The 49,463-nt window shown below is 64.5% G+C and carries 40 protein-coding genes; 16 read left to right on the top strand and 24 right to left on the bottom strand.

Annotation, left to right across the window (positions count from 1 at the left end; all coding sequences use genetic code 11):
* Nucleotides 1-137 precede the first annotated feature (137 nt).
* On the top strand, nt 138-494 hold the full coding sequence (locus tag F6X61_RS22720; RefSeq protein WP_153788650.1) for a hypothetical protein: 357 nt from the start codon (nt 138-140) through the stop codon (nt 492-494).
* Nucleotides 495-562: 68 nt separating this feature from the next.
* Nucleotides 563-1,099, top strand: coding sequence for a GreA/GreB family elongation factor (locus tag F6X61_RS22725; RefSeq protein WP_153788651.1), 537 nt, complete (start codon nt 563-565; stop codon nt 1,097-1,099).
* Between the two features lie 71 nt (nt 1,100-1,170).
* Here the strand turns inward: F6X61_RS22725 and gdhA are convergent, their stop codons facing one another.
* The 3 genes from gdhA to F6X61_RS22740 form a co-directional block, all read right to left on the bottom strand.
* Nucleotides 1,171-2,511: an NADP-specific glutamate dehydrogenase gene (gene gdhA / locus F6X61_RS22730; protein ID WP_153788652.1), complete on the bottom strand. Its 1,341-nt coding sequence runs from the start codon at nt 2,509-2,511 to the stop codon at nt 1,171-1,173.
* Nucleotides 2,512-2,799: 288 nt separating this feature from the next.
* Nucleotides 2,800-4,467 carry an energy-dependent translational throttle protein EttA gene (gene ettA, locus F6X61_RS22735; RefSeq protein WP_153788653.1) on the bottom strand — a complete coding sequence of 556 codons (1,668 nt, stop codon included), beginning with the start codon at nt 4,465-4,467 and terminating at the stop codon, nt 2,800-2,802.
* A gap of 294 nt (nt 4,468-4,761) precedes the next feature.
* On the bottom strand, nt 4,762-5,175 hold the full coding sequence (locus F6X61_RS22740) for a hypothetical protein (protein ID WP_153788654.1): 414 nt from the start codon (nt 5,173-5,175) through the stop codon (nt 4,762-4,764).
* Between the two features lie 236 nt (nt 5,176-5,411).
* Here F6X61_RS22740 and F6X61_RS22745 point away from each other — a divergent pair, with 236 nt between their 5' ends.
* Together F6X61_RS22745 and glyA are read left to right on the top strand one after the other, a co-directional pair.
* Complete coding sequence (locus F6X61_RS22745) at nt 5,412-9,242, top strand: EAL domain-containing protein (protein WP_153788655.1); 3,831 nt, start codon at nt 5,412-5,414, stop codon at nt 9,240-9,242.
* Between the two features lie 302 nt (nt 9,243-9,544).
* Nucleotides 9,545-10,798 carry a serine hydroxymethyltransferase gene (glyA, locus tag F6X61_RS22750; RefSeq protein WP_110996555.1) on the top strand — a complete coding sequence of 418 codons (1,254 nt, stop codon included), beginning with the start codon at nt 9,545-9,547 and terminating at the stop codon, nt 10,796-10,798.
* A gap of 393 nt (nt 10,799-11,191) precedes the next feature.
* Here the strand turns inward: glyA and yjiA are convergent, their stop codons facing one another.
* From yjiA to F6X61_RS22765, 3 genes are all read right to left on the bottom strand, one after another.
* On the bottom strand, nt 11,192-12,184 hold the full coding sequence (gene yjiA / locus F6X61_RS22755) for a GTPase (protein WP_153788656.1): 993 nt from the start codon (nt 12,182-12,184) through the stop codon (nt 11,192-11,194).
* 78 nt (nt 12,185-12,262) lie between these two features.
* Nucleotides 12,263-12,460, bottom strand: coding sequence for a YbdD/YjiX family protein (locus F6X61_RS22760; RefSeq protein WP_110994698.1), 198 nt, complete (start codon nt 12,458-12,460; stop codon nt 12,263-12,265).
* Nucleotides 12,461-12,473: 13 nt separating this feature from the next.
* Nucleotides 12,474-14,540, bottom strand: a complete 2,067-nt coding sequence (locus F6X61_RS22765; RefSeq protein ID WP_153788657.1) for a carbon starvation CstA family protein — start codon at nt 14,538-14,540, stop codon at nt 12,474-12,476.
* A gap of 167 nt (nt 14,541-14,707) precedes the next feature.
* On the opposite strand from F6X61_RS22765, the gene F6X61_RS22770 reads away from it, so the two are divergent.
* The gene (locus F6X61_RS22770) at nt 14,708-15,070 is read left to right on the top strand and encodes a PilZ domain-containing protein (RefSeq protein WP_153788658.1); all 363 of its coding nucleotides are present in this window, start codon (nt 14,708-14,710) and stop codon (nt 15,068-15,070) included.
* 266 nt (nt 15,071-15,336) lie between these two features.
* Nucleotides 15,337-16,854, top strand: coding sequence for a nucleobase:cation symporter-2 family protein (locus F6X61_RS22775; RefSeq protein WP_153788659.1), 1,518 nt, complete (start codon nt 15,337-15,339; stop codon nt 16,852-16,854).
* A gap of 342 nt (nt 16,855-17,196) precedes the next feature.
* On the opposite strand, the gene F6X61_RS22780 is transcribed toward F6X61_RS22775, so the two are convergent.
* From F6X61_RS22780 to radA, 8 genes are all read right to left on the bottom strand, one after another.
* On the bottom strand, nt 17,197-18,534 hold the full coding sequence (locus tag F6X61_RS22780) for a TolC family outer membrane protein (protein WP_153788660.1): 1,338 nt from the start codon (nt 18,532-18,534) through the stop codon (nt 17,197-17,199).
* A 5-nt stretch (nt 18,535-18,539) separates the two neighbouring features.
* Nucleotides 18,540-19,886, bottom strand: coding sequence for an HlyD family type I secretion periplasmic adaptor subunit (locus F6X61_RS22785; protein WP_153788661.1), 1,347 nt, complete (start codon nt 19,884-19,886; stop codon nt 18,540-18,542).
* A gap of 4 nt (nt 19,887-19,890) precedes the next feature.
* Nucleotides 19,891-21,666 carry a type I secretion system permease/ATPase gene (locus tag F6X61_RS22790; protein ID WP_153788662.1) on the bottom strand — a complete coding sequence of 592 codons (1,776 nt, stop codon included), beginning with the start codon at nt 21,664-21,666 and terminating at the stop codon, nt 19,891-19,893.
* A 169-nt stretch (nt 21,667-21,835) separates the two neighbouring features.
* Complete coding sequence (locus F6X61_RS22795; protein WP_153788663.1) at nt 21,836-22,450, bottom strand: heme acquisition protein HasA; 615 nt, start codon at nt 22,448-22,450, stop codon at nt 21,836-21,838.
* A gap of 81 nt (nt 22,451-22,531) precedes the next feature.
* Nucleotides 22,532-25,195, bottom strand: coding sequence for a TonB-dependent receptor (locus tag F6X61_RS22800; RefSeq protein ID WP_153788683.1), 2,664 nt, complete (start codon nt 25,193-25,195; stop codon nt 22,532-22,534).
* A 198-nt stretch (nt 25,196-25,393) separates the two neighbouring features.
* On the bottom strand, nt 25,394-26,389 hold the full coding sequence (locus F6X61_RS22805) for a FecR domain-containing protein (protein WP_153788664.1): 996 nt from the start codon (nt 26,387-26,389) through the stop codon (nt 25,394-25,396).
* A 68-nt stretch (nt 26,390-26,457) separates the two neighbouring features.
* Nucleotides 26,458-26,961 carry an RNA polymerase sigma factor gene (locus F6X61_RS22810; protein ID WP_110994689.1) on the bottom strand — a complete coding sequence of 168 codons (504 nt, stop codon included), beginning with the start codon at nt 26,959-26,961 and terminating at the stop codon, nt 26,458-26,460.
* Between the two features lie 71 nt (nt 26,962-27,032).
* Nucleotides 27,033-28,400 (bottom strand): DNA repair protein RadA, encoded by a 1,368-nt coding sequence (gene radA, locus F6X61_RS22815; protein WP_153788665.1) that lies wholly within the window; start codon nt 28,398-28,400, stop codon nt 27,033-27,035.
* A 178-nt stretch (nt 28,401-28,578) separates the two neighbouring features.
* Here radA and mscL point away from each other — a divergent pair, with 178 nt between their 5' ends.
* On the top strand, nt 28,579-28,998 hold the full coding sequence (gene mscL / locus F6X61_RS22820) for a large-conductance mechanosensitive channel protein MscL (protein ID WP_153788666.1): 420 nt from the start codon (nt 28,579-28,581) through the stop codon (nt 28,996-28,998).
* 40 nt (nt 28,999-29,038) lie between these two features.
* Here the strand turns inward: mscL and F6X61_RS22825 are convergent, their stop codons facing one another.
* The gene (locus F6X61_RS22825) at nt 29,039-29,815 is read right to left on the bottom strand and encodes a ferredoxin--NADP reductase (protein WP_153788667.1); all 777 of its coding nucleotides are present in this window, start codon (nt 29,813-29,815) and stop codon (nt 29,039-29,041) included.
* A 212-nt stretch (nt 29,816-30,027) separates the two neighbouring features.
* Here F6X61_RS22825 and F6X61_RS22830 point away from each other — a divergent pair, with 212 nt between their 5' ends.
* Both F6X61_RS22830 and F6X61_RS22835 read left to right on the top strand, forming a co-directional pair.
* Complete coding sequence (locus tag F6X61_RS22830) at nt 30,028-30,729, top strand: autoinducer binding domain-containing protein (RefSeq protein WP_153788668.1); 702 nt, start codon at nt 30,028-30,030, stop codon at nt 30,727-30,729.
* 87 nt (nt 30,730-30,816) lie between these two features.
* A complete protein-coding gene (locus tag F6X61_RS22835; protein ID WP_153788669.1) occupies nt 30,817-31,941 on the top strand; it encodes a methyltransferase in 1,125 nt (374 codons plus the stop codon).
* 184 nt (nt 31,942-32,125) lie between these two features.
* On the opposite strand, the gene F6X61_RS22840 is transcribed toward F6X61_RS22835, so the two are convergent.
* From F6X61_RS22840 to F6X61_RS22850, 3 genes are read right to left on the bottom strand one after another with little or no spacing between them, the layout of a single operon-like run.
* A complete protein-coding gene (locus F6X61_RS22840; RefSeq protein WP_178125879.1) occupies nt 32,126-32,266 on the bottom strand; it encodes a DUF2474 domain-containing protein in 141 nt (46 codons plus the stop codon).
* A gap of 12 nt (nt 32,267-32,278) precedes the next feature.
* Complete coding sequence (gene cydB / locus F6X61_RS22845; RefSeq protein WP_153788670.1) at nt 32,279-33,286, bottom strand: cytochrome d ubiquinol oxidase subunit II; 1,008 nt, start codon at nt 33,284-33,286, stop codon at nt 32,279-32,281.
* Nucleotide 33,287: 1 nt separating this feature from the next.
* Nucleotides 33,288-34,724 (bottom strand): cytochrome ubiquinol oxidase subunit I, encoded by a 1,437-nt coding sequence (locus F6X61_RS22850; protein WP_153788671.1) that lies wholly within the window; start codon nt 34,722-34,724, stop codon nt 33,288-33,290.
* 345 nt (nt 34,725-35,069) lie between these two features.
* On the opposite strand from F6X61_RS22850, the gene F6X61_RS22855 reads away from it, so the two are divergent.
* The 3 genes from F6X61_RS22855 (at nt 35,070) to trmA (ending at nt 38,923) form a co-directional block, all read left to right on the top strand.
* Nucleotides 35,070-36,290: an MFS transporter gene (locus F6X61_RS22855; RefSeq protein WP_153788672.1), complete on the top strand. Its 1,221-nt coding sequence runs from the start codon at nt 35,070-35,072 to the stop codon at nt 36,288-36,290.
* 255 nt (nt 36,291-36,545) lie between these two features.
* Nucleotides 36,546-37,841, top strand: coding sequence for an NCS2 family permease (locus F6X61_RS22860; RefSeq protein ID WP_153788673.1), 1,296 nt, complete (start codon nt 36,546-36,548; stop codon nt 37,839-37,841).
* Nucleotides 37,838-38,923, top strand: a complete 1,086-nt coding sequence (trmA, locus tag F6X61_RS22865) for a tRNA (uridine(54)-C5)-methyltransferase TrmA (protein WP_153788674.1) — start codon at nt 37,838-37,840, stop codon at nt 38,921-38,923. The genes F6X61_RS22860 and trmA overlap by 4 nt, the downstream gene beginning before the upstream one ends.
* A gap of 84 nt (nt 38,924-39,007) precedes the next feature.
* Here trmA and pcaG read toward each other — a convergent pair whose 3' ends face one another.
* Nucleotides 39,008-39,613, bottom strand: coding sequence for a protocatechuate 3,4-dioxygenase subunit alpha (gene pcaG, locus F6X61_RS22870; RefSeq protein WP_153788675.1), 606 nt, complete (start codon nt 39,611-39,613; stop codon nt 39,008-39,010).
* Between the two features lie 11 nt (nt 39,614-39,624).
* Complete coding sequence (gene pcaH / locus F6X61_RS22875) at nt 39,625-40,344, bottom strand: protocatechuate 3,4-dioxygenase subunit beta (protein WP_110994676.1); 720 nt, start codon at nt 40,342-40,344, stop codon at nt 39,625-39,627.
* 201 nt (nt 40,345-40,545) lie between these two features.
* Between pcaH and F6X61_RS22880 the strand changes: the two genes are divergently transcribed.
* Together F6X61_RS22880 and F6X61_RS22885 are read left to right on the top strand one after the other, a co-directional pair.
* Nucleotides 40,546-41,436 (top strand): neutral zinc metallopeptidase, encoded by an 891-nt coding sequence (locus F6X61_RS22880; protein ID WP_125465611.1) that lies wholly within the window; start codon nt 40,546-40,548, stop codon nt 41,434-41,436.
* 235 nt (nt 41,437-41,671) lie between these two features.
* Entirely contained in the window at nt 41,672-43,591 is a 1,920-nt protein-coding gene (locus tag F6X61_RS22885) for a methyl-accepting chemotaxis protein (protein ID WP_153788676.1), read from the top strand.
* 79 nt (nt 43,592-43,670) lie between these two features.
* Here the strand turns inward: F6X61_RS22885 and ggt are convergent, their stop codons facing one another.
* From ggt to F6X61_RS22900, 3 genes are all read right to left on the bottom strand, one after another.
* A complete protein-coding gene (ggt, locus tag F6X61_RS22890; RefSeq protein WP_153788677.1) occupies nt 43,671-45,338 on the bottom strand; it encodes a gamma-glutamyltransferase in 1,668 nt (555 codons plus the stop codon).
* 109 nt (nt 45,339-45,447) lie between these two features.
* The gene (locus F6X61_RS22895; RefSeq protein ID WP_153788678.1) at nt 45,448-46,353 is read right to left on the bottom strand and encodes a LysR family transcriptional regulator; all 906 of its coding nucleotides are present in this window, start codon (nt 46,351-46,353) and stop codon (nt 45,448-45,450) included.
* Nucleotides 46,354-46,492: 139 nt separating this feature from the next.
* Nucleotides 46,493-47,083, bottom strand: a complete 591-nt coding sequence (locus tag F6X61_RS22900) for an NAD(P)H-dependent oxidoreductase (protein ID WP_153788679.1) — start codon at nt 47,081-47,083, stop codon at nt 46,493-46,495.
* A gap of 177 nt (nt 47,084-47,260) precedes the next feature.
* Between F6X61_RS22900 and F6X61_RS22905 the strand changes: the two genes are divergently transcribed.
* Complete coding sequence (locus F6X61_RS22905; RefSeq protein ID WP_153788680.1) at nt 47,261-47,575, top strand: putative quinol monooxygenase; 315 nt, start codon at nt 47,261-47,263, stop codon at nt 47,573-47,575.
* On the opposite strand, the gene F6X61_RS22910 is transcribed toward F6X61_RS22905, so the two are convergent.
* A complete protein-coding gene (locus F6X61_RS22910; protein ID WP_153788681.1) occupies nt 47,565-48,329 on the bottom strand; it encodes a sulfite exporter TauE/SafE family protein in 765 nt (254 codons plus the stop codon). The genes F6X61_RS22905 and F6X61_RS22910 overlap by 11 nt on opposite strands.
* Nucleotides 48,330-48,406: 77 nt before the next feature.
* Here F6X61_RS22910 and F6X61_RS22915 point away from each other — a divergent pair, with 77 nt between their 5' ends.
* Nucleotides 48,407-49,315, top strand: coding sequence for a LysR family transcriptional regulator (locus tag F6X61_RS22915; RefSeq protein ID WP_153788682.1), 909 nt, complete (start codon nt 48,407-48,409; stop codon nt 49,313-49,315).
* The last annotated feature ends 148 nt before the right edge of the window (nt 49,316-49,463 follow it).

Raw genomic sequence — 49,463 nt, forward strand, 5'->3', positions numbered from 1 at the left:
TTCGCGGGTAAATCGCACCGGCGAAGCAGGTAGTACGCTCCTCGATGAAAACCAACCGACTCTTTGACGCTGTTTTGACATTGGCCCGACAAACCAGCCCCTAGACTCCCCACCATCACTCCAAGGGTCTTGTGGATATGTCGCGGTACTGGCTGGGCCTGTGTGTCCTGTTGCTGTTGGCAGGCTGCGAGACCACTCACGAACAGATGGTCAATCAAGGTTATCCCCCCGCCTACGCCGACGGCTTTCAGGACGGCTGCAGCAGCGGCCGCCAGGCCGCCGGGCCAATGGCCGGCGATTTTCGCAAGGACGTCCCGCGTTACCTGCACAACCGCCAGTACGAAAGCGGCTGGGACGACGGCTTTCGCCAATGCCAGGCCATGCAGAACAGCGAAGAACAGCGCCAGTACCATGACCGCTATTGGGACGAACGCGACCGCGACTGGCAGCGCGAGAAGGACCAGGGCGCCGCCCGTGCCTATCGCCGCAACTGACGTCGCAAACGGACAACCGCTGCAACCCACAACCTGCCACCATGGTCTCCAGCACAAGGAGGCCACGCATGAGCCGAGCATTCGTCAACGAGGACCAGGCCGCCGCCCAGGCCGACCAGCCGGTGGAGCGCAGGGTCAGCGACCAGCCCAACTATGTCACTGCCACGGGCCTTGCCCTGCTGCAGCAGCGGGTGGCCGTGCTCAATGCCCGGCGGGCTGAGCTGCAGGCCCAGGGTGAGCGCGCTGACAAACAGCAGTTGGCCGATACCGAACGTGACCTGCGTTACTTCACTGCCCGCGTGCAAAGCGCGCAGGTAGTGCCCGCCGCCAGGTCCTGCGAGAAGGTACAGATTGGCAGCCAGGTGCGGTTTGTCGATGAAGACGGCCAGGAGCATCGAGTGCAATTGGTGGGGGAGGATCAAGCCGATGCGACGCAGGGATTGATCAACTGGGGGTCGCCACTGGGGCGGGCGCTGCTGGGGGCCGGGCCTGGGGATGAAGTTCTGTGGCAGCGGCCGGCGGGGAATCAGGTGATCGAGGTATTAGAAATTGACGACGAGCCTTGTGGGAGCGGCGGTGCGGCGACCCGACTTGCCCCGCGATAGCGCCAGCCAGGCAAACTTCGTAGCCTGATCCAACAGCATCGCGGGGCAAGCCCGCTCCCACGTGCCTCAGATCAGACCACGCCCTGCGCCAGCATGGCATCGGCGACTTTCACGAAGCCGGCAATGTTGGCGCCCTTGACGTAGTTGATGCTGCCATCGTCTTCCTGGCCATAGTGCACGCACGCATGGTGGATCGACTGCATGATGTTGTGCAGCTTGCTGTCCACCTCGCCCGCAGTCCACAGCAGACGCATGGCGTTCTGCGACATCTCCAGGCCCGACACGGCAACGCCACCGGCATTGGACGCCTTGCCCGGCGCATAGAGAATGCCGGCCTCGATGAAGATATCCACAGCGTCGAGGGTGGTCGGCATGTTGGCGCCTTCGGCCACGCAGATGCAGCCATTGCGCAGCAGGGTACGGGCGTCTTCGGCGTTCAGTTCGTTCTGGGTGGCGCATGGCAAGGCGATGTCGCACGGCAAGGCCCATGGCGTCTGGCCCTTGCGGAACTCCAGGCCGTATTGCGTGGCCAGCTCGCTGAGGCGGCCACGCTTGACGTTCTTCAGCTCCATCAGCGCATCCCATTGGGCATCGCTCAAACCGGCTTCGCAGAACAGCGTGCCTTCGGAGTCGGACAGCGAGATCACCTTGCCACCCAGGTCCATCACCTTGCGTGCGGCATACTGGGCAACGTTGCCCGAACCCGAGATCGCCACGCGACGGCCATCGATACGCTTGTCCTGGCGCTTGAGCATCTCTTCGGCGAAGTACACGCAGCCGAAGCCGGTGGCCTCGGGGCGGATCAGGCTGCCGCCATAGGTCATGCCCTTGCCGGTCAGCACCGAGGTGAACTGGTTGGCCAGGCGCTTGTACTGACCAAACATGAAGCCGATCTCGCGGGCACCCACGCCGATGTCACCGGCCGGCACGTCGAGGTCGGCGCCGATGTGGCGGTACAGCTCGCTCATGAACGCCTGGCAGAAGCGCATCACTTCAGCGTCGCTCTTGCCCTTCGGATCGAAGTCCGAGCCACCCTTGCCACCGCCCATCGGCAGCGAGGTCAGCGAGTTCTTGAACACCTGCTCGAAGGCCAGGAACTTGAGCACGCCCAGGTTCACCGACGGGTGGAAACGCAGGCCGCCTTTGTACGGGCCGATGGCGCTGCTCATCTGGATGCGGTAGCCGCGGTTGACCTGTACCTTGCCCTGGTCATCCACCCACGACACGCGGAACAGCACGGCGCGCTCGGGCTCGACCATGCGTTCGAGGATGCCGGCCTTGAGGTAGTGAGGGTTGGCTTCGAGGAAGGGCCACAGGCTGCGCAGCACCTCTTCCACCGCCTGGTGGAACTCGGGTTGAGCGGGGTCGCGCTGTTGCAGACGGGCCAGGAAGGCGTCGACAGATTCAGTCATGGTAGACATCTCACCAAGAGGGATTGTTTATTGGTTTTTTCGGGAATGTACCAAGAACCAATCGCACTGGAACAGGGCGAAATGTCGTTTTTATGAAATTATTTGGTGCGTTTTCTATAACTGTATACAAGTTTTTGAGCGATTTTGTGGGGGCGGGCTTGCCCCGCGATCAGCCAGATGCCTGCTATCGCGGGGCAAGCCCGCTCCCACGAGACCCGCCAAAACATTTTATGACAGGCACAAAAATGGGGCCACATAGGGCCCCATTCTTGTGCAACGAAAACCGGCTTACTGGGCCAGCTTCTTGTGACGCACACGGTGCGGCTGGGCAGCGGCATCGCCCAGGCGCTTCTTGCGATCGGCTTCGTACTCGGTGTAGTTGCCTTCGAAGAACACCACGCTCGAGTCGTCTTCATACGCCAGGATGTGGGTGGCCACACGGTCCAGGAACCAACGGTCGTGGGAAATCACGATGGCGGCGCCCGGGAAGTCCAGCAGGGCTTCCTCCAGCGAACGCAAGGTTTCGACGTCGAGGTCGTTGGACGGTTCGTCGAGCAGCAGGACGTTGCCGCCCTCCTTCAGGGTCAGGGCCAGATGCAGACGGCCACGCTCACCACCGGACAGGTCCTTGACGAACTTCTGCTGGTCGCCGCCCTTGAAGTTGAAGCGGCCGACGTAGGTGCGCGACGGGATCTCGTAGTTGCCGATCTTGATCATGTCGGAGCCATCGGAGACCTGCTGGAACACGGTCTTGCCACCGTCCAGGTCCTCACGGCTCTGGTCGACACAGGCCAGTTGCACGGTTTCGCCGATCTCGATGCTGCCCGAGTCCGGTTGCTCTTTGCCCATCAGCATGCGGAACAGGGTCGATTTACCGGCACCGTTACCACCGATCACGCCGACGATGGCGCCTTTAGGCATGGCGAACGACAGGTTGTCGATCAGCACGCGGTCGCCGTAGCCCTTGGTGACGTTCTTGAACTCGATGACCTTGTCGCCCAGGCGCGGGCCGGCCGGAATGTAGATCTCGTTGGTTTCGGAACGCTTCTGGAACTCCTGCGACTGCATCTCTTCGAAGCGCTGCAGACGAGCCTTGGATTTGGACTGGCGGGCCTTGGCGCCTTTGCGCACCCACTCCAGTTCCTCTTTCATGGCTTTTTCGTGGGCGCTCTGCTGCTTGGACTCCTGCGCCAGACGGTCCGACTTGGCCTCCAGCCAGCCCGAGTAGTTGCCTTCGTACGGGATACCGGCGCCGCGGTCCAGTTCGAGGATCCAGCCGGCGACGTTGTCGAGGAAGTAACGGTCGTGGGTGATCGCCACCACGGTGCCGGGGAAGTCGTGCAGGAAGCGCTCCAGCCAGGCCACCGAGTCGGCGTCCAGGTGGTTGGTCGGTTCGTCGAGCAGCAGCATGTCGGGGGCCGACAGCAGCAGGCGGCACAGGGCCACACGGCGCTTTTCACCACCGGAAAGGTGTTCGATCTTCGCTTCCCAGGCCGGCAGGCGCAGAGCGTCGGCGGCGACGTCCAGCTGGCGCTCCAGGTTGTGACCGTCGGCAGCCTGCAGGATGGCTTCGAGCTTGGCCTGTTCGGCGGCCAGCTTGTCGAAATCGGCATCCGGGTCGGCGTAGGCGGCGTAGACCTCGTCCAGGCGGGCCTGGGCGTCCTTGATCACGCTGACCGCTTCCTCGACCACTTCACGCACGGTCTTGGTTGGGTCCAGCTGCGGCTCCTGGGGCAGGTAGCCGACGTTGATGTCGGGCATCGGACGGGCTTCGCCGTCGAATTCCTTGTCGACGCCCGCCATGATGCGCAGCAGCGTCGATTTACCCGCGCCGTTCAGGCCGAGTACGCCGATCTTGGCGCCCGGGAAGAACGACAGGGAAATATTCTTGAGAATTTCCCGCTTCGGCGGCACGACCTTGCTCAGCCGATGCATGGTGTAGACGTATTGAGCCAAAACCAAGCCCTCTATCAGATAGGTAAAGACATCGACGTACGCCCGAGGCGGTTGCCCGGGGGATGTGTTTACGGGGTGTCATTGAACAAAGTGGGCCATTCTACGCCAAGCTGCGGCATTGCACAGAGTGGTCGCGCGTTGGCCAAGCCCTTGGGGCTGGAGTGACAGCGATGGCCTGTCAGAACCTCATCGCGGGCAAGCCCGCCGCCACAGGGTTCGCAGCGCCCCGAGGGGCTTGGACATACCTGTGGGAGCGGGCTTGCCCGCGATGAGGCCAGTGGCGTCTGGCAGGACTCAGACGTGCGACTGCCTGGCCTTGCCACGCGGCAGACGGCAACGGTCCGACTGCTCGGCCAGGCGTGCGGCCCAGGCCGACTTGACACTGAAGCCGCCGCTGCGGGCAGGCTTGTCGGCTTGCTGGGTGGCCGGCTTGCTCACTGCCTTGGCGGGTGCGGCGGCAGGCTTGGCGAGCGGCTGCACGGCAACTTCGGCAACAGGCTCAGCGGCGGCCTTGGCCGCCTTGGCCGACTTGCGCAGCTCGGCCAGCGACGGCGTCTTGTTCAGGCTGGCAGCAGCCGCGTCCGGCTTGGCCAGCGAGCGCTGGCAGGTCTTGCAGGATACGTCCTCGGCCGCGGCAGTGCTGACCAGGGTCTGACTGCTGCGTCCGCAGGCAGAATCAAGACCATTGGTGGAATAGTGGGTAACCAAAACCTTACTTCTCCGATGCGTTGACTATGTAGCGGCCGGCATTCTCGCACAGGATGCAGGGGCTTGCCGAACCGGCATGACCGGCTGCGGTCACACCCACTGGCACTTTGCCATGTTTGAAGGCATGCTAGGCGGCTTCACATTAGCGGCTTATAGTGCGCCCGACGGCTTGCCTGGCCACGGCATGCGCCGTGCATGCGCCCTCCCTGCCGTCAGCCCAATCGCAGGACCAACGCTTGACCAATCTCACGCATCCGTCACCCCTGCGCCCCGCTGCTGCCAAGACCGGCACCCACCTGCGCGGCTCGCTGAAAGGGGCGCTGGCCCTGCTGGCGCTGGTGTTGCTGGGCCTGCTGCTGTGGCAACTGTTCACCCAGTTCCGCCATACCCAGGCCGACCTTCGCCAGCAAAGCCTGACGACCAGCGCGGAACTGGCCGACCACCTGAGCCTGAACATGGCGCTCAAGGCACAGCAAGCGCTGAACCTGGTCCAGCCCTACGTCAAAACCCCGGCGCCCGCCGCCCTGCCGACCCTGCTCGACACCTTGCAGGCGCGCCTGCCTGCCCTGCAGCATCTGGCCTGGCTGGACAGCAATGGCCAGACCCTGGTCGACACCCTGACCGACAGCGACGATCGCCCACTGATTGACGAGCTCCTGCAACTCAACCAGGGGCGCGCCTTCTTCTATACCAGCAGCCCAGACAACACACGGGTCTACCTGCTGCTGCGCCAGCCCGCCGAGCAGGACCGCGGCTACTGGCTGCTGCGCCTGAGCCCCGACTACTACAAGGAGCTGGCCCAACACCTGGATGGCCCCGGCCACCCATTGTGGTTGCTGGAAAACAGCCGCAACGGCGAGGTGATAGAGCGCCACGGCCCGACGACCACCAGCGGCGAGCCGCTGCAGAGCGTGATGCTGGCCTACATCGACAACAGCAGCTGGCAGCTGCGCGGCCTGTTCGACGCCGGCCTTGCCCGTGGCAAGTTGCTCCCGGCGCTGATCGGCAAATGCGTGCTGGTGCTGTTCTGCGCCCTGCTGCCGGTCCTGGCGCTGATCAACATGCGCCGCCGCCAGCGCGCCTTGCAGGAGGACCGGCGGCGTTACCAGGAGATCTTCGAGGGCACCGGCGTGGCCCTGTGCGTGCTCGACCTTTCCAGCCTGCCCGGCCAGCTCGACCGCTACCACTTGCGCAACCGCGCCGCGCTCAAGCAGAGCCTGGCCCTGGAGCCGAACCTGCGCCGCTCGCTGCTGGCCGAACTGAAGATCACGGAAATCAACCAGGTCGCCCGCCAACTGCTCAACGTCGATAGCAATGAAGGCGCCTGGCAACGCCTGATCGATGGCAGCGGCGACGGCCGCGACAGCGTCGGCATGCAGCTGATCGACGCGCTGATCGAAGAACGCAGCCAGCTTGAACTGGAAGTGCGCCTGCCGGCCCCGCTGGGCGGCGAACTGCACCTGTGGCTGATGGTGCGCCTGCCGCAGCAACGCCGTGACTACCAGGCGGTGATCCTGAGCATCAGCGACATCACCAGCCGCAAGCAGGTGGAACTGTCGTTGCTCGAACGCGAGAGTTTCTGGTCGGACGTGGTCCGCACCGTGCCCGACCAGCTCTATGTGCAGGACGTGCACAGCCAGCGGATGATCTTCAGCAACCGCCACCTCGGCCAGACCCTGGGCTACGACCGCGCGGAGCTGGCGCAGATGGGCGAGCGCTTCTGGGAGTTGCTGCTGCACCCCGAGGACGCCGAGCACTATCAGACGCTGCGCCGGCAACAGCTGGACAGCAACCGTGAACAATCCCTGTACTGCCAGCTGCGCTTCCGCCACCGCGACGGCGGCTGGCGCTGCTATGAAATTCGCGAGCAAGTGCTGTCCCGCGACAGCGACGGCCAGATCACCCGCATCATCGGTGTGGGCAAGGACGTCACCGTGCAGATCGAGGCCAGCGCGTCGCTGCGCGACAGCGAGCAGCGCTACCGCATGCTCGCCGAAAGTATCAGCGACGTGATCTTCTCCACCGACAACCTGTTGCAGCTCAATTACGTCAGCCCTTCGGTGCAGGCGGTACTCGGTTACCAGGCCGACTGGATCTTCGCCAACGGCTGGCAATCGATTGTCGCCAACCCGGCACAGCTCACTGGCGTCTATGGCCTGATGGAACGGGTCAGCAAGGCCCTCGGCGACCAGCAGCAGTTGGCCCAGCTGCGCACCACCCTGCCCACGCAGCTGTTCCTGTTCGACTGCCTGCGCGCCGACGGCCGCAAGATCCCCATCGAGCTGCGCCTGGTGCTGGTGTGGGACGAGCATGAGCGCTTCGAGGGCGTACTCGGCGTGGGCCGCGACATCAGCCAGCAGCGCCGGGCCGAGAAGGACCTGCGCATGGCGGCCACGGTATTCGAGCACTCCACCTCGGCGATTCTGATCACCGACCCGGCCGGTTACATCGTCCAGGCCAACGAGGCGTTCAGCCGAGTCAGCGGCTATGCGGTCGCCGAAGTGCTCGACCAACTGCCGGGCATGCTCACCGTCGAACACCAGCAGGACGCCCACCTGGGCTACGTGCTCAAGCAGCTCAACCAGCGCGGCAGCTGGGAAGGCGAAGTGTTCCTCAAGCGCCGCAACGGCGAGCACTACCCGGCCTGGGTCGGCATCACCGCGGTACTCGACGACGAAGGCGACCTGGCCAGCTACGTGTGCTTCTTCACCGACATCAGCGAGCGCAAGGCCAGCGAACAGCGCATCCACCGCCTGGCCTACTACGACGCCCTCACCCACCTGCCCAACCGCACGTTGTTCCAGGACCGCCTGTACACCGCCCTGCAGCAGGCCGAACGACAAAAGGCCTGGGTGGTGCTGATGTTCCTCGACCTCGACCGTTTCAAGCCGATCAACGACTCCCTCGGCCACGCCGCGGGCGATCGCATGCTCAAGGACATGGCCGAGCGCCTGCTGGCCTGTGTCGACGACGACGACACCGTGGCGCGCATGGGCGGCGATGAATTCACCCTGCTGCTGCAACCCAAGGCTACCCGCGAACTGGCACTCAACCGCGCCATCCACGTCGCCGAGAACATCCTCGGCAGCCTGGTCACCCCGTTCGTGCTGGAGAACCGCGAGTTCTTCGTCACCGCCAGCATCGGTATCGCCCTCAGCCCTCAGGACGGCAGCGAGCTGAGCCAGCTGATGAAGAACGCCGACACCGCCATGTACCACGCCAAAGAGCGTGGCAAGAACAACTTCCAGTTCTACCAGGCGGACATGAACGCCAGCGCCCTGGAGCGCCTGGAGCTGGAGAGCGACCTGCGCCACGCCCTGGAGCAGAACGAGTTCATCCTCTACTACCAGCCGCAGTTCAGCGGCGACGGCAAACGCCTGACCGGTGCCGAGGCGCTGCTGCGCTGGCGCCACCCGACCCGCGGCCTGGTACCGCCGGGCGACTTCATCCCGGTGATCGAGGAGCTGGGGCTGGTGGTGGACGTCGGCGACTGGGTGCTGCGCGAAGCCAGCCGCCAACTCAAGGCCTGGCACCTGGCCAAGGTGCGGGTACCAAAGGTGTCGGTGAACATCTCTGCCCGGCAGTTCTCCGATGGCCAGCTTGGCACGCGCATCGCCACCATCCTGGAAGAAACCGGCCTACCGCCGGCATGCCTGGAGCTGGAACTGACCGAAAGTATCCTGATGCGTGAAGTCCACGAGGCCATGCAGATCCTCGACAGCCTGAAGAACCTTGGCCTGAGCATTGCGGTCGATGACTTCGGCACCGGCTACTCGTCGCTCAACTACCTCAAGCAGTTCCCCATCGACGTGCTGAAGATCGACCGCACCTTCGTCGACGGCCTGCCCGAGGGCGAGCAGGACGCGCAGATCGCCCGGGCGATCATCGCCATGGCCCACAGCCTCAACCTGGCGGTGATCGCCGAGGGCGTGGAAACCCACGAGCAGCTGGAGTTCCTGCGCGAGCATGGGTGCGACGAAGTACAGGGCTACCTGTTCGGCCGGCCGATGCCGGCCAACCAGTTCGAAGCGCAGTTCAGCAACGAGACGTTGTTCATGTTCCAGTGAGTTGCTGCAGGCTGGTGCGATCCATGTGGGAGCGGGTTTACCCGCGAAGCAGGCCACACGGCGCATGGCACCGGCATAGCCGGTGTTCGCGGGTAAACCCGCTCCCACAGGTATATCGTCGCGACTGAAATGCGCATCTAAAAACGGACCCAAGGGTCAACTCTCATATCCACCCAGCCCAGACACGGCGCGGCCTGCAACATGAGCCCCATTGGTCCGCGACTTGATGCCACTTCATATGCCAGGCGCGAATCAATCGGTTAGAATGCCCCCCCAATCCAGCCCGATCCTTGAGGACCGCCATGTTCAGCCGTGATTTGACCATTGCCAAGTACGACGCCGAGCTCTTCGAAGCCATGCAGCAAGAAGCCCTGCGCCAGGAAGAGCATATCGAGCTGATCGCTTCGGAAAACTACACTAGCCCCGCCGTCATGGAAGCCCAGGGTTCGGTACTGACCAACAAGTACGCCGAAGGCTACCCAGGCAAGCGCTACTACGGTGGTTGCGAGTACGTCGACGTTGTCGAGCAACTGGCCATCGACCGCGCCAAAGAGCTGTTCGGCGCCGACTACGCCAACGTCCAGCCGCACGCCGGCTCCCAGGCCAACGCCGCCGTCTACCTGGCGCTGCTGTCGGCCGGTGACACCATCCTGGGCATGAGCCTGGCCCACGGTGGCCACCTGACCCACGGTGCTTCGGTAAGCTCGTCGGGCAAGCTGTACAACGCCATCCAGTACGGCATCGACGGCAACGGCCTGATCGACTACGACGAAGTCGAGCGCCTGGCGGTCGAGCACAAGCCGAAGATGATCGTTGCCGGCTTCTCGGCTTACTCGCAGGTACTGGACTTCGCCCGCTTCCGCGAAATCGCCGACAAGGTCGGTGCCTACCTGTTCGTCGACATGGCCCACGTCGCCGGCCTGGTTGCCGCTGGCGTGTACCCGAACCCGGTGCCGTTCGCCGACGTGGTCACCACCACCACCCACAAGACCCTGCGCGGTCCACGTGGCGGCCTGATCCTGGCCCGTGCCAACGCCGACATCGAGAAGAAGCTGAACTCCGCCGTCTTCCCGGGCGCCCAGGGCGGCCCGCTGGAGCACGTCATCGCCGCCAAGGCCATCTGCTTCAAGGAAGCCCTGCAGCCTGAGTTCAAGGCTTACCAGCAGCAAGTGGTGAAGAACGCCCAGGCCATGGCTTCGGTATTCATCGAGCGCGGTTTCGACGTGGTTTCCGGCGGCACCCAGAACCACCTGTTCCTGCTGTCGCTGATCAAGCAGGAAATCTCCGGTAAGGACGCCGACGCCGCTCTGGGCAAGGCCTTCATCACCGTCAACAAGAACTCGGTGCCGAACGACCCACGTTCCCCGTTCGTCACCTCGGGCCTGCGCTTCGGCACCCCGGCCGTGACCACCCGTGGTTTCAAAGAGGCCGAGTGCAAAGAGCTGGCCGGCTGGATCTGCGACATCCTGGCAGACCTGAACAACGAAGCGGTGATCGACGCCGTGCGTGAGAAGGTCAAGGCCATCTGCAAGAAGCTGCCGGTGTACGGCAACTGATTGGCAGACGCCTGATGTGAAAAAGCCCGGCCATGTGCCGGGCTTTTTTGTGGGTGCTTGGCGAGAGTCTTGCGGCACTCGATCTCATAGGCAAAACAACTGTTAAGTCACACAACTAGTAGTCCCCACACTAATCCCGCTAATGGTTCTAGCGGGCCGAGGCGTTTCTGCTTCGGCATTTGCCCCGTAGTGTCTTAATGCATGACCGCGCTTGATGGCTTGCATCAGTTGCCAGATGAGCACCCGTTTCAACGCTGGCTCCATCACCGCCTCAGCTAAACCCTCTTCCAAAAGGAAGTCATCGAAATTCGACCCGATGTGCAGATTCATTTGACCCACTCTCATGAAGACCTTGAGGTGGAAAAAATGCCGCCATAAGGCGGCATTCACAAGTCAGACACTTCTGACCGACCCATCACTCAAAGCCTCGAAACCTGCCCGGATCTTCTCCTCCGGCAGCTCATCACCAATGAACACCATCACGCTTTCCCGCGCCTCGCCTTCCTTCCACTCGGCATCCCAATCAAACCCATACAGCTTGAGCACCCCCTGGAACACCAGTCGGCGGTCTTCGCCGGCAATGTTCAGCACGCCCTTGTAACGCAGCAACTGCTTGCCGTGTTCCTCCAGCAGCTCGTTCATGAAGTCGCTGAGACGATCGATATCCAACGGCGTTTCGGTGCGCAGCACCAGCGTCGAGATACGGTCCGGTGTGGCCGGCTTGAGCACCGGCCGCAGGGCTGGCTTGAGGCTGATGCCCAGGTCCGGGTTGAGGTTGAAGCCGCGCACATCGAGCAACTCGGCCAGGTCGATGCGGCCGTGCTCCACCACGCGGATCGCCGCCCGGCCGTTGATGCGCCCCAGGCGTTCGCGCAGCGTCTCGACGGCTTCGGGCTCGGCCAGGTCGGTCTTGCTCAGCAGCAGGCGGTCGGCAAAACCGACCTGGGCCTGGGCGATGGCCTGGGTCAGGTGCAGTTCGGCATGCACGGCATCGACCAAGGTGATGATGCCGTCGAGGACATAGCGCTCACGCAGCTCCTCATCGATGAAGAAGGTCTGCGCCACTGGCGCCGGGTCGGCAAGGCCGGTGCACTCGATCACCAGACGGTCGAAGGCGATTTCGCCGGCATCCAGGCGCTCCAGCAGCAGGTACAGGGCACGGGTCAGGTCGCCATGGATGCTGCAGCACACGCAGCCGTTGGCCAGGGTCATGACCTGCACCGGTTCGTCGCCCAGCAGCTGGCTGTCGATACCGGCCTCGCTGAACTCGTTTTCGATCACGGCGATCTTCAGGCCGTGCTCGGCCTTGAGCATGTGTTTGAGCAGGGTGGTCTTGCCGGCGCCAAGGAAGCCGGTCAGCACGGTAACGGGAATCGGCGTATGCACGCGGTTGTCTCCTGGAGCTGAAAACGAAAGTGGGAGCCCGGTTGCCCGGGCTCCCACTGATTCACACGTGTCGCGGGTTCAACAGCACTTGGGCCCGGACTTGCCACCGTAGCGCGCTTCCTGGCGTTCGCGGAAGAACGCTTCGTAGCTCATCACCGGTTTGTCCGGGTGCTTGGTCTGCATGTGCTCGACGTAGTTGTCGTAGTCGGGCATGCCGACCATCAGGCGGGCTGCCTGCCCCAGGTACTTACCCAGTCGACTCAAGTCGTTGAACATCGCGGCATTCCTCTCAAGCGTCAGGCAAAGCCTGGAACGGGGTTTCCTTGTCGCTGCGCTCCTTGCGGCCCCAGGCGGCATAGCCGACCTTGAGGGCGAAGAACAGGATGCTGAACACCACCAGCAGGAACAGGACCGTCAGGCCGGCGTTGGTGTAGGCGTTGAAGATCACGTGCTGCATCTGGCCGATGTCCTTGGCCGGGGCCAGCACCTGGCCTGCGTCCAGGGCGGTGCTGTACTTCTTGGCCAGGGCCAGGAAGCCGACGGCCGGGTTCGGGTCGAACAGCTTGATGAAGCCCGCCGTGGTGGTGCAGATCAGCAGCCAGACTGCAGGCAGCAGGGTGACCCAGATGTAGCGCTGGCGCTTCATCTTGATCAGCACCACGGTGCCGAGCATCAGGGCGATACCGGCCAGCATCTGGTTGGAGATACCGAACAGCGGCCACAGGGTGTTGATGCCACCCAGCGGATCGATCACGCCCTGGTACAGCAGGTAGCCCCACATCGCCACGCAACCGGCGGTGGCCAGCAGGTTGGCGCCCCAGGACTCGGTGCGCTTGAGCGCCGGCACGAAGCTGCCCAGCAGGTCCTGCAGCATGAAGCGCCCGGCACGGGTACCGGCGTCCACGGCAGTCAGGATGAACAGCGCTTCGAACAGGATCGCGAAGTGGTACCAGAACGCCATGGTGTTCTCACCCGGCAGCACCTGGTGCAGGATCTGCGCGATACCGACCGCCAGCGTTGGCGCACCACCGGCACGGGCCAGGATGGTGTGCTCGCCGATGTCGCGGGCGGTGGCTTCAAGCTGCTCGGGGGTGATCATGAAGCCCCAGCTGCTGACCGTTTGCGCCACCGAAACGACGTCGGCACCGACCACTGCGGCCGGGCTGTTCATGGCGAAGTACACGCCTGGCTCGATCACCGAAGCGGCAACCATGGCCATGATGGCGACGAACGACTCCATCAGCATGCCGCCGTAGCCGATGTAGCGGGCGTTGGTTTCGTTGTCCAGCAGCTTGGGCGTGGTCCCCGAGGAGATCAGCGCGTGGAAGCCGGACACCGCGCCGCAGGCGATGGTGATGAACAGGAACGGGAACAGGGTGCCCTTCCACACCGGGCCCGTGCCGTCGGTGAACTGGGTCAGCGCCGGCATTTTCAGCTCGGGGGCGATGATCAGGATACCGATGGCCAGGCCGACGATGGTGCCGATTTTAAGGAAGGTGGAAAGGTAGTCACGCGGCGCCAACACCAGCCAAACCGGCAGCACGGCAGCGACGAAACCGTAACCGACCAGCATCCAGGTGATCTGCACGCCGGTGAAGGTGAAGGCCGGGCCCCAGACCGGATCCGCGGCGATCTGGCCCCCCAGCCAGATCGACAGCAGCAACAGCACCACGCCGATGACCGAGATCTCGCCGATGCGGCCCGGGCGGATATAGCGCATGTAGATGCCCATGAACATCGCGATCGGGATGGTCGCCATCACCGTGAACATGCCCCACGGGCTCTCGGCCAGGGCCTTGACCACGATCAGCGCCAGCACCGCGAGGATGATGATCATGATCAGGAAGCAGCCGAACAGGGCGATGGTGCCCGGGATGCGGCCCATTTCCTCACGCACCATGTCGCCCAGCGAGCGGCCGTTGCGACGGGTGGAGAGGAACAGGACCATGAAGTCCTGTACCGCGCCAGCCAGCACCACGCCGGCGATCAGCCACAGCGTGCCGGGCAGGTAGCCCATCTGTGCGGCGAGCACCGGGCCCACGAGCGGGCCGGCACCAGCGATTGCCGCGAAATGGTGGCCGAAGAGGATGTGTTTGTTGGTCGGGACGTAGTCCAGGCCATCGTTGTTGAGTACCGCGGGCGTGGCCCGGCGGGGGTCCAGTTGCATCACCTTGGTGGCGATGAACAGGCTGTAGTAACGGTAGGCAACCAGGTAGATGGCCACTGCCGCGACCACGATCCACAAGGCGTTGATTGCCTCGCCGCGCCGCAGGGCTACCACACCCAGCGCGCAGGCCCCTATGACTGCCAGCGCCAGCCACGGAATGTGGCGTAGCAGGCTATTATTGTTGTTCATGGTTTACTTCCAGCTGGTGGATTGGAAAGACCGCCCATCGAGTCTAGGGCGTGTCATCGCGCATTGCCACACTTGCTTTGGTCTAGAGCCTCTGCGGCCAGATTGCGGTACCTGCTACAGCGACATTAACCACTATAGTCAGGTTGAACCCTCGAGGACCTTTCCCCATGAGCAGTCACGACGAACGCCGCCGTTTCCAACGCATCGACTTCGACGCCCCCACCGAACTTCGCCAGGGCGAGCGGCGCTGGCCGGTCAAGCTGCTCGACCTTTCACTCAAGGGCCTGCTGATTGAGCGCCCCACCCCTTGGGATGCCGACCCCTCGCAGGATTTCGACGCGATCATCCACCTCGACGCGCACAACCACGTGCAAATGCAGGTCGAGTTACGCCACGAGGAGTCGAAGCGCCTGGGCTTCATCTGCCTCTATATAGACGTCGATTCGATGACCCATTTGCACCGTTTGGTGGAATTGAACGTGGCCGACAGCACCGAAATGATGCGCGAGCTGCGTGAATTGATCGAATAATAAAATCTCTTAGCCTGCTAACAAACCGAACAGAGAGTGTTTCCTGTCTACCCAGACAGCTTTGTGCTGGGCCGCATTCGACCTTGTACACACCCATCTACTCCAGCATTTACCGAGTTGGAACGCATTCTGCATCCATAAAAAGCGCACTCTGGAGGCACTGCTGTGCGCGTCAGGATCAAAATATTGTATACAATTCTGATAGCAATCGAATCCACTTGCTAGCTACAGTAGTGCCACAACAATAAATGCTGAGAGCCTGCTCCATGACTACGTCCCCTAGCACGTCTCCCACCCAACGCCCCGAGGATGAAAACCTCGGGCTTGGCGCCAACCTGGCCTACGGTCTGCAACACGTTCTGACCATGTATGGCGGGATCGTCGCGGTACCGCTGATCCTCGGCCAGGCGGCCGGTCTGGCCCCCGCCGAAATCGGCCTGCTGATTGCGGCTTCGTTGTTCGCGGGGGGGCTGGCGACGTTGCTGCAGACCCTCGGCCTGCCGTTCTTCGGTTGCCAGTTGCCCTTGGTGCAGGGCGTCTCGTTTGCCGGTGTGGCGACCATGGGGGCGATCCTCGGCAGTCAGGACGGTGGCGGCTTGCCAGCGGTGCTGGGTGCGGTCATGGCCGCCTCGCTGATCGGCTTCTTGATCACCCCGGTGTTCTCGCGCATCACCAAGTTCTTCCCGCCACTGGTGACCGGTATCGTCATCACCACCATCGGCCTCACCCTGATGCCCGTCGCGGCGCGCTGGGTAATGGGCGGCAACAGCGCTTCGCCGGAGTTCGGCAGCGTTGCCAACATCGGCCTGGCGGCACTGACCTTCGCCATCGTCCTGCTGCTGAGCAAGCTGGGCAGCGCGACCATCTCGCGGCTGTCGATCCTGCTGGCCATGGTGGCCGGCACCCTGATCGCCTGGGCGCTGGGCATGACCGACTTCAGCAAGGTCACCGAAGGCCCGATCTTCGCCTTCCCCACGCCGTTCCATTTCGGCATGCCGACCTTCCACATCGCCGCGATCCTGTCGATGTGCATCGTGATCATGGTGACCCTGGTCGAAACCTCGGCCGACATCCTCGCGGTCGGTGAAATCATCGACACCAAGGTCGACTCCAAACGCCTGGGCAACGGCCTGCGTGCCGACATGGCATCGAGCATCCTGGCGCCGATCTTCGGTTCGTTCACCCAGAGCGCCTTCGCCCAGAACGTCGGCCTGGTGGCCGTGACCGGGGTCAAGAGCCGCTACGTGGTCGCCACCGGCGGCGTGATCCTGGTGGTGCTCGGCCTGCTGCCGATCATGGGCCGCATCATCGCCGCAGTCCCGACCCCGGTGCTCGGCGGCGCAGGCATCGTGCTGTTCGGTACCGTGGCCGCCAGTGGCATCCGCACCCTGTCGAAGGTCAACTACAAGAACAACGTCAACCTGATCATCGTCGCCGCCTCGCTGGGCTTCGGCATGATCCCGATCGCCGCGCCGAACTTCTACCACAACTTCCCGAGCTGGTTCGAAACCATCTTCCACTCCGGCATCAGCTCGGCGGCAATCATGGCCATCCTGCTCAACCTGATGTTCAACCACTTCACCACCGGCAACTCGGAAAACCAGTCGGTGTTCGCCGCGGCCTACGAGCGCACCATCCAGTACTCGGACATCTCGTGCCTGCGCGATGGCGACTACTTCAAGGATGGCAAGCTGTTCGACGCCGAAGGCAATGAAGTACCGGTCATGGAACTGGACGAACACGGCAACGAAGCGCCCAGGCGCAATGCCGTTGCCGAGCACTGATCGCTAAGCGAAGCGATCACGCAGGGGAGCCGACGCGCATCGTCGGCTCCCCTTTTTGTTTGCCGGCGCAGATCGCTGTCAGGCAGAGAACTGATATCGCAAACACGCGCCTATTCTGTAGGAGCAACTGTCTTAAGTTGTCAGTGCTGGCCTCATCGCTGGCAAGCCAGCTCCCACAGGTAAGATGCTTGCCTCGAGGTTAGCGCGATCCCTGTGGGAGCGGGTTTACCCGCGAAGCAGGCTACGCGGTGCAGGGCACCGGCTTCGCCGGTGTTCGCGGTGTTCGCGGTGTTCGCGGTGGTCCGGCACTCCGGTAAACCCACTCCTACAGGCCCCTGCCAATTAGCCGTGGGCGGCAAAGTAACCGTTCAGCGCATTCAGGTCCCCGGCATCCAGCACCCCCGCCAGGTAGCGCAGCTTCAACCACGCCCGCAGGTAGTCGTAGCGCGCCTGCGCCAGGTCGCGGCGGGCACTGTACAACTGCTGCTCGGCATCCAGCACATCCAGGTTGACCCGCTCGCCGCCCGCCACGCTCTTGCGCGTGGCCTCCACCAGCGCGCCCGCAGCGCTCACCGCCAGGTCGTAGGCACGGATCTTCGCCGTGCTGCTGGCGCACAGGTTGAACTGCCGGCGCAACTGGTTGACCGTGTCGCGCAACTGCGCATCCAGCTCGAAGCCCGCGGCATCGCGCTGGGCCTGCGCCTGGCGCACCGAGGCCGACACCCCGCCCCCGGCAAACAGCGGCATGCTCAGTTGCAGGCCGATGCTGTCGGTGTCGTAGCGCTGGTTGTAGCTGCTTTCGGAACTGGAACTGGAAACTCCGCTGCTGGCATACGCACTCAGTGACGGCAGGTGCCCGGCGCGCTGACGCTCGACATTGTGCTCGGCCACCTCCAGGCCATGGCGCTGGCTGGCCAGCTCTGCGTTGCGGGCCACGGCCAGGTCGCGCCAGGGTTCAAAGCGTGCCGGTGTCAGCGGCTGGACCGTGAAACGCGTCGCCAGCGGTGCCAGGTCCTCGACCGTCACAGGCTCGCCGATGATCGCCTGCAGCGCTTGCAGCGCGGCATCGAGGCTGTCGCCGGCCTCGATCTCCTGGGCCTGGGCCAGCTCGAAGCGGGCGCGGGTTTCCAGCAGGTCGGTACGGGTGCCTTCGCCGCCTTTGAGCAATCGTTCATTGAGTGTCAGTTGCTCGGCATAGGTGCGTCGCTGGGCCTGGGCAAGGCCGATCTGCTCGTTGGCGAACAACGCCTCGCTGTAGGCCTGGAACAGGCGCACCACCAGCTCCTGGCCGCGCCCGCGCAGGCGCTCGTCGGCCAGCGCCGCCTGGGCCACGCCCTGGCGATAGGCACTCCAGGCGGCGTAGTCGAACAGCGGTTGCTCCAAGGTCAACGTCGAGCTGTAGCTGCGGTAGTCGCGCTGGTTGGTGACATTGCCGAACTGGCTGCGCTGGGTCACCTCGGAGTCGTTGCGCGCGCGGTTGTAGCGGTACGAAAGCTTGGGCAACAGGCCGGCACGGCCGATCGCCAGGTTCTCAACGCCCGCGGCGCGCTCGGCGATCGCCCCCTGCCAGGCCGGGTCATTGCGCAGGGCCAGGGCATAGGCATCGCCCAGGTCGAGCGCCTGCGCCGGCAGGCTGGCAGCGATCAGGATGGGCAGGGCAAAGCGGGCAAACAGCGGCATCCGCATCACTCCTCCGCCAGGGCGACATGCACCCGGTCGGCCAACGGCTTGAACAGGTAGTTGAGCAGTGAGCGCTCACCGGTGCGCACGAACGCCTCCACCGGCATGCCCGGGCGGATATCCAGCCCCGCCAACTGCTGCAGGCCCTGTTCACTGACCTTTATGCGCACCTGGTAGTAGGGATGCTGGGTCTTTTCATCGACCAGTCGATCAGCCGATACCAGGCTCACCTCCCCCTCCACCCGGGGCGTGGTGCTCTGGTTGAAGGCGGCGAACATCAGCTCCACCGGCAGCCCCGGGCGCAAGCGGTCGACCATCTCCACCGGAGCCCTGGCATCGACCAACAGCGGCGCACCAGCCGGGACGATCTCCATCAACTGCTGGCCCCGGGCGATTACCCCGCCATTGGTGAAGACGCTCAGCCCCACCACCGTGCCGGCCACCGGGGCACGTACCTGGGTGTGGGCCAGCTCGAACTCGGCGCTGCGCAGGCGATTGCCCAGGTCCTCGGCACTGGCTTGCAGCTCGGCCAACTGCTGGCGCACTTCGTTCTGGAACTCCTGTTGGCGCTGGCCGATGCGCAGCTTGAGTTCCAGCACCTGGCGCCGGGTGCGGCCGATCGAGCCCAGGTCTTCGGCGATCGAGCCGTTGACCTGGGCCAGCAGGCGCTCATTGTCGAGCAGCCGATTACGGGCGATATAGCCATCCCTGGCCAGGTCGCGCAGGCCACGCAGTTGCTCGTCGAGGGCATCGCGCTGGGCCTGCTTGCTGGCCAGCGAGCCCTGCAAGCCCTGCAACGAGGCTTCGGCGCCGGCGATGCCTTCGCGCATGCCGCCCAGCTCCATCTCCAATGCGCGAGCACGGCTGGCTCGCAACTGGCGTTGGCCCTCCAGGGCCGCTGCCACCCAGGGCGTGCCGGCCTCGGCCTGCAGGCCCTGCGGGAACGCCAGGCTCGCCAGGCCGTCACGCTCGGCCAGCAACCGCGCCTCACCGGCGCGGGCGTTGACGTACTGCACCCGCAGCGAGCCGACCTGGGCCTGGGCCTGGGTCGGGTCCATGCGCAGCAGCACCTGGCCGGCACTGACCGGCTCGCCATCACGTACCAGCAGTTGCTCGATCACCCCACCCGTGGGGTGCTGCACCGCCTGCTTGCTGCCGGCCACCACCACGTTTCCGGTCACCGGCACGCCCTTGTCCAGCGGCGCCAGCGCAGCCCATAAGAGGAAGCCGCCAAAGCCGGCCAGCACCAGCCAACGCCCCATCCGGGCGGGGCGATGTTCACTGAGGCTGAGCACGTTGTCGGGGTCGGCGGGCACATCGGTCTTGCGCTTGGTAACGGCATGTACGGTCATGAAGTCAGGCTCTTGGCAGGCCGAAGCTGGCGCTCAGGCCAAGGGGTGTGCGCATGGCGGGGGTACTGGCGGGCGCGGCGGCAACCGGCGCCGGGCGGGCGGCGCGCTGCAGGTCCTGCAGCACCCGGGCGGTCGGGCCGTAGGCTTGCAACTGGCCGTTTTGCAGCATCAGCAGATTGTCCAGGCCCGCCAGCAACGACGACTTGTGGGTGATCAGGATCAGCGTGCGCTTGTGCTCACGCAGTTTGCCGACGGCCTCGAGCAACGCCTGCTCACCGGCCTCGTCGAGGTTCGAGTTGGGCTCGTCGAGCACGATCAACGCCGGCAACCCGTACAGCGCACGGGCCAGGCCGATGCGCTGGCGCTGGCCGCCGGACAGCCCGCTGCCGCCCTCGCCCAGCAGCGTGTCATAGGCAGCCGGCAGTTTGAGGATCATCTCGTGCACACCGGCCATCTGCGCGGCGGCCACCACCTGCTGGGCGTCCACCGGGCCCAGGCGGGCGATATTGTCGGCAATGCTGCCGGCGAACAGTTGTACATCCTGCGGCAGGTAGCCGATATGCCGGCCCAGCGCCTGGCGCTCCCACACCCGCAGGTCGGCGCCGTCCAGGCGCACCTTGCCGGTGGACGGCGCGGCAGCACCGACCAATAGCCGCGACAGGGTCGACTTGCCCGAACCCGACGGGCCGATGATGCCCAGCGACTCGCCGGCAGCCAGGTCGAAACCCAGGTTGCTCAGGCAAGGCCGGTTGCTGCCCGGCTGCAGCGCGCCCACTTGCTCCACCGTGAGCCTGCCCAACGGCGCCGGCAAGGGCATGCCCGCCGGGCGTGACGGTTGCGTGCGCAGCAGCTCGCTCAGGCGCAGGTAGGCCTGGCGGGCACCGCTCCATTGGCGCCAGGCACCGATCAACTGGTCGATCGGCGCCAGCACCCGGGCCATCAGGATGGAGCCGGCGATCATCATGCCGGGGGTGATCAACTGCTCGATCGCAAGCCAGGCGCCCAGCCCCAACACCAGCGACTGCAACGCCAGGCGCACGGTCTTGGATACCGCGCTGACGGCCGCAGTGCGCTCGCTGCCCAGGTTCTGCCGGGCAAGAAAACCATGGTGCAGGCGCGCCCAGCGCTGGCGCACCGCGCCCAGCATGCCCATGGCTTCGATCACCTCGGCATTGCGCAGGTTGGCGCTGGCCTCAAGGCCAGCCTGCTGCGACAGCTCGCCCGCTTCGGCGAACGGGGCCTTGGTCAGGCGCTCGTTGACCCAGGCCAGCACGGTCAGCAACACCGCGCCCACCAGCGCCATCAGGCCAAGCCAGGGGCTGAACATGAAGATCACCAGCAGATACACCGGGAACCAGGGCGCGTCGAAGAAGGCGAACAACGCCTGGCCGGTGGCGAACTGGCGCAGGCTGGTCAGGTCGGCGAGCATCTGCCCGGCCGCGCCCTTGTGCCCCGCCAGGCTGGCCGCGTAGGCGGCGTCGAACACCCGCGGGTTGAGGTCCATGTCCATGCGAGTGCCCAGGCGCACCACCACTTGGCTGCGCAGCCACTCCAGCACGCCCATGAAGGCGAACAGGCCCAGCACCAGAAGGCTGAGCATCAGCAGCGTCATTTCGTTGCGCGACGACAGGACCCGGTCATACACCTGCAGCATGTACAGCGCCGGCGCCAGCATCAGCAGGTTGATCACCGCGGTGAACAGGGCGACGTTGGCGAGGCCGGCACGGCAGGCCTTGAGCGCCTGCAGCACTTCGTTGGCCGTGGCGGGAGCGGTTCGCATTCGTTGGAAACCTCACAGGGAGCGCCGACCGGCGATTGCTTTGTGCCCGTCGACGCCACAGAATTCGCACCACCGCAGCCTGGGCCCGGCAAAGACACGGGCTGCGGGGTAAATGCAACAGATCAGCGAATGGCGGGGTTACCTTCCATTCGCTTTTTCATGCCTGGGCTCAGGCCGCCAGGGCCAGGTCTTCAGGCAGCGCCTGCACGCCGACGGCTTCGGCCGAGGCCGCGACCGGGCCAGCCGCCAGGGCGGTGTTGATCTGAGCGAAGGTGTTGTTGGTGGACACGCCGTAGTCGGCCAGCAGGTTGTCCAGCACGGTTTCCAGGCCGGCGGTCTTGCCCTGCATCAGGTTGTAGATCACGTTGTGCACGTCGTTGCCTGCACGGCCGGCACCTTGCGCGGCGTTCAGGTCCAGGCCGTCGAAGCTCACGGCCAGCGCCGACACGCTGTAGTTGCCGCTGGCGTCACGCAGCAGGGTGTTGCCCAGGGTCACGGTATCCAGCTCGCCGTACAGGTAGTGGTTCTGGTTGTCGCTGGCCGGCAGCGAGGCATTCCAGACGTAGTGCAGGCCGGTCGGGGTGTCGCTTTCGGCGATCACGGCAAAGTTCGAACCATTGGTGCCGCGAATGGCGTACTGGCTGCCGTCGGTGCCGCCCTCGTTGAAGCCACCGGTGTTGCTGGCGTTGTGGTCGGCGGTCTTGAAACCGGTGGCCCAGGCCGAGAGGTACTGGTCAACGGTGAAGTTGGCGAAGGAAGCCGAGTAGGTAACGGACAGAGACATTGCATTTCCTCATTGCGTTGCAGTTGAGAGCGAAGGCGTTCAGCGCCTTCGTGTTGCCCGACAGTGGGCGAACCTGGTGAATCAGAATCGGTACTCGAGCATGCCGGAGAGGGTCCGGCCGCGGGCCAGGGAGAGGTTGTTGGCGTCGCCCATGGCCACGAAGTAGGCCTCGTCGGTGACGTTCTCCAGCGACAGGGCGATGTTCAGCTGCGGGGTCGCCCAGTAGCTGGCATACAGGTCGTAGACCTTGTATTCCGGCCAGCGGGCCTTCTCCAGGTTGCCGTAGCCCTGGCTGTTGAGGTGCTCGCCCCGGCCCGCGCTGTAGCGCAGGCGGGCGCCGACATCGAGGGTGTTGTCGAAGAAGCGCAGGCCGGTGGTCAACGCGCCACGGTCGGACGGCATGTAGGCGGCGTTGCCCATGATCTCGCCACAACTGATCTGGTCATTGATCGCCTGGCCCTCGGTGAAGTTGTAGGCCGGCAAGGTCACCGGGATCGGGAAGCCACCGAAGTCGATTACCGTGTCGATCATGCCGGCTTCGTTGCGCTGCACACCGCCGCCCATGTACAGCTGCTTGGAGCAGAACTCGTTGCTGCCGATCATGTGGGTGTAGCTGAGCTGGGTGTAGAAGCGGCCGTTGTCGTAGTCGAGCGAGTACTCCACGCCGCGGAAGGTGGTGCCTTCGAGGTTGTTGGTGTAGGCACTGTTGCCCAGCGACAGCCCGGTGATGTCGGTGCCGGGCAGGTCGACGCTGTAGTCGAGGTACGAGAAGTTCTCGATCCGCGTATCGAAGTAGGCCACCTTCACGCCGAGGCGGTCGCCGTCGCGAAACAGCGACTCCTTGAAGATGTTGAAACCGGCTTCCCAGTTATGCGACTGCTCGGCCTTGAGGAACGGGTTGGGGTACACCAGTTCGTTGCCGCCGCCGTGCGGCTTGCCGCTCATGAACGCCTCGGTCACTGCGGGCGGGCGCCAGCCGCGGCCCCAGCGGGTGTAGAGCTGCAACCAGTCCAGCCCCGGCTTGACGCCGATACCGAAGGTCGGCGAGAAGCGCCCCTCCTCGCGCTCGACGTCATAGGCGAATTCGGTTCGCTCGCGCAGCACGTCCACGCCGGTAACACCGACCGGGTAGGCCCAGGTGGTGAGCCCGGTCTTGCCGGTCAGGCGATAGCGGTCATAGCGCAGGCCGGCATCCAGGGTCAGCCAGCCGTCATGCTCGAACGACAGGTTGCCGAACAGGCTGCCCATGGCCCGCTTGCCGTCAGGGTCGGCCCCGGCGATGAACGGGTTGTTCTTTTCATTGGGCGCAGGAATGCGCTCGCTGCTCGGCTTGAAGGTATCCAGGAACAGTTCGGCGCCGTAGTTGAAGCTCAGCAGGTTGCTCTGGCCGAAATAGAAGCGCGAGGTGTTCTGCGCCTGCAGGCCCCAGGTGTCGGTCTGGAAGTGATCGTTGTAGTCGGCGTAGAAGTTGCCGCTGCCGACGCTGGCGGTATTGCTGTTGTTCCAGCGGTCCTGGCGGGTGCTGACGAAATACAGCTTGGCCTTGAAGTCGGTCAGATCGTTGTCCGGCGCGTAGCTGTAGTCGAGCCCGAAGTTCTTCGCGTTGATGTCGCTGCTGGCGGTGCGCCGGTAGTAGAACGAGTTGAGGTCGGAGGCCAGCCAGGTCCAGGCGTCCTTGCTGTCGGTGTCGGTTTCCATGTAGCTCAGTTGCAGGCGCTGGTCTTCAGGCAGGTTCAGGCCCACCTTGATCAGGTTCGAGCGGGTCACGGTACCCATGTCGCCGACCTCGGACTCGATCCAGTTGTCCCAGGCCCGCGGGAACAGCTTGCGCAGGCGCATTTCGGTGCCCAGGTTGTCCTTGTTGTTGGTACCGGCGCGGTAGTTGCCGAAGTGACGCTCGCTCATGCCCAGCAGCAGGTCACCCACGTCGTTGCCGAAGGCGAAGACGCCGCTGCCGTTGAAATAGGTGCCGTTGCCCAGCTCGCCGATGCCATGCCCGGCACGGATCCGGCCGCCCATCTCCTTGCCCGGGCCGAGAAATTCGGCGGCGTTCAAGGTGTTGAAGCTGGCAATGCCGCCGAGCACGCCCGCGCCGCCCATGCCCGACTGGCTGCCCTTTTCGATCTCGACGTTGCTGACGAACTCCGGGTCGATGAACATCGTGCCATTGCGCTGCTGGTGGCCGTTGACGCTGAAGTTCTGGCGCATGCCGTCGATGTTCATGTTCACTCGGCCGTAGTCCTGCACGCCGCGGATGTTCACCGACAGGCCCGGATCGCGCTGGTTGACCGCGGTGTACACCCCGGCGGTTTGCTCGAGCATGTCGGCGGCATGGCGCGGCGGGCGTTTGTCGATCTGATCACGGGTGATCACGCTGGCCGAACGTGGCGCCTGGTACACCCAGTCACCGTCACGGCTGGACTCGACCTGGGTGGCCCCCAGCTCCAGGGCCACGCCGGACTCTTCGAGCCGCTCCAACCCTACCTGCCCAGCGGCGCTGAAGTGGTAGCGCACCGGCATGTTGCGCAGCAGCAGGCGCAGCCCCTCTTCCACGCTGTAGCCACCGCGCAGACCTTCGCTGTACAGGCCGACCAGCTTGCGGCTGTCATAGAACACCTGCACGCCGGACTGTTCGGCATAGGCCAGTACTGCGCTGTCGAGCGGCTGGGCGGGAATGTCGAACTGCACCAGGCTGCGGCTTGTGCTGTTCGGCGACGTGGCGGCCTGGGCCAGGCCGATCCCCATCGGCAGGCTCAAGGCGCCAATGGCCAGGCTGCTGGCCAGGGCGATGCGGCTCAGGGGCCGGCGAGGTTGTACGGGGTGCGTGCTCACTGCGCGTCTCGTCTTCTGTTGGCGATTTCTAGTAATGAAAATCAATCTCAACAATCAGACGTGCGACGCAGGAAAACTCAGTAACGCGAAACCAAAGTTTTTTTCAGCGATTCAGTAGATCAACGTCAAGCCAGGCAATTGCAGGCGTTCGGCCTTGAGTTCGGCGCTGAGCACATCGGCTGCCACGGCCAGGTTGTCGAGGCGGAACACCCCGCTGACCTGGCGTTGCGCCAAGGCCGCGTCGACCACCAGCAGGCGCCCGTCACGGTAGCGGTTCAGCCGTTCGACCACTTCGCCCAGCGGCTGGCGCTCGAACACCAGCACCCCACGCTGCCAGTCGGTGGCCCGCTGCACGTCGCGCCCAGGCCACAGGCGAACGCCCTGGGCCTGGTCGTAGCGCAGCGCCTGGCCCTCCTGCAACAGCTGGCTGGTCACGCCCTGTGCCGGCGCGGCTTGCAGTTTTACCTCGACACTGTGTTCGAGCATGCCGACCCAACCGCCCTCGCCCGCCATGCCGACCACGAACCGCGTACCCAGGGCCCGCGTGCTGGCGCCGGCATACTCGACCACGAACGGCCGTGGCTCGGCGGCCGTGACCGGCGCTGCACTGAACACGGCATCGCCGGCCAGCAGACGCACCCGCCGCTGCTGGCCATCGAAGGCCAGCTGCAAAGCGCTGCGGCTGTCGAGATCGACCAGGCTGCCATCGGGCAAGGTCACCCGACGCACTTCGCCAGCAGCGGTGACGTAGTCCGCGCGCCAGTCCAGCAGCAGGCCAGGCCCTTGCTCCACCCCCAGCACCGCCAGCAGCACCAGCGCGCTACAGGCAACGGCCCGGCGAATACGCGACCCCCTGCGCCGGGCAGGCGTGCGCTTGCTGCGCGGCAACGGCGCACGATGCGGCGCTGCTGCGGGTGCAAGGCTCGCCAGCTGCCCGAGGTCGCCCCAGGTCGCCTGCGCGAAGGCATAGGCCCGGGCATGGCGCGGGTCACTCGCACACCACTGCTCCAGCGCCTGCTGCTGCACACTGCTCAGGGGGCCGGCGCCTTGCAGCACCACCCACTCGGCGGCCTGCTCGCGGATGGCTTGCTCGTTCTGGCTGCTCACACGGTTCTCTCGCGATCTGGTTATGTCTGGGCTGACGTCTGAAGCGGCGTTTGTCAGTAAACCGTTGGTCATTCCGCTTCCTGCAGGCACTGCATCACATAGGCCAGGGCCTTGGCCAGATGCTTCTGCACGGAGCTGTCGGAAATACCCAGGTGACGCGCGACTTCGGCGTGGGTCATGCCCTCCAGGCGATTGAGGCGAAACACCTGCCGGGTACGTTCGGGCAACGCCTCGAGGATCGCCTGCAAGCGGCGCAGGTGCTGGATGCGAGCCGCCTGCTCGTCGAGCCCGGGGCCGTCCTCGATGATGCTTTCCAGCGCTTCGTGGGGGACCAGATCGGTCTTGCGCCGCTGCTGCTGGCGCACATGGTCGACCATCAGGTTATGGGCCGTGCGGTACAGGTAGGCCTGGGCATTGTCGATGCGATCGACATGCTGCTGCTCGGCCAGGCGCAGGAAGCTGTCCTGCACCAGGTCGGCGGCCAGCTGAGGGTCGCGCACCTTGCGCGAAAGCATGGCCTGCAGGTTTTTCGCGTGCTTGAGAAACAGCCGCTTGAGGTCGAACTCCGCCACACGCACTCCATACGATGGTCGCAAGGTGGCGGCATGCTACTAGCTATTGAGAATCACTTGCAAGAAGCCGACTATTCGAACAACGCATCCAAGGCCTGTTCCAGACGGGTCACAGCGATAACCTGCAAGCCCGGCGGCGCCTCTTTCGGCGCATTGCCCTTGGGCACGATGGCACGCTTGAAGCCATGCTTGGCGGCCTCCTTGAGGCGCTCCTGGCCGCTGGGCACCGGGCGCACCTCGCCAGACAGGCCGATCTCGCCGAACACCAGCAGGCCGTGGGCCAACGGCCGGTTGCGCAGGCTCGACATCACCGCCGCCAGCAGCGCCAGGTCAGAGGCGGTCTCCAGCACCTTGACCCCACCGACCACGTTGAGGAACACATCCTGGTCGTGGGTGGGGATGCTGCCGTGACGGTGCAGTACCGCCAACAGCATGGCCAGGCGGTTCTGGTCCAGGCCCAGGGTCACCCGCCGCGGGTTGGCCAGGTGGCTGTCGTCGACCAGTGCCTGCACCTCCACCAGCATCGGCCGGGTGCCTTCCCAGGTGGCCATCACCACGCTGCCGGGCACCTCGTCCTGGGTGCGATTGAGGAAGATCGCCGACGGGTTGGAGACTTCCTTGAGGCCGCGATCGGTCATGCCGAACACGCCCAGTTCATTGACCGCGCCGAAGCGGTTTTTCACCGCCCGCAGCAGGCGCAGGCGGCCGTCCGACTCACCCTCGAAATACAGCACGGTGTCGACCATGTGCTCCAGCACGCGCGGGCCGGCCAGCGAACCCTCCTTGGTGACGTGGCCGACCAGGAAGATCGCCGTGCCGCTCTGCTTGGCATAGCGCACCAGCAGCGCCGCGCTTTCGCGTACCTGGGCCACGCCGCCCGGGGCCGATTGCAGCTGCTCGGTGAAAATGGTCTGGATCGAGTCGATCACCATCACCCGCGGCTTCTCCTGGCGGGCGGTGGCGATGATCGCCTCGATGCAGGTTTCGGTCATGACCTTGAGCTGATCCTGAGGCAGCCCCAGGCGCCGCGAGCGCATGGCCACCTGCTGCTGCGATTCTTCGCCGGTGACGTACAGCGCCGGCATCTGCGTGGCGATGTTGCACAGGGTTTGCAGCAGGATGGTCGATTTGCCGATGCCAGGGTCGCCGCCGATCAACACCACCGAACCGTCGACCAGGCCTCCCCCGAGCACCCGGTCAAGCTCGGTGCTGCTGGTGGTGAAGCGCGGGATCTCTTCGACACTGACCTCGGCGAGGGTCTTGATCTGCGCCTGCTGCCCGGCCCAGCCGGCCCGACCGCTGGGGGCCGCCGCGCCGCCGCTTTCGATCATGGTCTCGACCAGGGTGTTCCAGGCGCCGCACTCGCCGCACTGGCCGGCCCATTTGGGGAAGGTCGCGCCACATTCGGTACAGCCATACAAACGCTTGGCCTTGGCCATGGGCGCAGTCTCCTGGAAAAAACCGCCATGATAGCCGAAGCCGGACGTGTCCCGAACGCGCTGAAAGGCGACAAAACTATTCGCTGCAACCGCAGTCAGTAGCCCTGAATGCCACGCATGAAGCGTTTTAGTGGCTTACACTGCGTCTACCTCACCATTTGTTACAAGGAAATCGCACATGGGTATGCTCAGTGAGTTCAAGGCCTTCGCCGTCAAAGGAAATGTCGTGGACATGGCCGTCGGTATCATCATCGGCGCCGCCTTCGGCAAGATCGTCTCGTCGTTCGTCGGCGACGTGATCATGCCCCCCATCGGCCTGCTGATCGGTGGCGTGGACTTCAGTGACCTGGCCATTACCCTGAAGGCCGCCGAGGGTGACGTGCCGGCCGTGGTAATGGCCTACGGCAAGTTCATCCAGACGATCCTCGATTTCATCATCGTCGCCTTCGCCATCTTCATGGGTGTGAAAGCGATCAACCGCCTCAAGCGCGAAGAGGCCGTGGCACCGACCGCACCCCCGGTACCGAGCGCCGAAGAGACCCTGCTGACCGAGATCCGCGACCTGCTCAAGGCGCAGAATCAGAATCGCCAGCCCTGAGGCTGTGCATGAAAACGGCGCCCTCAGGCGCCGTTTTCGTTTACCAGTAGTTCTCCACCGCGACCTGCCCGGGCCGCTTGCTCAGGCTCAATTGCAAGTCGCGCGCCTTGAGCACCTTGCGCGTCTCATCGATCATGTCCGGGTTGCCGCACAGCATGATCCGCGAATGCTCCGGCGACAGTTCCAACCCCGCCGCGCGCTCCAGCTCGCCATTCTCGATCAGCGTGGTGATCCGCGCATTCAACGCCCCCGGATGCGCCTCTCGGGTCACCACCGGAATGAACTGCAACTTGCCGGCGAACTCCGCCAGGTAGTCGCGTTGCTCAAGCCCGGCGATCTCCTCCACGTAAGCCAGCTCCTTGGCCTCACGCACCGAGTACACCAGCTTGATGTTGTCGAAACGCTCCCAGGCCTCGAAGTCCTGCAGGATCGACATGAACGGCGCAATACCGGTGCCGGTGGCCAACAGCCAGAGGTCGCGGCCACCGATAAAGCGATCGAGGGTCAGGTAGCCGAATGCCTGGCGGTCGATCAGCAAGGTATCGCCCGCGCCCAACCGGCTGAGCTCGCTGGTGAACTCACCGCCGGGCACCACGATGGAGAAGAAGTCGAGGAACTCGTCGTGGGGTGCGCTGACCATCGAGTAGGCGCGCCATACCACGCTGCCATCGGCCTTGGTCACGCCCAGGCGGGCGAACTGCCCGGAGCGGAAGCGAAAGCCTGGGTCACGGCTGACCCGCAGGCTGAACAGGTTCGGCGTCAGGGGCTGAACATCGAGCAGGGTCTGGCGGGTGAACTTGTCGGCGCTGGCGGTCATGACGGGCTCCATAAATCAGATGCGCCAAGTGTCTCGCAAAGTGCCGGGGATAAACACCACCGGATTGTAGGGCATCGCTTCTGGCTGACAAAAAGCTGCGCAAGAAACGTGACAGCTATAACAAAAAAACCCAGCGCAGCATGAGGACTTTTCCTACACTTGCCCCGTGCAGTCCGGTAATTGGATCCATCGGATTTCAGGGAGCTCCACCCATGTCACAGTGGCACAGCGAACAGCTTCAACAGATGCTGGGGGAGCACGACCCCGACAAATTGTTCGTCCAGGCAGTCGAACTGGTTCAGGCACTCGGCATGCAATTCGTCAGTTTGGCGACCCACATGCACTTCGCGGGCAAAGCCCCCAAGGTGGATTTTCGCAGCAACTACCCGGACGAGTGGCACCAGACCTACAAGCACGAGTTCATGAACAGCGACCCGGCTTGCTACGAATGTCGCAAGACGACCCTGCCGCTGTTGTGGAACGACGAGCTGTTCAAAGAGCTGCCGCAGCTGCGCGAGTCGGCCTGTGCTCACGGCCTGCGCCATGGCTGGACGCAATCGTTGTTCGATCAGCTGCACAACGAGAGCCAGCTGAGTGTCGCCCGGCCAGACGGCCAGATCCGCCCCATCGAACTCTATGAAAACGGCGCACAGATCATGTGGTTGTGCCAGTTGCTGCATACCGCAGTGAGCGAACAGCAAATGGCCAGCGAGGCGCACTATGCGCCGCTGAGCAAGCGTGAGCTGGAAGTGATGAAATGGTCATCGGAGGGCAAGATCGCCGAGGATGTGGCCAAGATACTCTCGCTATCCCCCAGTACCGTGAACTTCCACATCCGCAGCGTGATCGCCAAGACCAACACCAGCAACAAGGTGGCAGCCATCGTCAATGTGTTCCGCCAAGGCCTGCTGTAACCCCCTCGAAGCGCAAAGCCCTGTAGAATCGCCCACCTCAAGCACGTCGCGCACCGCGACGGCCAGATTCGCGCCGAGCCGTACTTCATGCCCCTGTTCAACAGCCCCTTCGCCGACCTCGACCTGATTCGCCAGCCGGAACAGGCCAACGACCCGCTGCTGGCTTTCGATGCCGCCGACCAGTACCTGCTGGAGCACCTGGCGGCACAAGCACCGGCCGCAGGCTGCCGGGTGCTGGTGCTCAACGACAGCTTCGGCGCCCTGGCCGCCAGCCTGGCCGGCACCTTGGACGTCACCAGCAGCGGCGACTCGCACCTGGCGCGCATGGCGCTGGAGAAGAACCTGGCAGGCAACGGCAAGCCGTTCGATGCCGTGCCTTTCATACCCGCCAACCAGCACTGGCAAGGGCCGTTCGATCGCGTGCTGGTGCGCGTACCGAAAACCCTGGCCCTGCTCGAAGAACAACTGATCCGCCTGCAGGGCCACCTGGCCCCCGGCGCCCAGGTGATCGCCGGCGCCATGATCAAGCACCTGCCGCGTGCGGCCGGTGACCTGATGGAAAAATACATCGGCCCGGTCCAGGCCTCGCTGGCGCAGAAGAAGGCGCGCCTGCTCACCGCCACCCTCGCCGAACGCCCGCTCGCCCAGTCCCCCTACCCTAGCCGCTACCGCCTCGACGCGCCGGCACTGGAGCTGGTCAACCACGCCAACGTGTTCTGCCGCGAAGGCCTGGACATCGGCACCCGTGCCTTCCTGCCGCACCTGCCACGCGACCTGGGCCGCGCCCGGGTGGCAGACCTGGGCTGCGGCAACGGCGTACTGGCCATCGCCAGCGCCCTGGCCAACCCTGACACGCATTACACCCTGGTGGACGAGTCGTACATGGCGGTGCAATCGGCCCGTGACAACTGGCAGGCCGCGCTGGGCGACCGTGAAGTAGCCATTCAGGCGGCGGATGGCCTGGCGGGGCTGGCGAAGCAGTCGCTGGACGTGGTGCTGTGCAACCCGCCGTTCCACCAGCAGCAGGTGGTCGGCGACTTCCTCGCCTGGCGCATGTTCCAGCAGGCACGGGAGGCGCTGGAGGTGGGGGGAGCGTTGTACATCGTCGGTAACCGGCACCTGGGCTACCACAGCAAGCTGGCGCGGTTGTTCAGAGGTGTGGAGCAAGTGGCGGCGACGCCGAAGTTCGTGGTGCTCAAGGCCCGCAAGTAATCCAGACCCACTAAACGGGCTGGCACGTCCATTCTAGGAGCGGCCTTGCCGGGGCGCCGGACCGGCCGGAAAGGGCTGCGCAGCAGCCCCGGCGATTTCTGCTTTGACGCTGAAATCCTGGGGCCGCGCTGCGGCCCTTTCGCGGCACGAGGCCGCTCCTACAAAAAGACGTTTCGATGCAGGCTCAGTGCGTGCTCAAACCCGCCGCACTCATGAACATCCGCATCCCGTAGGCGAACACCCCAAGCGCCGCGACACTCAGCGCCCAGATCAGCACCAGCCAGCCCAGGCGTTGCCACAACGGTTTCTTCTGTTCGACATCCATCATGGCGCGCTCCTAGTGATAGCCATCGTCGTGGGTCACCTTGCCGCGGAACACGTAGTAGCTCCAGTAGGTGTACCCGAGGATGAACGGCAGGATGAACAGCGTGCCCACCAGCATGAAGCCCTGACTCTGCGGCGGTGCGGCGGCATCCCAGATGCTGATCGACGGCGGAATGATGTTGGGCCACAGGCTGATCCCCAATCCGCTGTAGCCAAGGAAGATCAGCACCAGGGTGAGCAGGAACGGCGTGTAGTGCGCGTTGCGTGCCACCGCGCGCAGCAGCCCGTAGAAGGTCACCAGCACCAGCAGCGGTACCGGCATGAACCACACCAGGTTAGGCATGCTGAACCAGCGGTCGGCGATCTGCGGATAGGCGATCGGTGTCCAAAGGCTGACGATACCGATCACCGCCAGCAGCACCAACGCCAGAGGCCGCGCCATGTCATGCATCTTCTGCTGCAGCGGCCCTTCGGTCTTCATGATCAGCCAGGTACAGCCCAGCAGGGTGTAGGCGACGATCAGGCCCAGGCCAGAGAACAGGGTGAACGGCGTCAGCCAGTCCAGGTAGCCGCCGACGAACTTGCGGTCGACCACCTTGAAGCCTTCGATGAAGGCGCCCAGGGCCACCCCCTGGAAGAAGGTGGCCACCAGCGAGCCCCAGATGAACGCCTTGTCCCAGATATGCCGCTTGTTGGCCCGCGCCTTGAAGCGGAACTCGAAGGCCACGCCGCGGAAGATCAGCCCCACCAGCATCAGGATCAGCGGCAGGTACAGCGCCTCCAGCACCACCGAATAGGCCAACGGGAAGGCGCCGAACAGTGCCGCGCCCCCCAGCACCAGCCAGGTTTCGTTGCCGTCCCATACCGGGGCGACGGTGTTCATCATCACATCACGGTCACGCTCGTCCTGGACGAACGGGAAGAGCATGCCGATGCCAAGGTCGAAGCCGTCCATCACCACGTACATCATCACGCCGAAGATGATGATCACGGCCCAGATCAGCGGAAGATCGATACCCATCTCAGTTCCCCTCGCTCAGGCGGGTGGAGGTGGCCTCATGGCCATCATCGGCGGCGGACAGTGGCCGCGCCGGCGTACGTTGCTGGCCAGGCCCACCTGGAGTGTGCTCCTCGCCTTCGCCGGTTTTCGGCCCTTTGCGCACCAGCCGCATCATGTAGCCGATGCCAGTGCCGAACAGGGCGAAGTACACCACCACGAACATCACCAGGGTGAAACCGAGCTGGGCATAACTGTGGTTGGACACACCGTCGGCGGTGCGCATCAGCCCGTAGACCACCCATGGCTGGCGACCGATCTCGGTGGTGAACCAGCCAGCGAGGATGGCGATCAGCCCCGACGGGCCCATCCACAGGGTCAGGTAGAGGAACGGCCGCGAGCTGTACAGGGTGCCGCGCTTGCGCAGCCACACGCTCCACAGGCCAACCAGGATCATCAGCATGCCCAGGCCGACCATGACCCGGAACGACCAGAACACGATGGTCGAGTTGGGGCGATCTTCGGGCGGGAACTCCTTCATTGCCGGGACTTGCTTGTCCAGGCTGTGGGTAAGAATCAGGCTGCCCAGGGCCGGGATCTCGACTTTGAAGCGGGTGGTTTCGGCTTGCATGTCCGGGATGCCGAACAGGATAAGCGGCGTCGGTTCACCAGGTTTGTTTTCCCAATGGCCCTCGATGGCCGCGATCTTCACCGGCTGGTGCTTGAGGGTGTTGAGGCCGTGGAAGTCACCGATCACCGCCTGGATCGGCGCAACGACCAGCGCCATCCACATCGCCATCGACAGCATCTTGCGCACCGCCGGGTTATCCCGGCCACGCAACAGGTGCCAGGCCGCCGAGGCGCCGACGAAGAACGCCGTGGCAACGAACGCAGCAGTGGCCATGTGCATCAGGCGGTAGGGGAAGGACGGGTTGAAGATTACCGCGAACCAGTCCACCGGGATCACCTGGCCATTGACGATCTCATAGCCCTGGGGGGTCTGCATCCAGCTGTTGGACGCCAGGATCCAGAAGGTCGAGACCAAGGTGCCGAGCGCCACCATGCAGGTGGCGAAGAAGTGCAGGCCGCGGCCGACACGGTTCCAGCCGAACAGCATGACGCCAAGGAAACCGGCCTCGAGGAAGAAGGCCGTCAGCACCTCGTAGGTCAGCAGGGGGCCAGTGATGGAACCTGCGAAGTCGGAGAACTGGCTCCAGTTGGTGCCGAACTGGTAGGCCATGACCAGGCCGGAGACCACGCCCATGCCAAAGTTGACGGCGAAGATCTTCGACCAGAAGTGGTAGAGGTCACGGTAGGTGTTGTTGCCGGTCTTGAGCCAAAGGCCTTCGAGAACCGCCAGGTAGCTCGCCAGGCCAATGGTGATGGCCGGGAACAGAATGTGAAAGGACACGGTAAAGGCAAACTGGATTCGGGCGAGCTCTAGGGCTTCTAATCCGAACATGGTGCTTCCTCTTCAGATAATCCGGCGTCCAGGCTTGTGGCCCTTGTCGCCCACTGCCCCCACAGTGATCGAGTGCGGCTCGTTGGAATTGTTCTGTTCGATCGCAGGGATTCCGGCCCGAGGGCCAAATTCGTTGCATCTGGAACGATTGATCCAGGTCAACGAATGTCTGGAAGCATAGTCCCGAATCAAGTCACAAGATGTGTGGTTGATTGCCGCGTGACCCGTTGTCCCACCCCCTTTTCCAGGCGCTGAAAAACTGTCCATCTCGACATTCAGCAACTATTTGTTACAAGCAGATGCTACTCTGCAGACCCCTCTATTGCCGAGGTTACAGGCCTGCCGATGTCCGACTCCGCCCCGCAATTGCTGCGTCATCACCGCCCATTCATGGCCTTCTGGCTGGCCCGCGTTTTCACCGCCAGCGGCTTCCAGATGCTCACCGTGGCCATCGGCTGGCACCTCTACCAGTTGACGGGCAACGTGCTCGATCTGGGCCTGGTCGGGCTGGTGGAATTTGCCCCGCGCGTGCTGTTCATGCTGCACACCGGACACGTTGCCGACCGCTATGACCGGCGCAAGGTCGCCGCCCTGTGCCAGACCTTGCAGGCACTGATCGCCCTGGCATTGGCCCTTGGCAGTGCCACGGACAGCGTCAGCCGCGAGCTGATCTTCGTGCTGGCCTTCCTGCTGGGCGCCACCCGCTCGTTCGAAATGCCGGCCACCCAGGCGCTGCTGCCCAACGTGGTGCCGCCGGGGCTGTTCCCGCGGGCGGTGGCGGCGTCGGCCTCGGCGACCCAGACAGCGACCATCGTCGCCCCGGCGGTGGGCGGTTTCCTGTATGCCTTCGGCAGTATCTGGGTGTATGCCCCGACCGTGGCCCTGTACGTGATCGCCTGCCTGCTCATGCTCAGCCTCGACGCCCGCCAGCAACCCCTCCAGCAAGGCCGCGCCAGCCTTGAGTCGCTGCTGGCCGGCATCCGCTTCATCCGCAGCCGCCCGGACATCCTCGGCGCCATCTCGCTGGACCTGTTCGCCGTGCTGCTGGGTGGTGCCACCGCGCTACTGCCGGTGTTCGCCAAGGACATCCTGCTCACTGGCGCCTGGGGCCTGGGCCTGCTGCGCTCGGCCCCGGCGGTGGGCGCGCTGCTGATGTCGCTGTGGCTGGCGCGCTTCCCGGTGGAACGCAAGGTGGGCCTGGTCATGTTCACGGCGGTGGGGGTGTTCGGCGTGGCGACCATCGCTTTCGGCTTGAGCACCTCGTTCTGGTTCTCCCTGGCGGTACTGGTGGTGCTGGGCGCGGCCGACATGATCAGCATGGTCATCCGTGGCGCCTTCGTGCAGTTGGAGACCCCGGATGAAATGCGCGGCCGGGTGAGTGCGGTGAACGGGCTGTTCATCGGCGCCTCGAACCAGCTCGGCGAGTTCGAATCGGGGCTCACCGCGCACTGGTTTGGCACAGTGCCGGCGGTGGTGCTCGGTGGTGTGGGCACGCTGGTGGTGACCGGGGTGTGGATGAAACTGTTCCCGACCCTGACCCACCGCGATCGGCTGCATAACGGCTGATCCTCCGTGGGAGCGGGCTTGCCCCGCGATTGCGCCCCTCCTCACGAGCCGACGAAATCGCGGGGCAAGCCCGCTCCCACAGGTACTGCACAGGCGACAGAAAGGCCTCTCCCCAATGGCCATAGGCCCCCGCCCCCCTTGCTGGTATGATGCGCGGCTTTTTTGCCCCCCACGCAAAACCACGGCATCCGGTACGGTCTGTGCTTTGCTGTTGGGGACGATACATTCACGGCGCGAGGCGCCCTGGGAGCAGGCATGCTGGAAAGGCTGTTTCAACTAAAGGCACACAACACCAACGTGCGCACCGAGATTCTCGCGGGCGTCACCACCTTCCTGGCCATGGCCTACATCCTGTTCGTCAACCCGAGCATCCTCGGCGAGACCGGCATGGACAAGGGCGCGATCTTCGTCGCCACCTGCCTGGCCGCGGCCATCGGCTCGGTGACCATGGGCATCATCGCCAACTACCCGATCGCCCTGGCGCCGGGCATGGGCCTGAACGCCTTCTTCACCTACACCGTGGTCCTGCACATGGGCCACACCTGGCAGGTGGCGCTGGGTGCGGTGTTCTTGTCCGCCGTGCTGTTCTTCCTGCTGTCGATCTTCCGCATCCGCGAATGGATCGTGAACAGCATCCCGCTGCCGCTGCGCTCGGCGATTGCCGCCGGTATCGGCCTGTTCCTGGCGCTGATCGCCCTGCATAACGCCGGCATCGTCGTCGATAACCAGGCCACCCTGGTTGGCCTGGGCGACCTCAAGCAGCCAGCGCCGATCCTCGCCACCCTGGGCTTCTTCCTGATCGTCGCCCTCGAGGCCATGAAAGTCCGTGGCGCGGTGCTGATCGGTATCCTCGCGGTGACCATCGCTTCGATCGTACTGGGCGTTACCCCGTTCGCCGGCGTGGTATCGATGCCGCCGTCGCTGGCGCCGACCTTCCTGCAGCTGGACATCAAGGGCGCCCTGGACGTCGGCCTGATCAGCGTGATCTTCGCCTTCCTGTTCGTCGACCTGTTCGACAACTCCGGCACCCTGATCGGCGTGGCCAAGCGCGCCGGCCTGATGGGCAAGGACGGCCACATGCCGAAGATGGGCCGTGCGCTGATCGCCGACAGCACCGCCGCCATGGCCGGCTCGCTGCTGGGCACCTCGACCACCACCAGCTACATCGAATCCGCCGCCGGCGTCAGTGCCGGTGGCCGCACCGGCCTGACCGCCATCGTGGTTGCCGTCTTGTTCCTGCTGGCGCTGTTCTTCGCCCCGTTGGCCGGCAGCGTGCCCGCCTTCGCCACCGCCCCGGCGCTGCTGTTCGTCGCCGTGCTGATGGCCTCGGGCCTGGCCGAGATCAACTGGGATGACGTCACCGAAGCCGCGCCGGTGGTGGTCACCGCCCTGGCCATGCCGCTGACCTACTCGATCGCCAACGGCATCGCCTTCGGCTTCATCGCCTGGACCGCCATCAAGCTGCTGTCCGGCCGTCGCCACGACCTGAACCCGGCGCTGGTGATCCTGTCCATTCTGTTTGTCATCAAGCTGGGCTGGTTCAACGCATGAGTGCCGTTTTCGACCCTACGCAATACGACGCGCAGCTGGCGGCCAAGGTCGCCCGCCTGCGCGAGCTGCTGGCGCCGTTCGGGGCGCCCGAGCCTGCGGTGTTCGACTCGCCGCGCGAGCACTACCGCCTGCGCGCGGAGTTTCGCCTGTGGCGCGAGGACGGCCAGCGCCATTACGCGATGTTCGCCCCGGGCGAGAAGCACAAGGCGATCCTGATCGACGACTTCCCCATCGCCAGCCAGCGCATCAACGAACTGATGCCACGCCTGAAGGCCGCCTGGCAGGGCAACGAGGCGCTGAACAACCGCCTGTTCCAGGTGGAGTTCCTCACCACCCTGGCCGGCGATGCCATGGTCACCCTGTGCTACCACCGCCCGCTGGACGACGCCTGGGAAGCCGCTGCGCAGCAGTTGGCCGCCGAGCTGAATGTCAGCGTCATCGGCCGCTCCAAGGGCAAGCGCCTGGTGATCGGCCGTGACTACGCGGTAGAGAAACTGGACATCGCCGGCCGCACCTTCAGCTATCGCCAGCCCGAAGGCGCGTTCACCCAGCCCAATGGCGCGGTGAACCAGAAGATGCTCGGCTGGGCCTTCGAGGCCATGGGCGAGCGCGACGACGACCTGCTGGAGCTGTACTGCGGCAACGGCAACTTCACCCTGCCGCTGGCCACCCGTGCCCGCCAGGTGCTGGCCACCGAGATCAGCAAGACCTCGGTCAACGCCGCGCTGCACAACCTCGACGAGAATGGCGTGGACAACGTGCGCCTGGTGCGCCTGTCGGCCGAGGAGCTGACCCAGGCACTGAACGAGGTGCGCCCGTTCCGCCGGCTGGAAGGGATCGACCTGAAAAGCTACGCGTTCGGCACCGTGTTCGTCGACCCGCCGCGCGCCGGCATGGACCCGGACACCTGCGAGCTGACCCGGCGCTTCGAGCGCATCCTGTACATCTCGTGCAACCCCGAGACCCTGGCGCAGAACATCGCCCAGTTGCAGGACACCCACCGCATCGAACGCTGTGCGCTGTTCGACCAGTTCCCGTATACCCATCACATGGAAAGCGGCGTCCTGCTGGTTCGGCGCTGAAACCATCGCGGGGCAAGCCCGCTCCCACGAAAGCCTTGCACAAGGCCTGTGGGAGCGGGCTTGCCCCGCGATGCGTTGCTCAGGTCAGAAGTCGAAGAACACCGTCTCCCCTTCCCCCTGAATACGGATATCGAAGCGATACGCCGTCTTCCCCTCCACTTCGCAGCGCCTGGCAATCAGCGTCTCGCGCCGTTGCGGCTGCTCGATCAGGTTGAGCACCGGGCACTTGGCGTTCGCCTCGCTCTCGTCATCGAAATACAACCGCGTGTGCAGGTGAATATTGATACCGCGGGCAAACAGGCTGATGTTGATGTGCGGCGCCATCGGCACGCCCGCAGCGTTGTTCACCACACCCGGCTTGACCGTGTGCAGGGTCCATTCACCGGCATCGAAGGTGGTGGCGGTGCGGCCGAAGCTGTTGAAGACGTTCTCCTGGTTGTAGTCGTCCTGATACTGGCCGTTGGCGTCGGCCTGCCAGATTTCCAGGAACGAATCGCGCACCAGGTGGCCATTGCCGTCGTACACCTGGCCGATCAGCAGGATGTGCTCACCCGGGGCCTCGGCCTTGGCCAGGCGGTTCCAGATTTCCTGGTCGCGGGTCGGGTTGCCGGCCGCTTCCAGGGCCAGGCCGATGTGCACATAGGGGCCGGCGGTCTGCGAGGGGGTTTCCGGCAGCAGTTCGATAGGCATGACGGTGCTCCTCAGCGGTTTTCGAAGTGGGTCTGGCGCTGGCCGCGCAGGACGATGTCAAAGCGATAGGCCAGGCAATCCATGGGGTTGGCATGGCTCATGTCGAGCCGGGCGATCAGCCGCTCGACCGCATCCGGGTTGGCGATCGACTTGACGATCGGGCACATCGGGATCAGCGGGTCACCCTCGAAATACAGCTGGGTGATCAGCTTGGTGGCGATCGACGGGCCACTGACGGAGAAGTGGATATGCGCCGGGCGCCAGTCGTTGGGGCCGTTGCGCCAGGGGTACGGGCCGGGCTTGATGGTGCGGAAGCTGTAGTAGCCGTCGCGGTCGGTCAGGCAACGGCCGACGCCGCCGAAGTTCGGGTCCAGCGGCGCCAGGTAGCGGTCGTTCTTGTGCCGGTAGCGGCCACCGGCGTTGGCCTGCCACATTTCCACCAGGGTATTGGGCACCGGTTTGCCGTACTGGTCGACCACGCGGCCGGCGACGATGATGCGCTCGCCGATTGGCAGGCCACCATTGTTGAAGTTCAGCAGCAGGTCGTGGTCATGCTCGCCGAAGCGCAGGTGGGAAAAGTCCGGGCCGGTGCTTTCGCTGATCGACTGCGGGATGCTTACCAACGCCTGGCGCGGCGAGCGGGCGATCGAAGTCTTGTAGTCGGGGGTGAAGGCCTTGGGGTGCCAGTTGCGATCACGGATCACGAAACGGCTGGTGTCCTGGGCAGGCATGCCGGTTACCTCTTTTGGAATTATGAAGTCGCCTGGGCGTGGCAGGCGGACTTGCAGTTTCCGGCAGGTACGAGGGGATGAATATTGAATTCAGCGGTCATAGGCATAACCTTTTGGTTATGTGTCTGCGCTTAGCTCAACGGCCAGCGCGGCGCTGAACTAATCTTTTGACTTCATGTTTCAAAAAGTGGAGAGCAGCACATGGAATGGCGAAAAGGCCGACGCAGCGACAACGTGGTCGATGCCCGCGGCGAAGGTGGCGGTGGCGGCGGCATGCGTTTCGGCGGCGGCAAGGGCCTGGGGCTCGGCGCCATCCTGCTGATCGTCGGCATCGGCTGGCTCACCGGGCAGGACCCGCTGCAGATCCTCGGCCAGCTGGCCGGGCAGATGGACCAGCAGCAACAAACCGCCCCGGCCAATGTCGGCAGCAAGGCACCACCGGCCAACGACGAGCAGGCGGCGTTCGTCGCCTCGATCCTCGGCGACACCGAAGACACCTGGAAAGCCTTGTTCGCTCAGGCTGGCAAACAGTACCGCGACCCGAAACTGGTGCTGTTCAGCGGCCAGGTCAACTCGGCCTGCGGTTTCGCCTCGGCGGCGGTCGGGCCGTTCTACTGCCCGGCCGACCAGCGCGTGTACCTGGACATGAGCTTCTTCCGCGAAATGGAAACCCGCTTCGCCGCCGCCGGCGACTTCGCCCAGGCCTATGTGATCGCCCATGAAATCGGCCATCACGTGCAGACCCTGCTCGGGGTCTCGGCCAAGGTCGACGCCGCGCGCCGCAGCGGCCAGCGCCTGGAAGGCGACAATGGCTTGCTGGTGCGCCAGGAGCTGCAGGCCGACTGCCTGGCCGGCGTCTGGGCCTACCAGGCGCAAAAGCGCTTGAACTGGCTGGAGCCGGGGGACGTGGAAGAAGCCCTGAACGCCGCCAATGCCATCGGCGACGACCGCCTGCAGCAACAGGGCCAGGGGCGTGTGGTACCCGACTCGTTCACCCATGGCACCTCGCAGCAGCGAGTGCGCTGGTTCAAGGCCGGCTTCGGCAGTGGTGACGTGAACCAGTGCGATACCTTCTCCAGCCGTAGCCTTTAACTATCGCGGGGCAAGCCCGCTCCCACGCTCGAATCTGCGTGGGAGCGGGCTTGCCCCGCGATGTTTTTTTTTGAAAAAACGCAAACGTTTTCAGCCAGTTACAAATCTGCTGAAAAAGCGTTTCAGCTTCCCCCTGCCCTGCCGATAACCCCTGCACGAATCAGCAGGGCTCCCAAAACAATAACGCCCAGCGATTGAGATCAAGTGAGCGAAATCATTTTCTGGGAGAGCGTGCATGAACAGCTGGTTCGCCAACATCAGCGTCAACCTCAAACTCGGCCTGGGCTTCGGCCTGGTGCTGGTACTGACCGGCCTGCTGGCCCTGACCGGCTGGAACAGCCTGGGCAGCCTGATCGACCGCAGCAACTGGATGGGCGACATCGGCCAGCTCAACAAAGACCTGACCGACCTGCGCATTGCCCGCCTGCAATACATGATCGCCAACGGCGACGACGCCGCGGCGGCCAACACCCAGGCCAAGCTGGACGCGTTCAGCAAGCAGCAGGAATACCTGGCCAGCACCTTCAAGAGCCCCGAGAACGTCAAGCTGCTGCGTGAGCTGGGCCAGACCATCAGCGAATACAAGGTCTCGCTGAACAAGATGCGCGCCGGCTACAAGAACTCGCTGGCCGCCCGTGAAGTGATGACCGCCTCGGCCGTCAGGGCCGACGAAGCCATGGACACCCTGAGCCAGGACGTCATGGCACGCGCCGAGAGCGACAGCGTGCGGCTTACCCAGTACCAGCTGATCAGCAAGGCGCGCCAGCAACTGCTGCAGGTGCGCATCGACGTGCGTGGCTATATCGCCGACAACAGCGCCGCCAACGAGCAGGCCGCCCTGCGCCAGCTGGATGCTGCGCTGGCCGAAGCCGACAACCTCAAGGGCCAGCTGCCCAACGAAGCCACGCGCATTGGCCAGTTCGAGCAATCGGTGCAGAGCTACCGTGACGCCGTGCGCCAGTTCCGCGACGCCGTGGCCAGCATCGCCACCGCCCGCGCTGAAATGACCGTGCAGGGCGCCGACATCGTCAAGCGCAGCGACGCGCTGTACCAGATCCAGCTTGAGCGCCGCGACATCGAAAGCGCCCAGGCCCGCAGCCTGCAGATCTCCGCCACGCTGCTGGCACTGCTGGTCGGCGTGCTGGCGGCAGTGATCATCACCCGCCAGATCACCCGCCCGCTGCGCGAAACCCTGCAGGCCGTGGAGCAGATCGCCGGCGGCGACCTCACCCAGAACCTGCGCGTGACTCGCCGCGATGAGCTCGGCGTGCTGCAACAGGGCATCGGCCGCATGGGCACCACTTTGCGTGAACTTATCACCGGTATCCGCGACGGCGTCACCCAGATCGCCAGCGCCGCCGAAGAGCTGTCGGCGGTGACCGAGCAGACCAGCGCCGGTGCCAACAGCCAGAAGGTCGAGACCGACCAGGTGGCCACCGCCATGCACGAAATGGCCGCCACCGTGCAGGAAGTGGCGCGCAATGCCGAACAAGCGGCCTTTGCCGCGACCAATGCCGACGGCGAAGCCCGCGGCGGCGACAAAGTGGTGGGTGAGGCGATCAGCCAGATCGAACGCCTGGCCCAGGAAGTCAAACGCTCCACCGACGCCATGACCCTGCTCCAGCAGGAAAGCCAGAAGATCGGCAGCGTGATGGATGTGATCAAGTCGGTGGCCGAGCAGACCAACCTGCTGGCCCTGAACGCCGCCATCGAAGCGGCCCGTGCCGGTGAAGCCGGGCGTGGCTTTGCGGTGGTCGCCGACGAGGTGCGCGGCCTGGCCCAGCGCACCCAGCAGTCGACCGAAGAAATCGAAGGCCTGATCGCCAGCCTGCAGCACGGTACCCAGCAAGTCGCCGAAGCGATGAACGGCAGCCGCAGCCTGACCGACAGCAGTGTGGAACTGGCGCGCAAGGCCGGTGGTTCGCTGGAGAACATCACCCGCACGGTGTCGAACATCCAGTCGATGAACCAGCAGATCGCCGCCGCCGCCGAGCAGCAGAGCGCCGTGGCCGAAGAGATCAGCCGCAGCATCCTGAATGTGCGTGATGTGTCGGAGCAGACCGCTGCGGCCAGTGATGAAACCGCGGCCTCCAGCGTCGAGCTGGCGCGCCTGGGGGGTCACCTGCAGACGCTGGTCAGCCAGTTCCGCGTCTGACCCACAAAAGCATCGCGGGGCAAGCCCGCTCCCACGACCTGTGGGAGCGGGCTTGCCCCGCGATCATTTCAACCCTGCCCTATTTGACGATCATCCCCACGCCCCGCCCACGCGGGTCGGAAGCGGTCTCCAGCTTCTCCCCGGTCACCCGGATCGCCTGGATGTCGCCCATCTCCCAGCCCTGATCTTCCAGCACATACCCCATCTTCCTCAGGTCATCGGCCACCTTGCCGGTGAGCGGCGCATAGCTGTCGAAGTAGATGGTGTCCTTGGGCAGCAGCTGGTGATGCACCCGCTGCGCCGCCACCGATTTCTCCAGCGGCATGTTGTAGTCATACAGGTTGTTCATCACCTGGAAGATCGAGGTGAAGATCCGCGAACCGCCCGGCGTGCCCACCACCAGCACCACCTTGCCGTCACGGGTCACCAGGGTCGGGCTCATGGACGAGAGCATGCGCTTGCCCGGGGCGATGGCGTTGGCGTCACCGCCCACCACGCCGAAGGCGTTGGCCGCGCCGGGTTTGGCGCTGAAGTCATCCATCTCGTCGTTGAGCAGGAAGCCTGCGCCCTTCACCACCACGCCGCTGCCGTAGTCGAGGTTGAGGGTGTAGGTGTTGCTCACCGCGTTGCCTTGCTTGTCGACGATGGAGAAGTGCGTGGTCTGGTGCGGTTCCAGGCCCGGCTTGACCTTGTCGGTCGCGGAGATCGCGTTCGGGTTGACCTGCGCTGCGCGCTTGGCCAGGTAGTCCTTGGCGACCAGCTTGTCCACCGGCACCTGGGTAAAGGCCGGGTCACCCAGGTAGTCGGCGCGGTCGGCGAACACGCGCTTCTCGATTTCGGCCAGCAGGTGGATGTACTTGGCCGAGTTGTGCTCGACGCCCTTGAAGTCGGCCGCACGGTCTTCCTTGATACCCAGCAGTTGGGCCAGGGCGACGCCGCCAGAGCTCGGCGGTGGCGCGGTGTAGACTACGTTGCCGCGCCAGTCGATGGCCATCGGGTTGCGCCACAGCGCCTTGTAGTCCTTGAGGTCTTCCTTGGTGATCAGGCCCTTGTCGGCCTGCATCTGCGCCACCAGCAGGTCGGCGGTCTTGCCCTGGTAGAACTCGCTGACGCCTTTGTCGGCGATGCGTTCCAGGGTCTGCGCCAGCTCCGGCTGCTTGAACAGCTCGCCCACCTTCATGCTGCCGAAGTAGTCATTGAAATTGGTGGCGGTCTTGAACAGGCCCTGGGCGTCGTCGCGGTACTGGTACTGCTTCTGGGCAATCTTGAAGCCGTTCTTGGCATAGCCGATGGCGGGGGTGAGCAGCTCGCTCCACTTGAGCTTGCCGAACTTCTGATGTGCCTCCCACAGGCCCATCACCGTGCCCGGCACGCCGGCTGCACGCACGCCGACCAGGCTCAGGTTCTCGATCACCTCACCCTTGTCATCCAGGTACATGGTCTTGGTGGCGGCCTTGGGGGCCACTTCGCGGTAGTCGAGGAAGTAGGGTTTGCCGTCGACGAACAGGGTCATGAAACCACCGCCGCCGATGTTGCCGGCCTCGGGGTAGGTGACGGCGAGGGTGAAGGCCGTGGCAACGGCGGCGTCCACCGCGTTGCCGCCCTTCTTGAGGATATCGGCGGCCACCTGTGCGCCATATTGATCAGGCGCAGCCACCGCGCCGCCTTCCAGCGTCACGGCAAAAGCGGAGGAACAGCTCAGGATCGCGGCCCCTAGGGCCAATGACTGGAACATGACAAGACGCATGGGCACTTCCTTGGTGTTGTTTTTGTTGATCAGTCATTAAGGCCGAAGCGCTCCGACTAAGCAAACACCGTAGGAAATTTCCGCCGCCGACGGGCAGCAGTTGTCGCATTCAGGCAACTGCGCAGGCGTACGCCGCCAGCTTGGCCTGGATGAAATCGAGGAAGCACTGAATGCGCAGGGCCAGCTGGGTGTTGCGGTAGTAGACCGCATGGATCGGCTGGCGATAGCCGTTATTGTGCTCGGCCAGCAGCACCTGCAGGCGGCCGGCGCGGATGTCTTCGTGGGTCATGAAGTGCGACAGGCTGACGATGCCTTCCCCGGCGATGGCCAACTGGCGCAAGGTCTCGCCGCTGGACGCGAGCAACTGCGGGCGGATCGCCCAGCGCTCGCCCTGGGCGTGGCGCAACGGCCACTGGTTGAGCGACTCGGGGGCGCTGAAACCGAGCAGGCAATGCTCGGCGAGGTCCTCGACGTTCTGCGGGGTGCCGTGCCGGGCCAGGTACGCAGGGCTGGCGAGCACCTGTACCGGGCTGCAGCCCAGCGCCCGGGCATGCAGGCTGGAATCGGCCAGCTCACCGATGCGGATGGCGACGTCGGTGCTCTGCTCCAGCAGGTCGATGATCAGGTCGTCGGTGTTCAGTTCAAGTTCGATACCGGGATACTGCTGACGGAACTCGCTGATCCAGGGCAGGATCGCGTGCAGCATGAACGGCCCGGCAGCATTGATGCGCAGCCGCCCGGACGGGGTCTGGCGGTGCATCGACAGGCGCTCTTCCATGTCGTCCATCTGCTCGAGGATCTGCCGCGAACGTTCGAGGAAGAAGCGCCCTTCCTCGGTCAGGTCCATGCGCCGAGTGGTGCGGTTGACCAGCGTGGTACCCAGCTTGCCCTCCAGGCGCGACAAGGTGCGGCTGACCGCCGACGGGGTCTGGCCGATCTGCTCGGCAGCGGCGGAGATCGAACCGCAATCGATGACGGCGACGAATACCTGGAGTTCTTCGGAGCGGGTTTTCACGCTGAGCTGGCCTTGGTGGGGGATCGCTTTGATAGATAGCGTTTGGGCGGCAAGCGCGCAAGCCTGCAAAACCATCGCGGGGCAAGCCCGCTCCCACGATCTAGCGTGGGAGCGGGCTTGCCCCGCGATCTGGCACCACTCACTCGGCCTTGCCGAACACCGCTTGCAGATGCTGCTCATACGCCGCCAGTGCCGCCGGCACATCCGGCCGCTTCATCACATCCACCGCCAAAAAGGTCGGCAGCCCGGTCATGCCGAGGAACTGGTTGGCCTTGTGGAACGGGAAGTACACCGCGTCGACGCCCTTGCCTTCGAAGAAGTCAGCCGGGTCATCGAACGCCTGCTGGGGTGCGTTCCAGGTCAGCGACAGCATGTACTGCTTGCCGTGGATCAGCCCACCACTACCGTACTTCTGCGAAGCGTCCGAGCGAGTACGGCCATCGCTGGCATACAGGCTGCCGTGGCCAGCGGTGAACACCTCGTCGACGTACTGCTTCACGGTCCAGGGGGCGCCCATCCACCAGCCGGGCATCTGGTAGATGATCACATCGGCCCAGAGGAATTTTTCGACCTCTTCACGGGCGTCGTAACCGCCATCGATGAAGGTCTGCTTCAGGTTGAAACCGGCGCGGTCCAGGTAGGCCAGGGCGGCGTCGTGCAGGGTCTGGTTCAGGCGACCGTCGGAATGGGCGAATTGCTTGCCGCCGTTGAGCAGAAGAATGTTTTTCATGGTGTGCCTCGAAGGGTCGGTATCGGCGACCGGGTCAATTGGATGGCGGCAGATTAGGCAGGCGCGGGCGGCAGATAAAGCCGGGGCACGGCAAAATACATTTGCCTGCAAATCACGAATTTGCAGGCAATTATTGCCTTAGAATCTGCTCACTTTCTCATCCACAGAGGCCTCACCATGAGCGAGCAGATCGCCTTCATCCTCCAAGCCAAGACCCGCCCGGACATGTCCGATGCCTTCGAGCAACTGTTCCACCCCTACGTGGAGCCGAGCCGCCAGGAGCCGGGCTGCATCGAGTACCACATGCTGCGCGACAAGGAAGACGCGAGCCTGTTCGTGTTCTTCGAGGTGTGGGCAGACAAGGCAGCACTGGACGTGCACTCGGCCCTGCCGCACATGGCGGAGTTCTTTGAAAACCGCATGAAGTACCTGGAGCGCGACTTCGATTTCCAGATGATCGAAATGCTCAGCGCCTCCTCCGCTAACCGTTGATCAGCAGGTGCCCGCCGAGCAGCGCCAGGCCGATGAAGAAGCCGCGCTTGAACAGCGCTGCACTGATACGGCTGCGCAGCCAGGTACCGGCGAACATGCCCAGCAACGCCGGGGCCAGCACCAGCAATGAGGCGCCCAGCGCCTGGCCGTCCAGTAGCTCCTGGCCGGCCAGGCCAATGGCCAGCGCCAGGGTCGAGACGGTGAACGACAGGCCCAGGGCCTGGACCATCTCGTCGCGGCTCAGACCGAGGCTCTGCAGGTAGGGCACGGCGGGCATCACGAACACCCCGGTGGCTGCCGTGACCACCCCCGTCACCAGCCCGCACAGCGGGCCCAGCCAGCGCTCGTGCTGCCGCGCCAGGCGCAGGTCCGGCCCGATCAGGCCATACAGGGCATACACCAGCAGCGCACCACCCAAGGCGTGGGCAGCCCAGGGGCCACTGTCGATCCCCAGCCAGCGACTGCCCAGCAAGGTGCCGACGAAGATCAGCAACAGCAGCCCGCCCAAGCGCCGCATCAACGCCCGCAGATGCCCGCCTGCCGCGAGTTGCCACAGGTTTGTCAGCGTCGAGGGCACGATCAGCAGCGCCGCAGCCTGCGCCGGTGGCATAGCCAGGCCAAGCAGGCCCATGGCGATGGTCGGCAACCCCAGGCCGATGACCCCTTTGACCGCCCCGGCCATCAGGAAGGTGAGCATCACCAGCAGCGTCAATGCCGGGCCAATATTTTGATAGAACGAAAGAAAGGTATTCATGGCGCCATGCTGACCTGCCGGCGCGCGCCTGAAAATTCGCCATATACTCAGCCAGACTTTTGCCAGGACAGAGGCTGATGCATTTCGACCTGACCGACCTTGCGCTGTTCCAGCACACCCTGGAGTGCGGCAACATCACCGCCGGCGCACGCCGTAGCCACCTGTCGCTACCGGCCGCCAGTGCACGCATCCGCGCCATGGAAGCCTCGCTCGGCATCCCGTTGCTCGAACGCAATCGCCGCGGCGTACAGCCGACGCCCGCCGGCCAGGCTCTGCAGCAGCACGCGCGGCTGATCACCGCGCAGGTGGAGCGATTGCAATTCGACCTGGCACAGTACGCCAGGGGCCAGCAGGGCCAGGTGCGCCTGTTGTGCAACACCGCAGCGCTGACCGAGTACCTGCCCGAGTTGCTGGCACAGTATCTGGTCGAGTACCCGGGGGTGAGCATCGACGTGCAGGAACAGCCAAGCCTGCGCATCGTCCAGGCCATTACCCAAGGCATGGCCGACCTGGGCATCGTCTCAACCGCTGCGCCCTGCGGGCATCTGCAGACGCGAGCGTTTCGCGACGATCCGCTGGTGCTGGTGATGCCGGTGGGGCATGCGCTGGCCGATGCGGCCGAGCCCGACTTTGTGCAAAGCCTTGCATACGGGCATGTCGGGTTGGGCCCGAACAGCGCACTGGCCTTGCACCTTGAGGAACAGGCACTGCGCCTGGGGCGCAGGATGCTGGTGCGGGTACGCGCCGAGGGGTTCGATGGGGTGATCCGCATGGTCGCTGGCGGGGCTGGCGTGGGGGTGGTGCCATTGGCCTCGGTACGGCGCTGGGAGGGGGTGTTGCCCCTGCACTGGGTGGCGCTGCAGGAGGCGTGGGCGAACCGGCAATTGCAGGTGTGCGCCCGGGATTTTGCCGCGCTGCCAGGCTATACGGCGGCGCTCGTCGAGCATTTGCTGACGACCTGTAGGAGCGGCCTTGTGCCGCGATAGGGCTGCGCAGCGGCCCCGGCAATCTATGTGGTAACGCTGGGGCCGCTTTGCGGCCCTTTCGCGGCGCAAGGTGAACTGGTCAAGTAATTTTGGACACCGGTTAAGGTTTATGCCGCTGCCTTGAGCTTTTCCTCCATGGCTACTGGCG

Source organism: Pseudomonas sp. EMN2, assembly GCF_009650555.1.
GTDB lineage: Bacteria > Pseudomonadota > Gammaproteobacteria > Pseudomonadales > Pseudomonadaceae > Aquipseudomonas > Aquipseudomonas sichuanensis.

Excerpts from the sequence above, each read along its gene's own strand:
- F6X61_RS22720 (WP_153788650.1), top strand. The coding sequence starts at position 138 with ATGTCGCGGTACTGGCTGGGCCTGTGTGTCCTGTTGCTGTTGGCAGGC.
- F6X61_RS22725 (WP_153788651.1), top strand. The coding sequence starts at position 563 with ATGAGCCGAGCATTCGTCAACGAGGACCAGGCCGCCGCCCAGGCCGAC.
- gdhA (WP_153788652.1), bottom strand. The coding sequence starts at position 2,511 with ATGACTGAATCTGTCGACGCCTTCCTGGCCCGTCTGCAACAGCGCGAC.
- glyA (WP_110996555.1), top strand. The coding sequence starts at position 9,545 with ATGTTCAGCCGTGATTTGACCATTGCCAAGTACGACGCCGAGCTCTTC.
- F6X61_RS22760 (WP_110994698.1), bottom strand. The coding sequence starts at position 12,460 with ATGTTCAACGACTTGAGTCGACTGGGTAAGTACCTGGGGCAGGCAGCC.
- F6X61_RS22765 (WP_153788657.1), bottom strand. The coding sequence starts at position 14,540 with ATGAACAACAATAATAGCCTGCTACGCCACATTCCGTGGCTGGCGCTG.
- F6X61_RS22770 (WP_153788658.1), top strand. The coding sequence starts at position 14,708 with ATGAGCAGTCACGACGAACGCCGCCGTTTCCAACGCATCGACTTCGAC.
- F6X61_RS22775 (WP_153788659.1), top strand. The coding sequence starts at position 15,337 with ATGACTACGTCCCCTAGCACGTCTCCCACCCAACGCCCCGAGGATGAA.
- F6X61_RS22780 (WP_153788660.1), bottom strand. The coding sequence starts at position 18,534 with ATGCCGCTGTTTGCCCGCTTTGCCCTGCCCATCCTGATCGCTGCCAGC.
- F6X61_RS22785 (WP_153788661.1), bottom strand. The coding sequence starts at position 19,886 with ATGACCGTACATGCCGTTACCAAGCGCAAGACCGATGTGCCCGCCGAC.
- F6X61_RS22790 (WP_153788662.1), bottom strand. The coding sequence starts at position 21,666 with ATGCGAACCGCTCCCGCCACGGCCAACGAAGTGCTGCAGGCGCTCAAG.
- F6X61_RS22795 (WP_153788663.1), bottom strand. The coding sequence starts at position 22,450 with ATGTCTCTGTCCGTTACCTACTCGGCTTCCTTCGCCAACTTCACCGTT.
- F6X61_RS22800 (WP_153788683.1), bottom strand. The coding sequence starts at position 25,195 with ATGGGGATCGGCCTGGCCCAGGCCGCCACGTCGCCGAACAGCACAAGC.
- radA (WP_153788665.1), bottom strand. The coding sequence starts at position 28,400 with ATGGCCAAGGCCAAGCGTTTGTATGGCTGTACCGAATGTGGCGCGACC.
- mscL (WP_153788666.1), top strand. The coding sequence starts at position 28,579 with ATGGGTATGCTCAGTGAGTTCAAGGCCTTCGCCGTCAAAGGAAATGTC.
- F6X61_RS22825 (WP_153788667.1), bottom strand. The coding sequence starts at position 29,815 with ATGACCGCCAGCGCCGACAAGTTCACCCGCCAGACCCTGCTCGATGTT.
- F6X61_RS22830 (WP_153788668.1), top strand. The coding sequence starts at position 30,028 with ATGTCACAGTGGCACAGCGAACAGCTTCAACAGATGCTGGGGGAGCAC.
- F6X61_RS22835 (WP_153788669.1), top strand. The coding sequence starts at position 30,817 with ATGCCCCTGTTCAACAGCCCCTTCGCCGACCTCGACCTGATTCGCCAG.
- F6X61_RS22840 (WP_178125879.1), bottom strand. The coding sequence starts at position 32,266 with ATGGATGTCGAACAGAAGAAACCGTTGTGGCAACGCCTGGGCTGGCTG.
- cydB (WP_153788670.1), bottom strand. The coding sequence starts at position 33,286 with ATGGGTATCGATCTTCCGCTGATCTGGGCCGTGATCATCATCTTCGGC.
- F6X61_RS22850 (WP_153788671.1), bottom strand. The coding sequence starts at position 34,724 with ATGTTCGGATTAGAAGCCCTAGAGCTCGCCCGAATCCAGTTTGCCTTT.
- F6X61_RS22855 (WP_153788672.1), top strand. The coding sequence starts at position 35,070 with ATGTCCGACTCCGCCCCGCAATTGCTGCGTCATCACCGCCCATTCATG.
- F6X61_RS22860 (WP_153788673.1), top strand. The coding sequence starts at position 36,546 with ATGCTGGAAAGGCTGTTTCAACTAAAGGCACACAACACCAACGTGCGC.
- trmA (WP_153788674.1), top strand. The coding sequence starts at position 37,838 with ATGAGTGCCGTTTTCGACCCTACGCAATACGACGCGCAGCTGGCGGCC.
- pcaG (WP_153788675.1), bottom strand. The coding sequence starts at position 39,613 with ATGCCTATCGAACTGCTGCCGGAAACCCCCTCGCAGACCGCCGGCCCC.
- pcaH (WP_110994676.1), bottom strand. The coding sequence starts at position 40,344 with ATGCCTGCCCAGGACACCAGCCGTTTCGTGATCCGTGATCGCAACTGG.
- F6X61_RS22880 (WP_125465611.1), top strand. The coding sequence starts at position 40,546 with ATGGAATGGCGAAAAGGCCGACGCAGCGACAACGTGGTCGATGCCCGC.
- F6X61_RS22885 (WP_153788676.1), top strand. The coding sequence starts at position 41,672 with ATGAACAGCTGGTTCGCCAACATCAGCGTCAACCTCAAACTCGGCCTG.
- ggt (WP_153788677.1), bottom strand. The coding sequence starts at position 45,338 with ATGCGTCTTGTCATGTTCCAGTCATTGGCCCTAGGGGCCGCGATCCTG.
- F6X61_RS22900 (WP_153788679.1), bottom strand. The coding sequence starts at position 47,083 with ATGAAAAACATTCTTCTGCTCAACGGCGGCAAGCAATTCGCCCATTCC.
- F6X61_RS22905 (WP_153788680.1), top strand. The coding sequence starts at position 47,261 with ATGAGCGAGCAGATCGCCTTCATCCTCCAAGCCAAGACCCGCCCGGAC.
- F6X61_RS22910 (WP_153788681.1), bottom strand. The coding sequence starts at position 48,329 with ATGAATACCTTTCTTTCGTTCTATCAAAATATTGGCCCGGCATTGACG.
- F6X61_RS22915 (WP_153788682.1), top strand. The coding sequence starts at position 48,407 with ATGCATTTCGACCTGACCGACCTTGCGCTGTTCCAGCACACCCTGGAG.